Below are 57,671 nucleotides of genomic sequence, written 5' to 3'. Positions count from 1 at the left end.
CCGTAGTCGTGCTTCGAGAGCGGGATGCGTTCCGTGCCCATCTTGCGCAGGTCGGGCCCCCACTTCTCGGCGAAATCCTTGTCGTGGGAAGCGGTGGCGAGGTTGAGGCCCAGGTTCTTCTGGAGTTCCTGGACGTCCTTGAGCCGCTGCTTGTCCACCTTGCCGTACTCGTACGTATCCGTGGAGAGCTGTCCGAAGAACGCCAGCGACTTCTCCGGGCCGAGCTTCTCGTAGAACGACTTCGAGAACTCCGGGGACTTGCTGTTGTCCTTCAGCAGTTCGTTGAGGGCCTGGAGTTCGGTGTGCGTGATGTCGCGGCCCTTGGCGGCCAGTGCGGCGGCCCGGTCGGCCTCCTCCTGGTCCATCTTCGTGTACTTCGGGGCGCTGAAGTCCTTGCGGTCGGTGACGTCGGCTTCGAGGGAGTTCTTGAAGGAGATGTCGGTGTCGTTGCAGTTCTCGACGATCGCGTCGATCTTCTTCTGCCAGGCAGCGATGTTCTCCTTCTGCTGCCGCACCAGATCGGGGTAGTCGGGGTCGTGGGCCCGCTGCGCGGGAGGAATGTCCTCGACCGGATGGCGGGCACTGACCTTGCCCGCGCCATCCACCTTGATCCCGGCCGCGGGTCCTTCGTGGTCCCGGATGTTGATCAGGTCGTCCTTGGCCTTCTTGATGGCCGTGTGACCCTCTTCGAGAAGCCCCTTCACACCCTTGGCCTCGGCCGCGGCATCCGCGAACTCCTTGACCGTCTTGGTGACGAACGTCTTGGTGACGCCCGCGTTCAGGCCTTCCCACTCCGCCTTGTCCGACTTGACCTTCATACCCTTGGCCGCGTCATCGGCCAGCTTGTCCAAGTCGGTGGCCATCTTGGCCCAGTCGTCCGCCGCAGCCTTCAGTTTCGCCACCGGGGCGTCGACTATGTCCTCGTACTTGAGCATGTCCGCAGTTCCCCCGACTACTTCATGTATTCCGTGAGCTTGGAGATCGGCGCCAGATCTCCCTCGACCTTCGCTTCGTCCTTGGCGTGCTGGGCCTTGGTGTAATCCAGGTGGTTCGAAATGTGCGCCAAGGAATCCAGCAGCGTCTTCAGGTGGGTCTGCCAGTTGTCGTGCACCTTGAGCACGGCCGAACCGCTCGCGAAATTGCCGTTGATCAGCGCGATCGCCGCGTCGAACGTGGCGGGCCGGGCCTGGTCGCCTTGTTTCGACAACCGCACCCGCAGGTCGTAGGCGTCGTTCCCGATGGCGCCGAGGGAGTCCCGGTTGACCACCAGATCGGCGGACCCGCCACCCCCGCCCTCGGCCGGAACGCTGTTGATCTGCATGGCTCTCCGGCGCGCGGCCGCCGCCTCGCGCAGCTGGGCCCATTCATCGTCGAACGACACGAACTCCCCCAAAAAAGTTCCCTGCTGGCCGCCCTGTCAGAAGAACGCGGCCACCGACCCGACAACCGTATCGGTATGTTCCACGGGGCCTCGGTACGGGCTCCGGCCGTCACGCGTCGACTTGAGCGTCGGCGGACACGCCGGGCCCTCGGCACCGGCGCAGTCCGTGTCCGCGGCCGGTGCCCTCTCCGGGTTGCCCCGGCGACCCGGAGCGCACCGTCCCTGCGGGGTTCAGGAGTTGGGGGCCGCCACCGCTGCCTGGGGTCTGATGGGGAGGCGGTTTATCGGGCGGCCGGTGGCGGCGCGTACGGCTGCGGCCACTGCTGCCGGGGACGTCACCACGGGGACCGCCGAGGCGGGCTTGGCGCCGAAGGGGGCCACCACGTCTCGTTCCTCGATGAGTTTGACGATGCGGATCTCGGGGGCGTCCAGGGCGGTCGGGAGGGTGTAGCCGGTGAGGTCGGGGTGGCGGATCAGGCCCCGGGCGCTGCGGAGGTTCTCGGTGAGGGCGGCGCCGATGCCCTGCGTGATGCCGGCCTCGATGCGGGTCGCGAGCTGGGACGGGTTGAGGACCCGGCCGACGTCCTGGGCGACCGCCATCTCCACGACCCGGACGGAGCCGAGTTCGATGTCGACGTCCACCACCGCGCGGATCGCGCAGAAGGCGAGGCCGACGAAGGCGTCGCCCTGGCCGGATTCGTCGAGGGGTTCGGTCGGGTGGGGGCGGCACTGGGCGGTGGCCCAGAGTTCCTTGCCGTCCATGGCTTCGGTGACCGTCGTGGACAGCACACCGTCGTACGAGGTGATCTTGCCGTCGGCGATCTGCAGCAGCTCCGTGGACATGCCGAACTTGTGGGCCAGGGGCTGGAGGAGCTGGGTGCGGACCATCTTGGCGGCGCGTTCCACCGCCCCGGCCGAGACCCAGGTGTGGCGGCCGTGCGTCGCCGGGCCGGCCGGGGGCTGGTCGGTGTCGACGGAGGCCACGTGGACCTCTTCGATGCCCAGGGTCTCCTGGACGACCTGGCGAGCGAGGGTCGAGAACCCCTGTCCTGTCTCGACCGCCGCGCAGATGACCGTGGCGATGCCGTCGTGGACCCTGACCGTGGCCGTGGAGACCTCGTCGGCGCCCTCCGCGCCGAGCATGTGGACCATGCCGAGCGCGTAGCCGACCCCGCGGCGCACCGCACCGGGTTCGCCCGCGCCCTCGGGGCCGCCAGGAAGCAGCCAGTCGTCCTCCGGGTCGTCCTTGGGGAGCGCGGGGAGGGCGAAGTCCCGTACGGAGGTGAGGAGTTCGGCGACGGGTGCGGGGCAGGTCACCGTCTGGCCGGTGGGCAGGATGTCGCCGGTGGACAGGGCGTTGCGCAGGCGCAGTTCGACCGGGTCGATGCCGAGCTTGGCAGCCAGCTTGTCCATCTGGCCCTCGTACGCGGCGCAGACCTGCATCGCGCCCTCGCCCCGGACATGGCCCGACGGCGGGTTGTTCGTACGGACCGCCCAGCCCTCGATGAACGCGTGCGGGACGACATACGGGCCGCAGGCGAACGCGACCGCGGCGGCCAGCGACTCGGACGAGGACTCGGCGTAGGGACCCGCGTCGAGCAGGATCTGCGCCTCGACCTTCACCAGTCGGCCGTCGGAGTCCGCGTGGTGGCGGTAGCGCAGCAGCGTCGGGTGCCGGTGGGAGTGGCCGAGGAAGGACTCCTCGCGGGTGGCGGTCAGCTTCACCGGGCAGCCGGTGCGCAGGGCGAGCAGGCCGAGCGGGAGCTGGAAGCCGGGCTCCTCGCGGTCGCCGGTCGCGCCGGGGACGCCCGTGACGACGACCTTCACCCGCTCCGGTTCGAGGCCGAAGCAGGCGGCGGCGAGATCGCGGTCGGTGTGCGGGTCGGTGGAGGCGGTGTAGATCTCCACGCCGCCGTCGGGGCGCGGCACGGCGAGCCCGGCCTCGGCGCCGACGGGAGCCGGGTCCTGGCGGCCGATGCGGTACAGGCCCTCGACGACGACCTCGCCGTTGACGTCGGGGTCTCCGTAGCGCAGCGGGATGTGGCGGATCAGGTTGCCGTCGGGGTGCAGCGGTTCGGCGGCGAAGGCCTTCTCCGGGTCGGTGACCGGGTCGAGGACCTCGTACTGGACGGCGATGGCCGCGGCGGCGAGCCTGGCCGTGTCGGGGTGGTCCGCGGCGACCGCGGCGATCGGCTCGCCGTGGTGGCGGACCAGGTCGGACGCGAAGACCGGACGGTCGACGATCCGGCGCCCGTACGCGGTCTCGCCCGGGATGTCCTCGTGCGTGATGACGGCCTGTACCCCCGCCATCTCGACGGCGGCCGAGGTGTCGATGGACAGGATGCGGGCGTGCGGGTGCGGTGAGCGCAGGACGGCCGCCCAGAGCAGGCCCTCGGCCCAGAGGTCGGCGGCGTACGGGAAGGTGCCCTCGGTCTTGGCGCGCGCGTCTGCGGGCGGCAGCGAAACGCCGAGGCCGAGTACGGGCGGCTCGGTGTCGGGGCCCTCGGCCGCCGGGGCGGTGCCCGTCTGGGTGGTGATCCGTGTGCTGGTCGCGTTGGCAGCGGTGGCTGCGTCGTTGCTCACGCCATGCCTCCGTCCTGCGGGTGCGACTGGACACTACCGGCGCCGGGGGCCGCCTGGTGCGGGATGCGGGCCTCGTCGGGCTCCGGGGACGTGGAGTCCGACGAGGCGGGATCGGTGCCGGTGGCTGCCTCGGCCTCGCGGCCGGCGATGACCTCGTTGACGGCGTCGAGGACACCGCGGTAGCCGGAACAGCGGCAGAGGTTTCCGCAGAGCGCCTGGCGCGTCTCCAGCTCGCTGGGGGCGTGGTTGCCCTCCAGCAGATCGTGGACGGTCATGGCCATGCCGGGGATGCAGAAGCCGCACTGGACGGCGCCGCACTTGGCGAGGGCGCGCTGGACGTCGGACGGCTCGCCGTCCACGGCGAGGCCCTCGACCGTACGGACCTCGCTGCCGGCCGCGGTGGCCGCGGGGACCAGGCAGGAGGCGACCAGTCTGCCGTCGACCTGGACGTTGCACGCGCCGCACTCGCCCTGCGAGCAGCCGTCCTTGGCGCCGGCGAGGCCGAGGCGCTCGCGCAGCACGTAGAGGAGCGACTCGCCGATCCAGGCGTCGGTGACGGGGCGGTCGGCGCCGTTCACGTGCAGGACGTAGGAGGCGGCCGGGCGGTCGTCGGGAACGCCGAGCGGGGCGGGGTCGACCGGCTGGGAATCCACCGGTTGAGAATCGACCGACTGGGAATCGACCGGCTGGGAATCGACCGGCTGCGGTTCCTGCGGGGGTGATTCGGGGGCGGTCGCCCCGGCCTGTGCGGCCTCCGGGGCCGCTGCCTGCTCCGGGTCCTCGGGCGCGGCCTCCGCCGGCGGCTCGGCGGCGGCGACGTCGCCCGTGTCGGGGACGGAAGCAGTATCGAGGACTGCGTCAGGGGCGGCTTCCGGGACGGCTTCCGGGACCGTTTCTGTAGCGGTTTCGAGGGGGGCGGCCTCCGTCTCCACGGCTGCCTCCGGGCCCGGGACAGCCGCCTCGGGAGCGCGCAGGACGTCCTCGTACGTCACGGACGACGCCTCGACCGACGAAGGCTGCTGCTGCTCGAACTCGGCTTCCGGCGCGTGCTCCGGCTCCATGTCCGCGAGGAGTGCGGGCTCCGCCGCGAGTTCGGCCGCGGGCTCCTCGCGAACGGGCTCCGGGGCCGGCTCCTGCGTCGCCCACGGCGCGGGCGCACCGCCCGGCAGCGTGGCCGGCGGGGTCCGGTCCCCGTACCACTGGGCGGCCAGGGCCGAGGCCGCGAACTCGCCGGACTCCTCCGGGAGATCACCGTCGGCGACCGGAATCGTCCACTGGCCCGTGTGGCCTGAGTGGCCGGCGTGGCCCGTGTGGCCGGTGCTGTCGCCGTGCTGACTGGTGTGGTCGACGTGCTGACCGGTGTGGTCGACGTGCTGACCGGGGTGGCCGACGTGATCGGCGAGCCCCGCCTGGCCGGCCTGGCCCGTGTGGACACCGAACTCCGCGGACTCGGTGAAGTTCCACTGGCCCGTGGCCGCCGGGCCCTGCTGGTACTGCTGCCCCTGCGCATAGGGATCGTGCGGGAGCTGAGGGGCCTGCGGGGCCTGCGGGACCTGGGGAGCCTGCTGCGGGTACTCGTACTCGTAGTCGTACGGGCCCTGCTGATGGTTCGGGTCCGGCCACTGCACCGTCTCGGGGGCCTGCTGCTCCGCCCCCGTACCGCGCTCCTGCTGGCTCTGCGTCTGCACGACCCAGCTGCCCGTGGCCGACGGGTCGAGCCCGGCCGCGGGGGTCAGCGGCACGATCATCGGCGGTACGTAGCCGTGGCCGGGGGCGGCCAGCGGGATGTTCGCCAGGTCCTCCGGCGGCAGGTGGACGAAGGCGGTCGCGTCGGCGTCGTACTCGCCGCCCTGCGGCGTCGGCTGCCAGCTCCCGTGCTGCAGGTGCTCCTGCTGCCCGTGCTGCTCGTTGCGGTCCTCGTTGCTCACGACAGTGCCCTCCCCAGCGCGCGTCGGGCCAGCGCGGCGACGGTCCGCCGCAGGTGCAGTACGGCGGGGGGCAGTGGCTGTGCCTCTCCCCCGTCGGCGGGTGGTTCCTGGTCCGGGATGCAGGCCGCGGCGACGTACTCGCCGAAGGCGGCCAGCGCGTCGGGGGCCAGGCCCCGTTCGCCGTCCCAGTCGATCAGTGAGGCGATCCAGCGTTCGGCCTCCAGCGGCCGCAGCGGCATCGGCGCGATGGCGCCGACCGCGCAGCGCACCCCGCGCCGGGCCGGGTCGAGGACGATCGCGACGGACGCGGTGGCGCGGCCGGGACCGGTGCGGCCGGTGGCCTTCAGGAAGACCTGGGGGGCGTGCAGCAGCGGCACCCGGACGAAGCCGATGAGCTCGGCGGGTTCGAGCATGTCGCGGCCGGCCAGCAGGTGCGAGACGGGGATCTCGCGCCGGGCGCCGCCCGGACCCGCGATGACCAGCTCGGCCTCCAGCGCGGCGAGCACCGGCAGGGCGTCGCCGGTCGGGGCCGCGGTGGCGATGTTGCCGCCGAGCGTTCCGGCGTTACGGATCTGGGGCGGGCCGGCGGCGCGCGCCGACGCGGCCAGTGCGGGGATCAGGGCCGCGAAGTCGGGCCGCCCCATACGTGCGTGGGTGAGGCCGGCGCCGAGCAGGGCGTGGCCGTCCTGGTAGTGCCAGCCGCGCAGCTCGCTGATCCGGCCGAGGCCGACCAGGCCCGAGGGGCGCAGCAGCCCCTTGTTGACGGCCGCCATCAGGTCTGTGCCGCCCGCCACGGGAACGGCGGCGGGCATGGCGCCGAGCGCCGCCACGGCCTCGTCGAGCGAGGCCGGCAGCGTCACGGACTGCGTCGCCTGCGGTGCGTGCGTGGTCAACCCAGCTGCCCCTTCCCGGTGTCCCGGCTGTCCGGCTGTTTCGCCGTACGGTACGTGCTCAAGGCCTGGACGTGGCAACTCTGGCACATCTTCGGATCGGTCCGACGCGAGGGTCCGCGAAGGGCGTATCCATCCTTGATCAGGGGAATGTTCCCGTTTCACCCCGCTTCGACGCAGAGTGTGAATTGCAGCTCTTCGGCACGGCTCATGACTGATTGTTCCGTTCTGGCGCTTCGTTGCCGCGTCCCGTTCCGACAGGGCTGGTTCCGGACAAAAAAACGCGGCCGGCCCGCCCTCTCGGAGCGGGCCGGCCGGAGACCGGGTACGGCCGGGATCACACGTTCGGGGGCACCCCGTCGATGGGCCGGCCCAGCACGCCGGGGCGCTGCTGCCGGGGCAACGGGCCGCTCGGCGGCCGGTAGTCGACGCCGAGGGCGTCGAGCCGGGCGTAGTGCGTGGTCATCCGGCTCTCGAAGCCGGCGAAGTCCCGCTCGGCGGGGGCGGGCAGCGGCGACCAGGCGACCTCCGCGAACGCCGCGAGGCGCGGGAAGACCTGGTAGTCGACGCGGGCCCGGTTCTGCATCACCTCGGTCCAGACATTGGCCTGGGTGCCCAGGATGTGACGGGCCGCTTCCTCGGAGAGGCCCGCCGGTACGGGCTCGAAGCGGTAGACGTCCTCCAGGGTGCGGACGAAGCCGATGGGCATCGGCTCTTCGGGGCCGCCCGCCTGACGGTGGTCCAGGTACACGTGCTGCTCGGGGCACATGACGACGTCGTGGCCGGCCTCGGCGGCGGCGATGCCTCCGCCGTACCCCCGCCAGGACGACACGGCGGCGCCCGCCGGGAGGCCGCCCTCCAGGATCTCGTCCCAGCCGATCAGCCGGCGTCCGCGCGCGGTGAGCCAGGTGTCGAAGTGCCGGATGATCCAGGACTGCAGCTCGTCCTCGTTGGCCAGGCCGAATTCCTCGATCCGGGCCTGGGCGGCCGGCGAGTCCTTCCACTGCTCCTTGGGGCATTCGTCGCCGCCGATGTGGATGAACGGCGAGGTGGCGGCGGGGAAGAGGTCGAGGACCTCTTCGAGGACTCCTTCGAAGAAGCGCAGGGTGTTGTCGGTGGGGGCGAGTACGTTCGCGTTGACGCCCCAGGTGTCCCAGACGGACAGGGCGGTGGTGTCGGCGACGTCGGTGTTGCCCAGTTCGGGGTAGGCGGCGATGGCGGCCTGCGAGTGGCCGGGAATGTCGATCTCGGGGACGACTCGGATGTGCCGCTCGGCGGCGTACGCGACGATCTCGCGGATGTCGTCCTGCGTGTAGTAGCCGCCGTGCGGGGTCTCGTCCCACAGCTCCGACGCCCGGTGGCCGTGCTTCGTGCGGGAGCGCCAGGAGCCGACCTCGGTGAGCCGGGGGTAGCGCTTGATCTCGATGCGCCAGCCCTGGTCGTCGGTGAGGTGGAAGTGGAAGACGTTCAGCTTGTGCGCGGCAAGGAGGTCGAGGTAGCGCAGCACGTCGTCCTTGGGCAGGAAGTGCCGTGCCACGTCGAGCATCATTCCGCGCCAGGGGAAGCGGGGGCTGTCCTCGATGTCCGCGAAGGGGATCGCGCGCCGGGTGCCGGGGGCGATGGGGGCGCGGCGGAATGCCTCGGGGCCCAGGAGCTGACGGAGGGTCTGCGCACCCCAGAAGACCCCGGCGGGGCTGCCGCCGGTGATCTCGACGCTCGTGCCGGACTTGGTGCTCAGCCGGTAGCCCTCCGGTTCCAGTGCCGGGTCGATGCCCAGCCGGACGGTGTTCGTGGCGTGCTCGTCGCCCTCGGCGGCCGGCCGCGGGGCGAGCGGCAGACCGAAGGCGGCGCCCAGCGTGGTGCGCAGCCAGCGTTCGGTGTTCTCCGTGCCGGGGGCCGCCGTGATGGTGGTGGACGGGTCGAACAGGAAGCCGCAGCGCCCTTCACCACCGGCGCGCACGGGTGCCGGGACGATGTCCGCGGGTGCCGGGGCCGGGTTCGTGTCGTTGTCGGTGCCGGTGTCCATGGCGTCAGTCCTTTACCGCTCCGCCGAGTCCCGAGACCAGGCGGCGCTGTACGAGTACGAAGAAGACCAGTACGGGAACGGTCATCACCGTCGAGGCGGCCATGATCCCTCCCCAGTCGTTCTCATCGGGTTTGAAGAAGACCAGCAGCGCCATGGGGAGCGTCGACTGGGAGGTGTCGCTGATGATGAACGACTTCGCGAACAGGAAGTCGTTCCAGGTGGAGATGAACGAGAAGACGCTGGTCGCCACCAGGCCGGGGAAGACCAGCGGGAAGAGGATCTGCCACAGGAAGCGGCTGCGGCTCGCGCCGTCGATGTACGCGGCCTCCTCCAGAGCCTCCGGGACGGCCTTGACGAAGCCGCGCAGCATCCAGATCGCGAACGGCAGCGAGAAGGCGAGGTGCGGCAGGATCAGCGAGCCGAGCGTGTTCAGCTGGCCGAAGTCCCGCATCAGGAAGAACAGCGGGATGGTCAGCGCCTCGACCGGCACCATCTGCGCGACCAGGAACATGATCAGCAGCGTGGTCCGGAAGCGGAACTTGAACCGGGTCACGGCCGTCGCCGCCAGGAAGGCGATCAGCGCGGAAGCGATGACGACCGTGCCGGCGACGAGCAGGCTGTTGAGGAAGTACCGCCCGAAGTCGTTCTGTTCGAAGACCCGGCGGAACGAGTCCAGGGACGGCGCCAGCGTCCACGGGCGGGGGTCGGTGGACTGGATCTCGCCGGCCGGTTTGAGCGCGGAAAGCACCATCCAGTAGAGCGGGAAGGCGACCGCGACGGCTATCAGCAGGGTCGCCGCCTCGGCGGCCAGCCGGCCGGGCCGGCGGACGCGCAGCATGGTCCGTGCGCTCACAGTTCCTCCCCCTGGCGCCGCACCAGGCGCAGATGGACCAGCGTGACGGCCAGCAGGATCACCAGCATCAAGACGCCGATCGCGGAGCCGAGGCTGTACTGCGAGGACGCGAACGCCTTCTGGTACGCGTACACGTTGAGCACCAGGTTCTGGCCGGCGATGCCGCCGCCGCCCGTCATGACGTAGATCTGGGTGAAGACCTTGAAGTCCCAGATGATCGACTGGATGGTGACGACGACGAGGATCGGCCGCAGCATCGGGGCCATGACCGACCGCCAGATCCGCCACTGCGAGGCACCGTCCAGCGCGGCCGCCTCCAGCACCTCGGTGGGGATCGCCCGGATGCCCGCGTACACGGTCACCATGACGAACGGGAACGAGCACCACAGGACTTCGAGGAGCACCAGCGCGAAGGCGCTGTAGCGCCCGTACATCCAGGAGAAGTCGCCGAGCCCCAGGACCTTGTTGACCGGTCCGAAGTCGGGGTCGAAGAGGAACACCCAGACGGTGGACCCGGTGATCGCCGGGGTCGCCCAGGCGCCGAGCGCGGCCATCATCAGGGCGAGCCGCGGCAGGGCCCGGACGCGGGTCAGCAGGACGGCGAGCGCGCAGCCGACGAGCAGGGTGGCCAGTACGCAGGTGGCGGCGAAGACCACGGTCGCCAGCAGCACCTGCCAGAACTGGCCGTCGCCGAACAGCGTCGCGTAGTTCCCGAAGCCCTGGAAGGTGGTCGGTTCACCGCCACTGACCTGGGCCTGGGTGTACTCCAGGAAGGAGATCAGGCCGAGTTGGTAGATCGGGTAGACGAGCAGCCCGCCGAGCAGGACGAGTGCGGGCAGGAGGTAGAGCCAGGGGGTCCAGCCGGGGCGGCGCGCGGACGGGGCCGGGCGGCGCCGCCGGAGCGGGCGGGCGGAGGTACCACCCGCTCCGGGCGCGCCGGGCGCTTTGTACGCCGTACTGTTCGCGGTCATGGTCAGCCCGCGTCGGCGAACGCCGCGTCCATCTTTTTCGCCGCGTCGTCCGCGGCCTTCGCGACGTCCTTGCGGCCGCTGACGATCTCCTGGAACATCGTCGGCAGGACCAGCGAGGAGTCGATCTGGCCCCAGCCCGGCGAGGCCGGGACGAACTTGGCGCCCGCGCCGAGCGTCTTGACGAACGGCTCGACGAACGGTTCCTTCTTCGCGGCCGCGTCCCGTACGTCGGTGTAGGTCGGCAGGAAGCCCATCGCGTCGAACAACTTGGCCTGCGTCTGCTTGCCGGTCAGGGACTTCATCAGGTCCACGGCGAGCGTGCGGTGCGGGCTGCTCTTCAGCACGCCGATGTTGTTCCCGCCCGCGAACGCGGGGGCGACGGAGCCCTCGGCGACGCCGGGCAGCGGCACCACCGCGTACTTGCCCTTCACCGAACCCGCCTCGACGGCCGCGTGGCTGAAGTCGCCGCCGATCGCCATGGCGGCCTTGCCGGAGGCGAAGGCGGTGACGGTCGCGTTGCCGCCCATGACCGCGCACTTGGCGGCCGGGCAGTTGTCGTCGCCGAAGAGCGAGGTGTAGGCCTCGATGCCCGTGCGGGCCTTGTCGCTGTTGATGGCCGCCTTGTACGTTCCGCCGCTCTCGTCGGCGAGTTCGCCGCCGGCCGCCCAGATGAAGGGCATCGCGCCGTAGGTGTACGCGCCGCCGACCGCGAGCCCGTACAGGTCGGGCTTCTTCTTGTGGATCTTCTTCGCGGTGGAGATCAGTTCGGCCTGGGTCCTGGGGGCGTCGATCCCCAGTTCCTTGAAGACGTCCGTGCGGTAGTACAGCGCCCGTGCGCCGGCGAAGAGCGGGGCGCCGTAGATCCTGCCGTCCACCGTCACGGACTGCTTGGCCGTCGGGTCGGTGTCCTTGGCCTCGTCCCAGGCCGCGAACTCGGCGCTCACATCGGCGAGTCCGCCGTCCTTGACGTATCCGGCGGTGTCGGTGTTGCCGTACTCGATGAGGTCCGGGGCGCTCTTGGGGTCGTTGAACGCCGCCTTGATGCGCTGGGCGCGGGTGTCGACCGGTATGTACTCGATCTCGACCTCCGCGTCCTTGTGGGCCTTCTCGAAGTCGGCGACCGCCGCGTCGACGACCTGCTCCTTGGGCTTGTTGCCGACTTCCTGGAAGAGCCAGACACGCAGCGTGCCGGTCTTCTCGTCCCCCTTGGCTCCGGTGTCGGAGGTCTGCGGCGCGCATGCGGTGGCGGTGAGACCCGCCAGCACAAGGGCCGCGACCGGGGCGGCAATTCGGGCAGACAGCTTCATCCGGGAACCCCTACCGGTTGACGTTGCAGCATACGCAACGAGCGTTTCGTTGTGCACAACTGGCAGGAGAGTAGGTGCGCACGCGGACGCCGACAAGTGGTCTCTACCACTCTGTGACCCGACGAAGCAGTCCGTGCAACGCGAAGGGGCCCGGCGAAGCAGCCCGTGCAATGCGAAGGCCCCCCGGGGACGCGCGGACACGCGGACACAAAGGGCCCCCGGGGCGCGTGTCGAACGCGCGCCCCGGGGGCCCGAAGCGGAGGTCGCCGGACGGCTCCGGCCCGCTTCTCGCTACTTCTTGTCCTTGCCGCCCTTGCCCTTGTCCTTGTCGCCGCCGGCGCCCATGGACTCGTAGATCTCCTTGCACATCGGACAGACCGGGTACTTCTTGGGGTCGCGCCCCGGCACCCAGACCTTCCCGCACAGTGCGACCACGGGGGTGCCCTCCAGGGCACTCGCCATGATCTTGTCCTTCTGGACGTAATGGGCGTAGCGCTCGTGGTCGCCGTCGCCGTTCGACACCTGCGGCGTCGGTTCCACGAGGGTTCCGGTACCTGCCCCGCGCTCGGGCTCAAGAGTGCTCATAACCGCCAAGGGTACCGACCGCCCGGAGCTTCAGTTCAGCGAAGGGTCGTCCGGATACGTGGCGATCATCGCCAGTTCGCTGCGCTGGCGGCGCAGGACCGCGCGCCAGAGGTGCTCCGGGCGCGGGGAGGAGACGTCCCCGGGTTCGGACTCGACCACGTACCAGGCGCCCTCGGTCAGTTCGGTCTCCAGCTGTCCGGGGCCCCAGCCCGCGTACCCGGCGAAGATCCGCAGCGAGCCGAGCGCCGCGGCCAGCAGCTCCGGCGGCGCCTCCAGGTCCACCAGCCCGATCGCCCCGTACACCCGGCGCCAGCCGAGCGGGCCCTCGTCGCCGGGGATCACGGCCACGCCGAGCGCCGAGTCGAGCGAGACCGGGCCGCCCTGGAAGACGACGTCCGGCTCGCCGGTCAGGCCGGCCCAGGGCGTGAGGATGTCACCGACGCCGACCGGGGTCGGGCGGTTCAGGACCACGCCGAGCGACCCCTCGTCGTCGTGGTCGAGGAGGAGCACCACCGCGCGGTCGAAATTCGGGTCCGCGAGCGCGGGTGTGGCCACGAGCAGTCGCCCTGTGAGCGAGGACACCTCGGTCATGGCAGAAATGATCCCGCATCTTCGCCCGCCGCGGGGACCAAGTGGGCCGCCCGGTCACCGGCCGGGCCGGAGCGCAGCTCAGGGCGCACGGATGCACGGGAGGCGCGCAATCCGGAGGGCCTTGCGGACGGTAACCCTCCGCAAGAGGCGGGGAGCAGAGCGTGTTGTGGCGGATTCATGACGTTCGTACACCCCCGGTTGTCTTACGGAATGGGGGTAGTAGGCCATTACTCTTTCGTTTGGCCCCCTGCCCGACCACTCCGGAACGCGAGATTCATGACCGGCACAGACGATGTCCTGCTTGTCCACGGCGGAACCCCGCTGGAGGGCGAGATCCGCGTCAGAGGCGCCAAGAACCTGGTGCCGAAGGCGATGGTCGCCGCGCTGCTCGGCAGCGGGCCCAGCCGGCTGCGGAACGTGCCCGACATCCGCGACGTGCGGGTGGTCCGGGGGCTGCTCCAGCTGCACGGGGTGACGGTCCGGCCCGGCGACGAACCGGGTGAGCTGATCCTGGACCCGACGCATGTGGAGAGCGCCAACGTCGCCGACATCGACGCGCACGCGGGCTCCTCGCGCATCCCGATCCTCTTCTGCGGCCCGCTGCTGCACCGGCTCGGCCACGCGTTCATCCCCGGGCTCGGCGGGTGCGACATCGGCGGCCGGCCGATCGACTTCCACTTCGACGTGCTGCGGCAGTTCGGCGCGACCATCGAGAAGCGGGCGGACGGGCAGTACCTGGAGGCCCCGCAGCGGCTGCGCGGCACGAAGATCCGGCTGCCGTACCCGTCGGTGGGCTCCACCGAACAGGTGCTGTTGACGGCGGTGCTCGCCGAGGGCGTCACCGAACTGTCCAACGCGGCCGTGGAGCCGGAGATCGAGGACCTCATCTGCGTACTGCAGAAGATGGGCGCGATCATCTCGATGGACACCGACCGGACGATCCGGATCACCGGTGTCGACCGGCTGGACGGTTATACCCACCGGGCCATCCCGGACCGCCTGGAGGCGGCCTCCTGGGCGTCCGCGGCGCTGGCCACCGAGGGCAACATCTACGTACGGGGCGCACAGCAGCGCTCGATGATGACGTTCCTCAACACCTTCCGCCGGGTCGGCGGCGCCTTCGAGATCGACGACGAGGGCATCCGCTTCTGGCACCCGGGCGGCGCACTGAACGCCATCGCCCTGGAGACGGACGTGCACCCCGGTTTCCAGACCGACTGGCAGCAGCCGCTGGTGGTGGCCCTGACGCAGGCCACGGGTCTGTCCATCGTCCACGAGACGGTGTACGAGTCGCGGCTCGGCTTCACCTCGGCGCTGAACCAGATGGGCGCGCACATCCAGCTCTACCGCGAGTGCCTGGGCGGCTCCGACTGCCGCTTCGGCCAGCGCAACTTCCTGCACTCGGCGGTCGTGTCCGGGCCGACCCGGCTGCAGGGAGCGGACCTGGTCATCCCGGACCTGCGCGGCGGTTTCTCGTACCTGATCGCCGCGCTGGCGGCGCAGGGCACCTCGCGGGTGCACGGCATCGACCTGATCAACCGCGGCTACGAGAACTTCATGGACAAGCTGGAGAAGCTGGGCGCGAAGGTCGAGCTGCCGGGCGGGGCGCTGGTCTGAGACCGGGCCGCGCGCCGGTCCATGACCGGGCGCCGGACGGCTACTGACGGGGGTTCGGGGCACTGCCCCGGGCCCCCGTTCTCCGTTTCCGGCCCGCAGAGGCACAGAACGGGGCCTCTCAGGCCGGTACACCGAAGGGCGGTCACCCTGGTGGGGTGACCGCCCTTCGTCGCGCCTGTGGGGCTTACTTGCCCTTGGCGGCTTCCTTGAGCTTGGAGCCCGCGGAGACCTTCACGCTGTAGCCGGCCGGGATGTTGATCGGGTCGCCGGTCTGCGGGTTACGAGCGGTGCGAGCGGCACGGTGGGTGCGCTCGAAGGTCAGGAAGCCGGGGATGGTGACCTTCTCGTCGCCCTTGGCGACGATCTCACCGACGGTCTCGGCGAGGGCGGCCAGCACGGCGTCGGCGTCCTTGCGAGTCACCTCGGCGCGGTCGGCCAGGGCGGCCACCAGCTCACTGCGGTTCATGTTGTTACTCCCGTGTTCTTCTTGCCTGTGAGGCGTGAGATCGAAGCCGATGCTGCCAGGGCCCTCGGACAGTCCCCGGACCCGGGTCTGTCGTCAGACCCTCGCGCCCGATTACGCATCCTGCCCCCACCTGCGGCGGTAACGCCAATCCGGCACCCTCCGGAGTCACACGAAAAGCGCCACCGCCTCCTCGTGGTGACGTTCCGTCGACTCCCCGAAAGCGTTCCGCAGTGGATGCGGGGCTCAGGGCTGCCCCGTAACCCCTGGCGGGCGGGACGCGCCGCCCGCCCACCCTAAAGGGGCGTTTGGGGCGTCGCGACCCGCGACGCGCCGTAGGCCGGACCGACGTGGGCCGGACCGGCGCGGGGCGCCGCGGGCGCGCACGGCGACAACAGGGGTCGTGCCGGGGCGTGCGGGCGGATCCGGGTCAGACGAGGTTGCCCGGGGCCACGCCGGCGGCCGCCTTCGCGGCCTCCCGGACGGCACCGGCGACCGCGCCCGCGACCCGGTCGTTGAAGACCGACGGGATGATGTAGTTCGCGTTCAGCTCGTCCTCGGCGACCACGTCGGCGAGGGCGCCCGCCGCGGCGAGCATCATCTCCGTGTTGACGGTGCGGGACTGGGCGTCCAGCAGACCGCGGAAGACACCCGGGAAGACCAGCACGTTGTTGATCTGGTTCGGGAAGTCGGAGCGGCCGGTGGCGACAACTGCGGCGGTCTGGCGAGCGATTGCCGGGTCCACCTCGGGGTCCGGGTTCGCGAGCGCGAACACGATCGCACCCTCGGCCATGGCCGCGACGTCGTCGCCGTCCAGCACGTTCGGGGCGGAGACGCCGATGAAGACGTCGGCGTCCACGACGGCCTGCTTGAGGGTGCCGGTGACGGACTCCGGGTTGGTGTTGTCGGCGATCCAGCGCAGCGGCGAGTCGGCGTCGGCGGAGACGAGGTCCTCGCGGCCGGCGTGCACCACGCCGTGGATGTCGGCGACGACGGCGTGCTTGACGCCCGCGGCGATGAGGAGCTTCAGGATGGCCGTACCGGCCGCTCCGGCGCCGGACATGACGACCCGTACGTCCCCGATTCCCTTGCCCACCACGCGAAGTGCGTTGGTCAGCGCGGCCAGCACGACGATCGCGGTGCCGTGCTGGTCGTCGTGGAAGACCGGGATGTCCAGGGCCTCGCGCAGCCGGGCCTCGATCTCGAAGCAGCGGGGTGCGGAGATGTCCTCCAGGTTGATGCCCGCGAAGCCGGGGGCGATCGCCTTGACGATCTCGACGATGGCGTCGGTGTCCTGGGTGTCCAGGCAGATCGGCCAGGCGTCGATGTCGGCGAACCGCTTGAAGAGGGCCGCCTTGCCCTCCATGACCGGCATGGCGGCCATCGGGCCGATGTTGCCGAGGCCGAGCACGGCGGAGCCGTCCGTCACGACCGCAACGGTGTTGCGCTTGATGGTGAGGCGGCGGGCGTCCTCGGGGTTCTCGGCGATCGCCATGCAGACCCGGGCCACGCCCGGGGTGTAGATCATCGAGAGGTCGTCACGGTTGCGGATGGGGTGCTTGGACGCCATCTCGATCTTGCCGCCGAGGTGCATCAGGAACGTACGGTCGGAGACCTTGCCGAGGACGACGCCCTCGATGCCCCGCAGGCCCTCGACGATCTCGTCGGCGTGCGAGGTGGAGGTGGCCGCGATGGTGACGTCGATCCGGAGCTTCTCGTGACCGGAAGCGGTCACGTCGAGGCCGGTGACCGAACCGCCGGAGGACTCCACGGCCGTGGTGAGCTGGGAGACCGCTGTGCCGCTCGCGGGCACCTCCAGCCTGACCGTCATCGAGTACGAGACGCTGGGCGCCGTTGCCATGGCCGAGTCCTTCGCTTTCCCTAGCTTCTTTACCGCGCGACCGGGACGCTCGCCTCGGACACGCTTCCCGATCGTCGCACCTACTAGCCGGTAGCCGGTAATGACTGCCACTCTTCGGAAAGTAATTTCCACCATACGAGATATGAGGGCTCCAGCGGAAGCCCCGGATTCCCAGCGGAAGCCGCAGAACTCCGGTGGAAGCCCCGGAATCCGCGGTTCAGGCCCCGGAGAGACTGCGGTGCGGGCCTGGAGGCCGCGGGGCAGGCCCTGAAACAAGAACAGACCCGCGCCACCAGGAGGTGACGCGGGTCTGTCTTACGGGTCAAGCGGCACCGACCCGCCATGCTCGCCTCGCGGCAAGTGGTCGCTCGTAGCGACGAAGGTTGGGCCCGGGGGCTTGGATCGAGCCGGTGCCGACACCAGGCTAACAAAGACCCCGAAGAAGTGATTCCCCGTGGCACAGGTTGACCCGGAAAACAGGCGATCAGTCCCTCAGCAGGTCCGGGACGCCGTCCTCGTCGGGCAGGTCCCGCTCCCCCGAGACCACCGTGAGCTGCTGCGTCGCACGCGTCAGCGCCACGTACAGCACCCGCAGGCCCGCCGGGGACTCGTCCGCGATCTCCGCGGGCGAGACGACCACCGTGGCGTCGTACTCCAGGCCCTTCGCCTCCAGGCTGCCCAGCGCCACCACCCGCTCGCCGAGCTCGGCGAGCCAGGCGCGGGCCTGGGCCCTGCGGTTCATCGCGACGACCACGCCCACCGTGCCGTCGACCTCGCCGAGCAGCCGCCGCGCCTCCTCGCGCACGGAGGCGGCCAGGTCGCCGTCCCGTACCGTCTCGAAGCGCGGCTTCACACCGGTGGAGCGGACCGCGGACGGGGACTCCATCCCGGGCATCGCCAGCGCCAGGACCTTCGAGGCCAGCTCGGCGATCTCCGCCGGGTTGCGGTAGTTGACCGTGAGGGTGAAGCGGCGGCGCGGCCGGTTGCCGAGCGCCTCGTCGCGCGCGCGGGCGGCCTCGTCCGGGTCGGACCAGGAGGACTGCGCCGGGTCCCCGACGATCGTCCAGGTGGCGTGCCTGCCGCGGCGGCCGACCATCCGCCACTGCATGGGCGTCAGGTCCTGCGCCTCGTCGACGATGACGTGCGCGTACTCCGTACGCTCCGCCGCCAGCCGCTCGGCGCGCTCGCGCTGCGTCTCCTCGCGCTGCGGCATCAGCTCCTCCAGGCCGGAGAGCTGGTCCAGCGGGTCGAGCTCGCGCTTCTTCTTCGGCCGGTGCGGGGTGCCCAGCAGCATCTGGAGCTCGTCGAGGATGGCCACGTCGTGGACCGACAGCGGCCCGTTCCCCGCGCTGTCGAGCCGCTTCAGGGAACGGACGAAACGGCGCACCTCGCCCTGGTTGAGGACCCGGCGGGCCCAGCGGCCGAGCCGCTTCTCGTCGGCCATCGCCGCGAGCACCCCGCGCGGGGTGAGTTCGGGCCACCAGGCGTTCAGGAAGTCGAGGAAGTCCGGCTCGGTGGAGACGTCCTCGTCGAAGGAGGAGCGCAGTTCGGCGGCGAGCTCGGGGTCGGTGTAGCGGCCCCGGCCCGAGGACTTGTTCCACAGGGCGTCCAGCAGCAGTCTGCGGGCGCGCGGGCGCAGCAGGTTGACCGGTGCGGTGCCGCCGAGGACGGACTGCCGGATGCGGTGGAGCTCGTCGGCGTTCAGCTCGACGCGGGCGCCGAACGCGACGACCCGCAGCCGGGTGGGGGTGGTGGGGGTCGCGTCCGCCTCGTCGTCGCCGAAGGACAGCTGGCCGTCCCGGTCCGCCGCCGCCTTGCGGGAGGTGCCGGGCTGTTCCAGCGCGCCCCGGGACGCCCTGCGCAGCACCTGGAGCATCCGGGAGGAGCCCTTGATCCGGGCGACGGCGGGTTCGTCGTAGGTGGTGGCGCCCTCGACGCCGGCCGCCTCGTCGGAGAGCGAGCCGACGGCACGGATCGCGACCTGCCCCTCCTCGCCCAGCGAGGGCAGCACGCCCTCGGTGTACGCGACCAGGAGCGGGGTCGGCGAGACGACGAGGATGCCGCCCGCGTACCGCCGCCGGTCCTGGTAGAGGAGGTACGCGGCGCGGTGCAGGGCGACGGCCGTCTTGCCGGTGCCGGGACCGCCGGAGACCTCGGTGACCGAGGCGGCGGGGGCCCGGATCACCAGGTCCTGTTCGGCCTGGATGGAGGAGACGATGTCGCGCATGGTGTGGCTGCGGGCCTGGCCGAGCGCCGCCATCAGGGCGCCGTCGCCGATGACGGGCAGTTTGGCGCCGTCCAGGTACGCGGTCAGCTCGGGGCGCATCAGGTCGTCCTCGACCCCGAGGACCTTGCGGCCCTTGGAGCGGATGACCCGGCGGCGTACGACCCTGCCGGGTTCCTTCGGCGTCGAGCGGTAGAACGGCGCGGCGGCCGGCGCGCGCCAGTCGATGACCAGCGGCGCGTAGTCGGAGTCGAGGACCCCGATCCGGCCGATGTGCAGCGTCTCCGCGATATCGGCCGACCGGTCGTCGCGCACCGCGTCCTCGGCCGGTTCGACGGAGGTGTACGCGCCGTCCGGACCGCGTACGCCGTCCTTGCCGAGCAGCAGGTCGATCCTTCCGAAGAGGAAGTCCTCGAACTCGCTGTTCAGCCGGTTCAAGTGGATTCCGGCCCGGAACACCTGGGCGTCGCGCTCGGCGAGCGCCCCCGGCGTACCGACCTGGCCGCGCTTGACGGCGTCATCCATGAGAAATTCCGCCTCGTGGATCTTCTCCTCAAGGCGGTGGTACACACGGTCGAGATGTTCCTGCTCGACACCGATTTCCCGGTCCCGCAACGAATCGACAGCGGCATCCTGCGCGGCCACCGAGGCCCCCTTCTGACGTGCATTGGGCAGCCGTCAACCTTATGCGAAGGGGGACCCGCCGCGCATCTGCCGCGCGTCTCGAAATGGTCCGCCGTGGATCTCGGTCAGGCATCGACCTCGACCAGCCGCCTGCCGTCGAACGTGCGCACCTCGAAGTGGTCGATGTCACCCCGGCCCATGGCGGCGCCGCCGGAGACACGGAGCGGGTACCGCGCTCCCGGGTACGAGGAGTCATCGATGCCATATCCCCATTCCGGTACGGACCAGGAGGTGACGACCTCCTCCTCGCCGCTCTTCGACACCGCGATCAGCCGGCATTTCTGCGGGCCCCTGACGTTCCTGAGCTCCAGCACGGTGCTGGTGCCCCAGGGCTTCCCCGCCATGCCGATCGTGGCTTCGACCCGGGTGACGGGGTCGGTGGCCCGCACCTTCTCCGGCATCCGGTCGACGGAGGCGTCCCCGGAGTCCGCGGAGTCTCCGGCGGGACTGGCAGGACTGGTGGGGTCGGTGGGGCTGGTGGGGCCGGCCGGGTACGGTTCGGCCGCCCGTGCCGGCGGGCCGTCGTCGCCGCTCGCCAGGACCACGGCGACCGGGCCGCCGATGATCAGCACCACCGCCGCCGCCACCAGCCACATGGAGCGGCGCCTGCGCCGGGCCCGCCCGGCGCTCACCTCGTCGAGCAGTCGCTCCAGCACGCGGGGGCCGGGCTGCCCGGGTACGTAGCGGGCGGCGGGTGCGCCCGGGGAGACGGAGACCCTCGCGAGCACGGGCCCCAGGTCGGCGAGCTCGTCGAGCCGGGCGGCGCACAGGTCGCAGTCGGCGAGGTGCGCCTCGAACGCGGACGCCTCGGCGTCGTCGAGAACACCGAGGAGGTACGCGCCGGCGGCGTCGTGCCCGGCGGCGTCGGCCGCGTGACCACCCGCGTGACCACCGGGGCTGCGGCGGCCGAAGGGGCTGCGGGGGCCGACGGGGCCACGGGGGCCGACGGGCCCGGCCGGACCGGGTCCGAAGGCGTCCCACTCGTGGTCGTCGTTCATGCCGTGATCCCCCTCTCCTCCAGCGCGAGCTTCATCGAGCGCAACGCGTAGAAGACCCGCGACCGTACCGTCCCGCTCGGAACGCCCAGCACCTCGGCCGCCTCGCCGACCGTGCGGCCCTTGAAGTAGGTCTCGATCAGGGCTTCCCGGTGCGCGGCGGTCAGGTCGTCGAGCGCCTCGGACAGGGTCATCAGCCACAGCGCCTTCTCCATCTCGTCCTCCGCCGGGACGGCCTCCAGCGGCGACGGATCGACCTCGGGCGGCCGGGCCTGCCTGCTGCGGTGGCCGTCGATGACGATGCGCCGGGCGACCGTCACCAGCCAGGGCCGGACCGACCCGGTGGCGTTGCCCAGCCGCCCGGCGTTCTTCCAGGCGCGGATGAGCGTCTCCTGCACCACGTCCTCGGCGCGCTGCCGGTCACCGGCGACCAGGCGGAGCACGTACGCGAACAGCGGCCCGGCGTGCTCCCGGTAGAGCGCCCGCATCAGCTCCTCGTCCGGGACGGCGGAAGGCGGCGAGGGCGAAGGCGCGGGCGCGGGCGCGGAGGGCTGCGGCGGCGGTGACTGTGTCTGCCCGCCACGGTGCCGAGCCCTGTGCGGACGATCATCGGCCACGGCCGCATCCTTGCGCACCCGAACCTCCCGGTCGAGACCCTGTGGAGCTCCTAGGTCATCGAATACGGGGCCGGGCCGCGATCCGTTCAGACCCGGCTCGGGTTTCCTTGCGGGACGGCCGCGTCCGGCACCGCCACGGCCGCCGCCCGGCGCCGGTGCCGGGCCACCCGCTCACGGTTCCCGCAGACCTCGCCGGAGCACCAGCGGCGCCGTCGGCCGCGCGAGGTGTCCAGGTAGAGGCGGCGGCAGTTGTCCGCCTCGCAGCGGCGCAGTCCGGCGCGGGCCACGGGGTCGGTGAGGAGTTCGACGGCGTCACGGGCCACGGCGGCCAGCAGCGCCCCGCACTCGGGATCGGTGCTCAGTGTCCGTACCAGCTTGCCGCCCCTGCCGCGCACGGCCCGCAGGCCCGGTGGCGCCTCGGCGGCGAGCGCGTTGACCCGGTCCAGGGCGCTCCCGGCGCCACTGCCGCCGAGTTCGGCCGTCAACAGCCGTTCGACGCCGGTCCGCAGCTGCCGGAAGCGCACCACCCAGCTCTCGTCCACGGCGTCGAGGCGCGTGCCGTTCGGTACGAGTCCGGCGGCGAGCAGCCAGTCGGCCAACCGCTCGGCGCAGTCGAGCAGTTCGCATGCGCCGGTGGTCCCGACCCCGGTCGCCACCAGGTCGAGGCAGGGCCGACCGGAGTCGAACCGCCAGTCGCACGAGCTCTTGGCCGCCATGCGCATGTCACCGCCTCGGGGTCACCGGTGGGGTCTCCCCCAGAGTGCCCCTCGCGGGGCGAGCCCGGAACCCCTGCTGCCGCGCGGTGTCCGGGACCGTGGGCCGTACGGTGTCCGGGACCGTGGGCCGTACGGTGTCCGAATGCACGACGATCTCGTCACCACCACCGCCGCCGCCACCCTCTCGGCCGGCCCGCTCCTGCTCCGGCCCTGGCTGGCCGCGGACCGCCCGGCGCTGATCGAGGCGTACCGCGATCCCGCGATGCGCGCCACGCTGCGTTCCCAGGTCAGGAACGAGGCGGAGGCGGAGCAGTGGCTGCGGGTGCGGCAGGAGGGCCGGCAGTCCGGCAGATACTTCAGCTTCGCGGTGGTGGACCGCGATCGCGGGGGCGAACTGGTCGGCAATGTGGCGCTCAAGTACCCCGCACCGGGCACCGGCAGCGCAGAGGTCGGTTACTGGACGGCGGCGCCCGCCCGCGGCCGGGGGATCGCGCCGCTGGCGCTCGGGGCGCTCGGCGACTGGGCGTTCGAGGTGTTCGCCGGGGACGGGCTGACACGCCTGGACCTGCTGCACCAGGTGGACAACGAGGCGTCCTGCCGGGTCGCGGAGAAGAGCGGGTACGGCTTCGTGGAGGTGCTTCCGGCGCGGCCGCCCTGGCCACTGGACGGGCACCGGCACACACGGCTGCGCACCAGGGACGTGCCGCCGCCCGCCGGGGAGGCGCGGCGTACCCGGGACGTCCGCCCGTAGCCCCCCGTGGCCGTCCCCGTCCTCGTTCCCGTCCTCGTTCCCTCCCCGCCCCCGTCCTCGTTCCCGTCCCCGGCCGGTCGGCCCGTCGCTCAGCCCGTGGGCGGACCGTCGTGCAGGATCCGCTGGAACAGGCAGTGGTCGCGCCACGCGCCGTTGATGTGGAGGTAGCGCGGGGCCATCCCGAACTGCTCGAAGCCGCACTTGGCGAGCACCCGCTGCGAGGCGAAGTTGTCCACCACCGTCCCCGCCTCCACCCGGTGCAGGTGCAGCTCGTCCCTGGCCAGCTCGCAGATCCGCTCCACGGCGGCCGTGGCGAGACCGCGGCCCGCGTACTCGACATCGACCCAGTACCCGAGCGTCCCGCTGCGCAGCGGCCCGAGCACGATGCCGTTCAGGTTGAACGCACCGATCGCGCGGTCCTCCTCGTCGGCGAGCACCCAAGGCATCACCCGTCCCGCGTCGCGGTCCGCGAACATCGCGGCCAGCCGCTCCGACTGCCCCTGCTCGGTGTAGTAGAAGCCGGGCCGCACGGGCTCCCAGCGCTCCATGTACGCACGGCTGCGGGTCAGCGAGACGGCGAGGGAAGCAGCGTCGGCCGGGGCGGCGGGACGGAGTCGTACCTCCGCGTCGAGCCGGTGGATGTCTTGAGTCATCCCGGCACGCTATCCCGGCGCGATCCGGCCCCGCGCCCCCTCACCGCGCCCCCTCACCGCACCGCATGCGCCTGCTCCGCCAGGGCCACCAGCCGGTCGAAGGTGCGGATCAGCTCCGTGCGTCTTTCCTCCTTGTACTCCGGCTCGGGCTCCAGGTCGTCGATGGTCCGCTCCCACACGTCCAGGAACGTCTTCTTCCAGCCCTCGGCCACCGCCGGCTCCGGCACGCGCGCGCCGACGTGGTTCTGCTCCGCCATCAGGCACAGCAGCTCGACGTTGCACGGCACGGCGACGCCGTCGTACTCGTCGGGCTCCAGGCCGACCGGGTCACCGGCCATCGCCTCCTCGATCTCCGAGACAAGCCGTCCGGTGATGCCCGACAGATGATCCGCCGCCGTGTCACTGTCGAAATTCCCGCTGCCCCAGGTACCCACGGGGCCCCCTTCCGCCGGTCTTTCCTGCCTGCCCCCGTTCTACCAAGCGGCACTGACAACGGGCATCGGCGGCAGCGGTCCCGGCGGCAGTCCCGGCTGCGGTCCCGGGGACGGCCTCAACGGCGGTCCTCGCCGCCCTCCGCCGGATCCAGCGCCAGCCGGTAGCCGCGTTTGACGACCGTCTGGATGAGCCGGGGCGCGCCCAGTGCCGTGCGCAGCCGTGCCATGGCCGTCTCCACCGCGTGCTCGTCGGTGCCGCCACCGGGCAGCGCGCGCAGCAGATCGGCACGGGACACCACCCAGCCCGGCCGACGGGCCAGGGCGTGCAGCAGCGCCATACCGGCGGGCTGCACCGGGCGCGGCTCCCCGTCGACGGTCACGGCATGGCCCCGGACCTCGACCCGGTGCCCGGCGACCGGCAACGCCGGTGCCCTGGCGGGGAGTTCCTGGCAGAGCAGCTGGACGAGCGGGGCGATCCGGAAGCGTTCCGGCTGGACGGTGCCGATGCCCCTGGCCTCCAGGGGCCGGGCGGTGACCGGTCCGACGCAGGCCACGAGGACGTCGTCGCGCAGTGCGCTCAGGAGCTCCGGGAGCAGCCCGCGCTTCTCGGCCCGGCCGAGCAGGGAGGCGGCGGCCGGGGCGCTGGTGAAGGTGAGGGCGTCCAGGCCGCGGGCGAGGGTGGTGTCGAGCAGCCGGTCGAGCGGGGCGATGTCCTCGGGGTCCGTCCAGCGGTAGACGGGTACGGGGAGGACCTCGGCGCCCGCGGCGCGCAGCGACTCGATGAAGCCGGGAAGGGGCTCGCCGTGCAGCTGGAGGGCGATACGGCGGCCCGCCACGCCCTCGGCCAGGAGCCGGTCCAGCACCTCGGCCATGGACTCCGAGGCGGGCGACCACGTCTCGGTCAGCCCGGCGGCCCGGACGGCACCCTTGACCTTGGGGCCCCGGGCCAGCAGTTCGGCGCCGTCCAGGGCCGCCGGCAGCCGTTCGCCCAGGCCCCAGCCCCCGGCGGCCTCGATCCAGCCGCGGAAGCCGACCGCGGTGGTGACGACGACCACGTCGGGGGCGGCGTCGACGATCGCGCGGGTGGCGGCGAGGAGTTCACCGTCGTCGGCGAGCGGCACGATCCGCAGGGCGGGTGCGTGCAGGACCGTGGCGCCCCGGCGTTCCAGCAGCGCGCCGAACTCCTGCGCACGCCGTGCGGCGGTGACCCCGACGGTGAAGCCCGCGAGGGGGCCGTGCTGTTCGTCCTCGTGCATGTGGTCTTCCCGGCTCTCGTCCCGCTGCTGCCCGATGATGCCGAGGGGCGAGCCTGCCAATGATGCGTGACAGGGCTGGTTCACCCGTATTTCCCGCCGGTTACGTCACCCGGCACCGAACGGCCGTGCCCGTACCCGGCCCGCCGAAGGTATACCGCGCACGCACGGGCTCATCCGGACCCCGGCATACCCCGGCATCAGGGTCTCGTCAGCATCAGGGCCTCGTCCGGCCCGGGAAGCCAGCTGTCGGCGGGCCGCACCAGCCAGCCCTCCTCGGCTCCCAGGCAGTCCGCAGCCGCCCGCAAGGCGTCCAGGCCGGGGTGGCGCAGCCCTTTGCGCCAGACCAGCACGAGCGGCGAGATCGGCACCGGCCGGACCAGCGGCCGCACCACGGTGCCCGGCACCGGGGGGAAGTCGACGACGGCGAGCACCGGGTGCCGGGACTTGGCCATGACCCGCTGGAACTCGGCCACGCCTATGGCGAGCGGGGCGGGCGGCGCCAGTTCGATGCCCCGTTCCGCGAAGAGCAGCCGGGCGAAGTCCGTCCACTCCTTCGTGCGCGGGTTCCCGGCGCCCGCGTAGACGGTCTCACCGGCCAGGTCGTCGAGCGCGACGGTCTCGCGCGCGGCGAGCGGGTGGTCGTCGGGGAGCAGCACGGCCATCGGCTCGTACCGCACCGGCTGGGTGCCCAGCCGGGCCCGTACCGAGGGGGCGAGACCGGCGGCGCGGCCGAAGGAGACATCGAGCCGCCCGGCGAGGATCTCGTCCGCGGCCCAGGTCAGACCGCTCTCGAACCGGGCCATGAGCTCGCAGGCCGGGGCCAGTTCGCGGGCCCGGGCGAGTACCCGGGCGGCCGCCATGCCGTCGGTGTTGAGGTCGACGAAGAGCGGCCGGGCCGCCGGGTCGGCGAAGGCGGCGGCGAGATCGGCGTGCGCGTCCAGCACCCGCCGCGCGTACGGCAGCAGCCGCTCCCCGTCGGCGGTGAGGGCGACCTGCCGGGTGGTCCGTACGAACAGTTCCGTGCCCAGTTCGCGCTCCAGCCGGCGGATGTCACGGCTCAGCGCCTGCTGGGCGATGTAGAGCCGGGCGGCGGCGCGGGTGAAGTGCAGTTCCTCGGCCACCACGACGAAGGCCCCGAGCAGCCGCGGGTCGGTGTGGGCATGGGCGGTACGCGTCCGGGTGCTCGTGTCGTCAGCAGCGAAGGAGGCCACACCCGAATTTACAACACAGATGCGTCAATCGGTGCGGAGAAGGTGTTGGACCCCGGGGACCACCCGCCCGGAGGCTTGATCCATGCCGTACGAGAGAAACCCCGCCACCGACCCCCTGCTCACCGTCTCCGGCGACCTGCTGGTCATCGCCCAGCGCACCGCCCCCGCCCGGCGGGCCTCCACCAACCCGTACCGCAGGCTGCTCGCCACCCCGGGCGCCCGTGCCTTCACCGTGGGCAACCTCATCGCCAGGCTGCCCATGGGGATGTTCAGCGTCAGTGCGGTCATCATGATCGCCGGGTCGCGCGGCTCGTACGCCCTGGCCGGTGCCGTCACCGCGACCGGCCTCGCCGCCACGGCGGTGGTCGCCCCCTGGACGGCCCGGCTCGTCGACCGGTACGGGCAGGCCAGGATCGCGGTGCCCGCCACCGCGATCGCCGCGCTCGGCTCGCTCGCCCTGCTGCTCTGCGTCCACTACGGCGCCCCGGCCTGGACCCTCTTCGCCTCCTACGCCGCGACCGCCACCACCCCCAACACCGGCGGGATGTCCCGGGCCCGCTGGGCCCATCTGCACCGGGGCGACCCGGCCGCCCTGCACACCGCGAACTCCTTCGAACAGGCCGCCGACGAACTCTGCTTCATGCTCGGCCCGGCCCTGGCCGCACTGCTGTGCGCGGCGCTCTTCCCGGAGGCCGGAACGCTCGTCGGGGCGATCCTGCTGATGACCGGCGTCCTGATCTTCGCCGCCCAGCGCGGCACCGAACCACCGGTGGCGCCCCGCACCCACGCGGGCTCCCCGCTCCGCACCCGGGGCATGCCGGCGCTGCTCGCCGCCTTCCTCGCCACCGGCGCGGTCTTCGGCGCGATGGAGGTCGTCACGATCGCCCACGCCGGAGGCGCGATCCTGGCACTCCAGGCGGCCGGCTCGTGCGTGGCGGGCCTGCTGTACGGCTCGCTGCGCCCGGCCACCGACATCCGGCGCCGGCTGCTGCTCTGCCTGACGGGGATGACGGCCCTGATGTCCCTCCCCCTGCTCGCCGCCGCCTCGACCGGCTCGCTGCTCGCCCTCGCCGGCGCCCTGCTGCTGGCCGGCGCGGCGACGGCACCGACCATGGTCACCGGAATGACCCTGGTCCAACGCCTCACCCCGGAGGGTCAGTTGAACGAGGGCATGACGCTGGCCGTGACCGCGCTGCTGGGCGGAATCGCCGCGGGTTCGGCGACCGGCGGCTGGATGGTCGAGCACACGAGCCGGGTGACGGGCTACGTCGTACCGGTCTGCGCGGCGGGCCTGGCCCTGGCCGTCACAGCGGCCGGGGTCCGGGCGCCCCGGGGACGGTGACCGGCACAAGAACGAGGACCCCGCTGCCGGTGGGCAACGGGGTCCTCGTTCACATGGGAATTGTGGAGATGGCGGGAATCGAACCCGCGTCCAACGGTGCAGAATCAGGGCTTCTCCGTGTGCAGTTCGCTGCGCTTTTCTCAGCCCCGGAAATCACGCGAACAAGTCTCCGACGGGCTCAGTCACTGTTTGATTTCCTTCTAGGCCCCGTGACCGGGTCTAGAAGTTTAGATCCCTTGATGATGCCAGGATCCGGGTCGGGATCACCCCCGGGCTGACACTTCGCAAGTCGCTACTTAGGCAGCGAGGGCGAAGGAATCGCGCTTGGTGTTGGCGATTATTGGTTGCGACATATGGTTTACGAGATCATTGCCGCTTCCTCGACACGCTTCCCCTGCTTCGACATCCGCTGTCGAAACCGATCATCCCCATGTTTTGTTTTCAATGCGTGCACCTGCTGTGAGGTGCAGTGCCATCGTACGTGACCAACGCGCGACGATGCCAGCCTATTCCTGCCCCCGGCCGCCGGAGCCGGACGCTACGCGCTCCGCTGGCGCCTGCGCGCCGCCGCGATCGCGCGGTTGGTCTCCCTCGTGTCCTGCTTCTCGCGGAGGGTCTGCCGCTTGTCGTACTCCTTCTTGCCCTTGGCGAGGGCGATCTCGACCTTGACCCGGCCGTCCTTGAAGTACAGCGCGAGCGGCACGATCGTGTGGCCCGTCTCGCCCGACTTCGACTCCAGCTTGTCGATCTCCGCCCGGTGCATCAGCAGCTTGCGCTTCCGCTTGGCCGAGTGGTTGGTCCAGGTGCCCTGCACGTACTCGGGCACATGGATGTTGTGCAGCCATGCCTCGCCGCGGTCGATCTGGACGAAGCCGTCCACCAGGGAGGCCCGGCCCAGCCGCAGTGACTTGACCTCGGTGCCCATGAGCACGAGGCCGCACTCGTAGGTGTCGAGGATGTGGTAGTCGTGCCGCGCCTTCTTGTTCTGCGCGATGAGCTTGCGCCCTGTGTCCTTTTCCTTAGCCATAGTGCGGCCATTTTCGCACTACGACCCACCCCCGAGGCCACTCAATACCGTCTCGGCCCGCTGCTCGGCCTTCGAGCCGACCGCGAGGTCCGGGGTGATGCCGTGTTCGTCGACGCTGCGACCGGCCGGGGTGCGGTAGTGGCCCACGGTCAGCTCGGCCACCGAGCCGCCCGGGAGCTTGCTCGGCATCTGGACCGAGCCCTTGCCGAAGGTCCGTGAGCCGACGGTGACGGCGCGGCCCCGGTCCTGGAGGGCGCCGGTGAGGAGTTCGGCGGCGCTCATCGTGCCGCCGTCGACCAGGACGACGAGGGGACGGTCGGTGTCGCCGCCCGGCTGTGCGTACAGGGCGCGCTGCTCACCGTGCACGTCGTACGTGGCGACCAGGCCGCCGTCCAGGAAGGCGGAGGCGGCGGTGACGGCCTCGGTGACCAGGCCGCCGGAGTTGCCGCGCAGGTCCAGGAGCACTCCGGCGTCCGACGGCGCGTCCCGGACCGCGTCACGGACCTTGGCGCCCGAGCCCCTGGTGAACGAGTCGACCTCGATCATCACGGCCCCGGAGGAGGACGAGGGGGAGGACGAGGAGGAGGCGGCGGAGCGAGGGGGGCCGATTCGTCGCACGGTCACGGGGTCGGTGGTGAGTCTGGCCCGGCGCAGCGTCTCGGTCCGCAGGCGGGCGCCGCGTGCGACGCCCAGGACGACGGTGGAGCCCGCGGCGGCCTCCGTACGGTCTCCGCGCAGCAGGGCGACCACCTCGGCGACGGGGCGCTTGTCGACCCGGTGGCCGTCGATCGTGCGGAGCAGGTCCCCGGGCTCGATGCCGGCCCGGTCGGCGGGGCCGCCGGGCTGCACCCGGGCCACCTCGACCTGCCCGTCGGCGGAGCGCTGCGCGGCGATCCCGACACCGGTGTACGAGCCGTCCAGGGCCTGCTCGAACTCCTCGTACTGCCGCTCGTCGTACACCGCGCCCCAGCGGTCGCCGCTGCGGCTGACGACCTCCTCGGCCGCCTCCTTGCCGGACTTGCCGTCGGCCACGGCCCGCGCGGCGGCGTCGGCCACCTCGTCGCTGTCGACGGTGGAGGCGACGGAACGGCTCGCGAAGGCCTCGGACTTCGCGCTGCCGCGCGGCAGCGAGCCGGTGACCGCCCCGGTGGCCAGCACACCCGCGAAGACCAATGTCAGAGCCGCCCCGCGGCGCACGCCGCGGGGCCCGAAACACTGCGCGGGGCCCGACATGTCGCCGAGTCTAGGACAACGCCCCCTCGGCGCACGGCCGGTTGACCATGCGCCGAGGGGGCGCTTGTCACACCTTGAGGTACTTGCGGAGCGCGAAGAGCGCGGCAACGGCGGGCATCAGAAGGCCGATTGCCAGGACCAGGGGCAGCTTGGTGAAGACCGCGTCCCAGCCGATGAAGTCGATCAGATTCAGCTTGCTCTGGAGCGCGAGGCCGCCGTCGATCAGGAAGTACCGGCCGGCCAGCAGCATCACGCAGGCCAGGACACCGCCGATGAGACCGGCGAACGCGGCCTCCATGATGAACGGCATCTGGATGTAGAAGCCGGAGGCCCCGACGAGCCGCATGATGCCCGTCTCGCGCCGTCGGCTGAACGCGGACACCCGGACGGTGTTCACGATCAGCATCAACGCGATGACCAGCATCAGCGCCATGACGAAGAGGGCGGCCACGTTCATGCCGTTCATCAGCTCGAAGAGGTTGTCCAGGATGCTTCTTTGGTCCTGGACGGACTGCACCCCGTCACGGCCGGCGAAGGCAGTGGCGACGACCTTGTACTTCTTGGGGTCGTGGAGCTTGACCCGGTAGGACTCCTGCATCTGGTCCGGCGTGATGTTGCTCGCCATGGGCGAGTCGCCGAACTGGTCCTGGTAGTGGTCGAACGCCTCGTCGGCGGACTCGTGCGTGACCGTGTCGACGACGTCCATCTTTTCGAGGTCGGACTCGATCTGCTGCTTCTGCTCCTTGGTGACAGCACCCTTGGCGCACTTGGGCGTCGAGGTCACATCACTCTTGCTGCAGAGGAAGATCGAGACGTTGACCTTGTCGTACCAGTAGTCCTTCATCGTGCTGACCTGCTCGCGCATGAGCAGCGCGCCGCCGAACAGGGCGAGCGAGAGGGCGACGGAGACGACGACGGCGAAGGTCATCGTGAGGTTGCGACGGAGGCCGACGCCGATCTCCGACAGGACGAACTGGGCGCGCATGGCGTCCTTTCAATGCTCGGTGCTCAGTGCTGGTAGCCGTAGACGCCGCGGGCCTGGTCGCGTACGAGACGGCCCTTCTCCAGCTCGATGACGCGCTTGCGCATCTGGTCGACGATGTTCTGGTCGTGGGTCGCCATGATCACGGTGGTGCCGGTCCGGTTGATCCGGTCCAGCAGCTTCATGATGCCGACGGAGGTCTGCGGGTCGAGGTTGCCGGTCGGCTCGTCCGCGATCAGCAGCATGGGGCGGTTCACGAACGCCCGCGCGATCGCCACGCGCTGCTGCTCACCACCGGAGAGCTCGCCGGGCATCCGGTCCTCCTTGCCGCCGAGGCCGACCAGGTCGAGAACCTGGGGCACCGCCTTGCGGATCTCGCCGCGCGGCTTGCCGATGACCTCCTGCGCGAACGCCACGTTCTCCGCAACGGTCTTGTTGGGCAGGAGCCTGAAGTCCTGGAACACGGTGCCCAGCTGGCGGCGCATGTGCGGCACTTTCCAGTTGGACAGGCGCGCAAGGTCCTTGCCCAGGACGTGGACCGTGCCCTGACTGGCACGCTCCTCGCGGAGGATGAGTCGCATGAAGGTGGACTTGCCGGAGCCGGATGAGCCCACCAGGAAGACGAACTCGCCCTTCTCGATATCGAGAGACACATCCCGTAGAGCGGGACGGCTCTGCTTCGGGTAGGTCTTGGAGACGTTGTCGAATCGGATCACGGATGCACCACGGTCGGCCGGGAGTAGGTGTGCGTGACCATACGCGACCCGGACTGAGGCGTGCAGGCGCGCGTCCGAGGATGGGCGTTTTATGGCGGAACGGGACCGGCTGGATGCGGGTCCGAAGCGGGTCCGAAGCACTACGGATCGGGTGATGTCCGGCGGGCCGCGCCGAAATCCGCGCGAGCTGGCACAGTGGTAGGGGGAACGGTTGCGTTTCCATGAGCGTTGTGCGGAGAGAAGGCGTATGCGGCTCCGCCGCGCGGGAGGAGGAAAGCGCATGACCTATGACCGACTGGTGTGCGCGAACTGCGCGGCGCCCGTCAACGAGGGCCGTTGCCCCGTGTGCCGGGCAAGCCGTGCGCGGCTGCAGCAGGAACAGGGGCAGGGAATGTTCGCCGGGCTGAACCCGGCGATGCTGGTGGCCCTGCTGGTGGTGCTGCTGGGCGCGCTGGCGCTGCTGGCGCACCAGACCGCGTAGCCGCGCGCTCCGGCCGACCGCCCACAGGCGTCGGGACGTGTACGCGGAGGGGCCCGGGATGCCGATCGGCGTCCCGGGCCCCTCTGTGTGCCTATCTGTTACCGCAGGTGACCCTAGGCGACCGTGCGGCCGCCCATCAGGCGCGGCATGACCCGGAAGCCGATGCCCCCGGCGATCATCGTCGCGGCGCCGACCAGCAGGAACGTGGTCTCGGCCGCACCGGTCTCGGCGAGCTCGTCCTTGCCCTTGCCCTGCTCGACCGGCTGGTTGCCGGCGGAGTCGGGGGTGGTGTTGTCCGCGCAGTTCGCGCCGTCGAGGTCGACGGTGCAGGCGTCGTCGCCACCGGTGGCGGAGCCGGTGGTGCCACCGTTGCCGGAGGTGCCGCCGTTGTCCGTGCCGCCGTTGTCCGTGCCGCCGTTGCCGTTGCCGCCGGACTGGTGGCCACCGTTGCCGTTGCCGCCGTTGTCCTGGCCGCCGTTGCCGTTGCCGCCGTTGTTGCCGTTGCCACCGTTGTTGCCGTTGCCGCCGTTGGCCTGGCCGCCGTTGTCGGTACCGGCGTCGGTGCCCGCGTCCGTACCGGCGTCGGTGCCCGCGTCCGTACCGGCGTCGGTGCCCGCGTCCGTACCGGCATCCGTACCGGCGTCGGTACCGGCATCCGTGCCCGCGTCGGTGCCCGCGTCCGTACCGGCATCCGTGCCGGCGTCGGTACCCGCGTCGGTACCGGCGTCCGTACCCGCGTCCGTACCGGCATCGGTGCCCGCATCCGTACCGGCATCCGTGCCGGCGTCGGTACCGGCGTCGACACCGCCGCCGGCGTCACCACCGTCGGTGCTGCCCTGCGGGCCCTTGATGCCGGCCTCGACGCCCAGGCTGCCCTCGTCGACCTCCGCCTTCGCGGAGATGCCGCCGAGGTCGACACCGATGCCGACCGCCGATGCCGCACCGGCGGCAGTGAGCGAGGCGCCGGCGGCGATGACCGCACCTGCGGCGATCCGCGCGACGCGCAGTCGCGTCTTCTTCGTCATGTGCTGCTACCCCCAGTAGCTGATCTCGTCAGTGGAGCAGCCATATGCGGGCCCCGGCTCTGCGGGGTTCGCTCCGAGCAGCGCCACTTGGAGCCGTGGTCATGCCGCCCGCCCCCGTTCACACCCGTCCCAGACATACGCATGCTGCTCTAGCACCCTGTCCACAGTTAAGGACTACGTCAAGGCCGTTCCGTGCAATATGCACCGCTCTATTCGCAATTGGCCTTCATACGGAGTCACGACTGTGACGCACTCGCCACAGCTCCCGCGCAACCAGGAGCCCCAACTCCCCTTCGGGAGCGGCCTCGTGCGGCCGACGGAAAACGGCGGTGCCGGAAACCCCGCGGGGTTTCCGGCACCGCCGTGAACGCTTGCCGTTCCTACTTCTCCCGCTGCTTGCGCCAGCGGATGCCCGCCTCCAGGAAGCCGTCGATCTCGCCGTTGAAGACCGCTTCCGGGTTGCCCATCTCGAACTCCGTACGCAGGTCCTTGACCATCTGGTACGGGTGCAGGACGTACGACCGCATCTGGTTGCCCCAGGAGTTGCCGCCGTCGCCCTTGAGGGCGTCCATCTTGGCCTGCTCCTCCTGGCGTCGGCGTTCGAGGAGCTTCGCCTGGAGGACGTTCATCGCGGATGCCTTGTTCTGGATCTGCGAGCGCTCGTTCTGGCAGGAGACGACGATGCCGGTCGGGAGGTGGGTCAGGCGGACCGCGGAGTCCGTGGTGTTGACGCCCTGGCCACCGGGGCCCGACGAGCGGTACACGTCCACGCGCAGCTCGGACTCGTCGATCTCGATGTGGTCGGTCTGCTCGACCACCGGCAGCACCTCGACGCCCGCGAAGGACGTCTGACGGCGGCCCTGGTTGTCGAAGGGCGAGATCCGGACGAGCCGGTGGGTGCCCTGCTCGACGGAGAGCGTGCCGTAGGCGTACGGCACCTGGACGGCGAAGGTGGTCGACTTGATGCCGGCCTCCTCCGCGTACGACGTCTCGTAGACCTCGGTCTTGTAGCCGTGCCGCTCGGCCCAGCGGATGTACATGCGCTGGAGCTTCTCGGCAAAGTCGGCCGCGTCCACGCCACCGGCCTCGGCCCGGATGTTGACCAGCGCCTCGCGGGAGTCGTACTCGCCGGAGAGGAGCGTACGGACCTCCATCTCGTCCAGCGCCTTGCGGACCGACTCCAGCTCGGACTCGGCCTCCGCCAGGGCGTCGGCGTCGCCCTCGTCCTGGGCGAGCTCGAAGAGGACTTCGAGATCGTCGATCCGGCCGCGGAGGGCCTCGGTCTTGCGGACCTCGGCCTGGAGGTGCGAAAGCTTGCTGGTGATCTTCTGCGCCGCCTCCGGGTCGTCCCAGAGGGAAGGCGCTGCCGCCTGCTCCTCGAGCGCGGCGATGTCCGCCCTCAGCGCATCCAGGTCCAGGACGGCCTCGATCGACCCCATGGTCGAGGAGAGGGACTTCAGCTCTTCGGAAATATCGACGACTGCCACGGGTCCAGCGTAACGGCTGTCGGCACGGACGTTCCTCGGGCCGCATGATCAGGACCCCGCGACCGGGCCCCGGGCGCCTGTGGGGACCGCTCCGGGGCCGCTGGGAGCCGCCTCGCCGAGCCCTCGGTCAGGGCGTGCCCGGCGCCGAGTTCCCCGTCTCCCGCGCGGGTGCGTCCCCGTCGTCGTCGCTCAGCGCCAGCCAGCCGCCCACGCCCAGCGCCACGAGGAGCACCATGGCCGCGGCGCCCAGGGTGAGGCGGCGCTTGCGGACGGCCGCGGACTTGTTGCGGGCGGAGCCGGGGCGGGGCGTGCCCGGGGAGCGGGGGGCCCTGGCGGTGCCCCGGGGGCCGCCGGAGAGCTCGTCGGGGGCCGGGACGCGCATGCTCGTGTGGGTGTCGCGGTTGGAGTCGGCGGACGAGCCGGGGACCAGCGGGACCGCGCCGCGGCGGCGGGGTTCCTCGGGGGCGGGGGTGTACTGCTGCTCGTCGTAGGCCGGGGGCTCCGGCTCGGTGTCCGGCTCGTCCACGTCGAGCGGCGGGATGCCGGTCAGGTGCGGGAGCTGCTCGCGCAGCCGGGCCGCGAGCTCGGAGGCGCGCAGCCGGGAGGCGGGGGCCTTGGCCAGGCACTGGACCAGGAGCTGCCAGAGCTCGTCGGGGATGCCGGGGAGCGGTACGACGGTCTCCGTGACGTGCCGGCGCAGCACGGCGCCGGGGTGTCCGCCGCCGAAGGGCGTGAAGCCGGCGAGGAGTTCGTACAGGACGGTGGCGAGGGCGTAGATGTCGACGGCGGCGCGCGGCGGCAGCCCCTCGACTATCTCGGGTGCCAGGTAGTCCGGCGTGCCGATGATCTTGGTGGCCTTGGTGCGGCGGGGGGTGTCGATCAGCTTGGCCACGCCGAAGTCGGTGAGCAGCGCGGGGTGCGAGCCGCCGGGGCCGAGCGGGCCCTCCATGTCGAGCAGGATGTTCTCCGGCTTGACGTCGCGGTGGACCACCCCGGCCGCGTGCGCGGCGGCGAGGCCGTCGGCGACGTCCGCGATGATCGCCACGGCGGCCTCGGGGGCGAGGCGGCGTTCGCGGTCCAGGCGGGTGCGCAGGTCGGTGCCGCGTACCAGATCCATGACCAGGGCCAGGTCGTTGCCGTCCACCACGAGGTCGCGGACGGCGACGATGTGCGGATGGTCGAGCCCGAGCAGGGCGGTGCGCTCCTGGACGAAGCGGCCGACGAGTTCCTGGTCGGACGCGAGGTCCTCGCGGAGCAGCTTGATGGCCACCGGGCCCTCGGGCCCTTCGCCGAGCCAGACCGTGCCGGCGCTGCCGCGCCCCAGAATCTGGTGTGCGGTGTACCGGCTGCCGATATTCCGTGCCAAGACTGCTCCCTCAGCGGCTGGCGATGGACCGTCGCTCATGACCCCCGGTCGACAAAGTTACGCGTCGGCCGGGGGGTTGAGTGCCCGGGATGGCGCCAACCTTCACTTCCGCGGGCGATATGCGGTGGAAACTGGCCCGCGGAAGTCGATATAGCTACAGAGTTGATGGTGTTGCGGCCACTCGGGGCGGGTGTCGTGACCGTGCCCGAGGGCCTGTGCCGCGGCCGTGCTCAGGGGTTGGTGCCGCCGCCGCTGCCGGTGCTGCCACCGCCGTCGTCGCCGCCCAGTTTCGAGATCCAGTCCGTGACGGTGGAGACCGTGTCGGTGATCGCGTCCCAGTAGCTCTTGCCCTGGCCGATCCAGTCCTGCAGCGGGGTCAGCTCCCAGATCAGCCAGCCCGCGACGAACAGCAGCACCAGGGTGAACAGACAGCCCTTGAGGCAGCCGAGGCCGGGGATCCGCATCGGGTTGGCGCTGCGCTGCCTCGGCTCGCGGGGCTGGCGCGGGGCCGGCGGCTGGGGCGCCGGCTGCTGCGGGGGCGCGTACTGCTGCCGCTGGGGCTGGGGTTGCGGCTGGTACTGCTGCTGGTGCTGGGGGTACTGCTGCTGCGGCTGCTGGTACTGCTGAGGCGGCGGCTGCTGCCTCCGCTGCGGCGGCTGCTGCTGAGGCTGGGGGCGCTGGGGGCGGCGGCGCAGCGGGTCCTGGCCCGGGTCGAGGTACTGGACCTGGGTCTGCTCGTTGCGGTCGCGGGCCGCCCGGAGCTGGGACTGCCAGGGGTGCGCGTCCTCGGGCTGCGGGGGGCCGTCCGGGCGCGGCGGCACGGGCGGCAGGACCGAGGTCGGGTCGGCGTGCCCGCCCGGGCCCTGGCCAGGGGCGTGCTGCATGACGCTGGTGGCGGCGTTCGGGTCGTACGAGCCGGCGTTGCTCGGCAGCACCTGTGTCGGGTCCGCCGCGCCGGGGGTCTGCGGTACGGCCGCGGGCGCCGGGTCGGGGGCGAGCAGGGCGCCCACGCCGTCGGCCGCGGCGATCTGGGCGGAACTGGCGTGCACGCCGATCCCGTCCGCGACGACGCGCAGGCCGCGGGCCAGGTTCTCGGCGCTGGGCCGCCGGTCGGGGTCCTTGCTCAGGCAGCGCTCTATGACCGTCCACAGCGGGGCCGGGACGGTGGAGGGGCGGCGGGGCTCCTCGCTGAGGTGCCGGTGCAGCACTTCGAGGGCGGTGCCGCCGGCGAACGGCGGACGGCCGGTGACCAGCTCGTAGAGCAGGATGCCCGCGCCGTAGATGTCGACGGCGGAGGTCTGCGGGCGGCCCTCGGCGGACTCGGGCGCCACGTAGGCGGGCGTGCCGACGAACTCATGGGTCCGGGTGAGCCCCGGGGAGTCGGCCAGGCGCGCGATGCCGAAGTCGGTGAGCATCGGGTGCATCTGGCCGTCGCGCTCGTCGAGCAGGACGTTGGCGGGCTTCAGGTCGCGGTGGACGACGCCGTCGGCGTGGCTGGCGGCGAGCGCGTCCGCGATCTGCGCGGTGAGCAGCGCGGCGGCGACCGGGGTGAGCGGGCCGTTCTCGCGGAGGTAGCGGTGCAGGTCGGGGCCGTCGACCAGGTCCATGACGAGGGCGAGGAGGTCCCCCTCGACGACCAGGTCTCGGGTGCGCACGATGTTCTCGTGGGTGAGCCGCAGCAGCACGGAGCGCTCGCGCAGGAACCGCATCACGACGTCGGCGTCGTTGGCGAGCTCCTCCTTCAGGACCTTGATCGCCACGGTCTCGCCGGGCTCACCCGCGACGGCCGCCTCGGCGCCCGCGGTCTCCCGCTGGCGGGCACGCCAGACGGTGCCGGTGGCGCCGCGTCCCAGCGGCTCCTCCAGGAGGTACTTGCTGCCTACCGGCCGCACGTCATGCGCTCCCTGCAGATCGTGGTGCTTACGGTTCTCCCGGATCCGCCCGGGAGTTCGGGCCCAACTCTAGGGCCTGCCGTCAAACCGCCGTCGACGCCAGGAGGGCGGCCGGGCGGCATCCGGCGGCATGCCCCGGTGCGGGGTGGGCCGGCGGGGCCGGACCGCTCCGACCGGATCGTCCGCCCTCCGCGTCGCCCACCGCGGCCGGTGCCGCCCCGAGGCGGCACCGACCGGTTGCGGAACAAGACGCTCACATCGGGCGGATGGTTGCCGCACACACGTGCGACGCGCGGCCCCGGGGGCTCTTCCGGAACGACTCCGTCACCGCCGGCAACGTTCCGGGCGGCCACTCAAGCAGGCACTCAAGCAGGCACTTATGGGCGCACAGCCGACGTTTCAAGATCACTTAGCCCTGACCGCCGGGCGTGTTGTCAGTGGCAGGTGCGAGGATGCCTCCAGCACGGACTGTGGGGTCGGGAGCCCCGCGGCACGTGACGAACCTGTACCGGACGACGCGTCCGTGCCGGGTGGGGGGAATCACAGGCCGTTTCCCCTGCCCGGCGCCCCGCGCAGAAGGGACCGCTGACGGCGATGCAGATCCGGCTGACCGTCCTCGCGCCGCGCAGCGGCCAGACCCCGGCACGCGCGTGCGACGTGCTGGTCACCGCCCCGTCGGGGACGGCACTCGCCACCGTGGCGTCCAACCTGGCCGCCGCCGTCCTGGGGCCGGACGGCTCGCTCGGCAGCGGCGCGGTGGTGCTGTTCGCCGGGCGCGAGCGGCTCGACGCGCAGCGGTGCGCGCTCGGTGAGCCGCCGCTGGTGGACGGGGCGGTGCTCTCGCTCCAGGTCCCGGGCGAGGACGAGGCGGTGGACGACGCCGTCCCGGCGCGGCTGCACGTGGTCGCGGGGCCGGACGCGGGCGGGGTCCATCTGCTGCACGGCGGGCAGATCCGGATCGGCCGCTCCGCCGACGCGGACGTGCCGATCGACGACCCCGACGTGTCCCGGCTGCACTGCGCGGTGACGGTCTCCGCCGACGGCCTGGTCTCGGTGGCGGACCTCGGCTCCACCAACGGCACCCTGCTCGACGGCGCGGCGGTCCGCGACCGGCCGGTCCGGCTGAAGCCCGGTGCGCTGCTGCGGCTCGGCGAGTCCACGCTCCGGCTGACCTCCGGCGCACCCGCTCCGGCGCTGGCCACGGCACCGGACGGCGAGGGCCATCTGCGGGTGTGCGGCACGCTGGCCGCAGCCGGTGCCGGTGCCGATGGCCGCCCGGCCGAGGAGCACGGCTCCGGCCACGAGTACGCCCCGGCGGTCTCCCCCGGCTCCGGCCCTGACCCCGACGAGGGGCCCGGTTCCGGACACGCGTACGGGGACGGCGACGGGCGCACCGGCGGCGGGCGGGCGGCCCCGGGCGAGGAGTCGCCCCGGCGGGGCGGGATCGGCGCCTGGGCCCGCAGACTCGCAGGCAACAAGGGCGAGCCCGTCCACGAGGCGACGCCCGACGGGACGGGCGCGGCCGAGCCGCTGTTCCCGGCCGCCCCCGCGGCGCCGGCCGGTCCCGCCGCGCAGAGCGTCTGGCCGGATCCGGCGGCCGTGCTGCTGACCGCGCTCGGGCCCGGCCCCCGGCTGTGGGAGCGCGGCACCGCCCACCCCGAGGCGCTCGTGGTGCGGCTGGGCACGACGGACCGGGCCGAGCTGCCCGCCGTGCCGGTGACGGTGGGGCTGCGGGAGGCCGGTTCGCTCGGCCTCGCCGGGCCGCGGACCCGGCTCGCCGGCCTCGCCCGTTCGACGGTGGCCCAGCTCGCCGCGCTGCACTCCCCCGCCGATCTGGAGATCGTGCTGATCAGCACGGACCGCGCCCGCAGCGCCGAGGAGCGCAGGCGCGAGTGGGCCTGGCTCGGCTGGCTGCCCCATCTGCGGCCGATGCACGGCCAGGAGTGCCGGCTGCTCCTCGCGTACGACCGCGAGCAGGCGGACGCCCGTACGACGGAGCTGGTGCGCCGGCTGGACGACGGGCCGCTCGGGCCCGGCTGGGCGAGCCAGGACCGTGCCACGATCGCCGAGGCCGCGCAGCGGTACACCGGTGCGTACACCGTGGTGATCGTCGACGGCGACCCGGGCTCGGCGGCGCTGCGCGAGAACACCGCCCGGCTGGCCGCGGCCGGTGCCGCGGCGGGCATCCATCTGATCTGTCTGGCCGAGACCCCGGCCGCCACCCCCACCTCTCCGGTCGCGGCGACGTACGAGGCCGCCTGCCACGCCTCCATCGCGTTCCGCGAGTGCGGGGCGGTGGCGATGCTGAGCGGCGACGTGGCGACGGCCCTGCGGCTGCTGCGGACGGCGGACGGCCGGGCCGCCGGCCGGGGCACGGTCGCCGCGGTGGACGCGGTGTCGGCGCACTGGGCCGAGCGGTTCGGCCGGGCGCTGGCCCCGTTGCGGGCGGAGGGCGCGGCCACCGCCGCCGGCCGGCCGGCGGCGGCCGCGCTGCCGACGACCGCCCGGCTGCTCGACGAGCTGGGCCTGGCCCGCGCCACCCCGGCCTCCCTGATGGCCCGCTGGGCCTCCACCGCGGACGACCAGCCCGGTGCGACGGTGCGCGGTTCGGGCCGCTGGGCGGGCGGCTCCGCCCCGGACACCCCCGGCTCGGGCCGTACGGAGTATCCGCGCTCCACGGCTCCCCGGGTGGGCGCCCAGCGGCTGGGCGGTTCTCCGGGCCCGGGCGGCACGGGCGGATACGCGTCCGGCTCGGGCCGCACCCCGTACCCCGGCAGTGAGAACGCCACCCACATCGGCACCCCGGGCCACCCCTTCGCCCCCGACGACACCCATGGCTCGGGCCGTACCCCGTACCCCGGCGACGGTGACGTCCAGGGGGCCGACAGTCTGCGTACGGCCGGATCCGGGCGCGGCTCGAACCGGGTCAGCGGGCCACGCGGCGGTGACACCCCCCGGATCGCCGCCCGGGGCGCCGGGAGCGCCGCCACGGCCGGGCACCCCGCCGCGGAGGGCACCGACACGCGCACCGACACACCCCCGGCCGCCCCGGCCCCGGCCGAAGGCACCCCCGCCGCCGTCGGGCGGCCCGTGGTGGTGCTCGGGGCCGGGCCCCGGGGCGCGGTCAGCGTGGACCTGGCGGAGGAGGGCCCCCACCTCCTCATCGAGGGACCGGCCGGCAGCGGACGTACGGAGCTGCTGCGGGCCGTCGCCGCCTCGCTCGCCGCGGCCGCCCGGCCCGACCTGCTGGGCATCCTGCTGGTGGACGGCGCGGGCGGCGACCGGGGCGAGGGCCTCGGCCCCTGCACCGAGCTCCCGCACGCGTTCATGCACCTGGTGGCGTCCGACCCGGTGCGGATGCGGGAGTTCGCCCAGGCGCTGGGCGGCGAGCTGAAGCGCCGTGCCGAGCTGCTCGGCCCGTACGACTTCGCCGAATGGCACCACCGCCACGAGGTGGCGCGCCGGATGGTCGGCCAGCGCCCGCCGGGCACCGCGGAACAGCGCGGTGACGTGGACGCCCCGATGAGCGGGACGCTCCGGCTGCGCCCCGCCGCCCCGTCCTCGGCCCCCGGGCCCTCCCCACTGCCCCGGCTCGTCGTGCTGGTCGACGACTTCGACGCGCTGGTCGCCCCGGCGCTCGGCAGCCCCGGCCGCCCCGCCGCGGGTTCCGTGGTGCGGGCCCTGGAGGCCGTGGCGCGGGAGGGCGGCCGGCTGGGCGTCCACCTGGTCGCGGCGTCCGCCCGCCCGGAGCGCACGGAGGACACGGACCTGGCCCACGGGGCCCGGCTGCGCATCGTGCTGGACGCCCCGATGGTCCCGCCGTCGCCGGAGGACCCGGCGCCCGGACGGGGCAGGCTCGGGCATCCGGACGGGCGGGTGACGCCGTTCCAGGGCGGCCGGGTGACCGGGCGCATCCCGCGTACCGCCACGCTGCGGCCCACCGTCGTCCCGCTGGAGTGGGAGCGGATGGGCGATCCGCCGACCCGGCGCCCGGTCCGCGAACTGGGCAACGGACCCACCGACCTGGCGCTGCTGGCCAGCGCCCTGGAGTGGGCGGCCCGTTCGGTGAACGCCGAGCCCATAGCCCCGCTCGGGCCCGTCCACAGCTGACCGAGAGCGGGTCCGGACATCCACTGACATCACGTCACGAGCCCATCACGATCAAGGAGTTGACACGAGAAGCGGTATTGCGGCGCCCGAACGCCCGGCGTAGGACTGTGCGCACACAACGATGTGAGAGACGGGGAAGCAATGCGCACAACCCTTCGGATCAGCAGGGCCGCCGCGGTGTTCACCGCCGTCGGCGCCCTGGCCCTCACCGGTTGCAGTGACGACGGCGGCGGCGGGAAGAGCAAGTCGGACAAGAGCTCGGGGAACGGCAAGCAGAGTTCGTCCGTCACACTGCCCAAGCTGGACGGCGAGAAGCTGTCGGTCGCGGCCGTGTGGACCGGTGCCGAGCAGGCCAACTTCGTCAAGGTTCTCAAGGAGTTCGAGAACCGCACGGGCGCCGAGGTCACCTTCGTCCCGGCGCAGGACCCGATCGTCAACTTCCTCGGTACGAAGATCGCGGGAGGTCAGCCGCCGGACGTCGCGATGATCCCGCAGGTCGGCGCGATCCAGCAGGCCGCGCAGAAGAAGTGGGCGAAGCCGGTCGGCGACGAGGCCAAGGCGCAGCTGGCCAAGAACTACTCCAAGGTCTGGCAGGACCTCGGCGCGGTGGACGGTACCCAGTACGGCGTCTACTTCAAGGCCGCCAACAAGTCCCTGATCTGGTACAACGCCAAGGCGTTCGAGAACGCGGGGGCGGCCGAGCCGAAGACCTGGAAGGACTTCCTGAAGACGGCCGAGACGGTCTCCGCCTCGGGTGTCACCCCGGTCTCGGTGGGCGGCGCGGACGGCTGGACGCTCACCGACTGGTTCGAGAACGTCTACCTCTCCCAGGCCGGTCCGGAGAAGTACGACCAGCTGGCCCAGCACAAGATCAAGTGGACGGACCCCTCCGTCAAGGCAGCGCTGACCACGCTCGCGGAGCTCTTCGGCAAGCCGTCGCTGATCGCGGGCGGCGCCGACGGCGCCCTGCAGACGGAGTTCCCGGCCTCGGTCACCCAGACGTTCACCGGTGGCGACCAGCCCAAGGCCGCGATGGTCTACGAGGGTGACTTCGTGAGCGTCAACATCGCGCAGACGAAGGCGAAGATCGGGACGGACGCCAAGGTGTTCCCGTTCCCGGCGGTCGGCGCCGAGTCCCCCGTCGTGACCGGCGGCGACGCCGCGGTGGCGCTGAAGGACGGCAAGGGCGCCCAGGCCCTGCTGACCTGGCTGGCCTCGACCGATGCCGCGCAGATCATGGCCGAGCAGGGCGGGTTCATCTCGCCGAACAAGGCCCTGGACGCCGCCGCGTACCCGAACGAGGTGCAGCGCACGATGGCGAAGGCGCTGGTCGCGGCCGGTGACTCCGTCCGGTTCGACATGTCCGACCAGGCGCCGCAGTCGTTCGGCGGGACGCCCGGCAAGGGCGAGTGGAAGACCCTCCAGGACTTCCTGAAGAACCCGAAGGACATCGCGGGGACTCAAGCGAAGCTGGAGTCCGACGCGGCCAAGGCGTACAAGAGCTGACGGGATGACGACAGCCGCAGCGGGGGGCGCCGACGCGGTGCCCCCCGCCGACAAGCAATCGTCCGACAACCAGCCGTCCGGAAAGCAGTCGTCCGACAACCAGCCGTCCGGAAAGCAGTCGTCCGACAATCAGCCGTCCGGAAAGGTGTCGTCCCCGACGCCGTCGGTGCCCGCGCCGAGGAAGCCGTCCGGTCCGTCGGCCGGCGGCGCGGGACGCAGCCGCAGGAGTGTGACCGGCACCCGCCGGTTCATCGCCGCCCTCTTCCTGGCACCCGCGCTGGTGCTGCTGGGCGCGCTCGTGGTCTACCCGATCGTGTACTCCGTCTACCGGTCGTTCTTCGACCAGGCCGGTACGGGCTTCGCCGGACTCGACAACTACAAGGCGCTGTTCACGGACGACACCATCCGTACGGCGGTCAAGAACAACGCGATCTGGGTCGTGCTCGCGCCGACGGTCGCCACGGCCCTCGGGCTGATCTTCGCGGTGCTGACGGAGCGGATCCGCTGGGGCACGGCGTTCAAGCTGGTGGTCTTCATGCCGATGGCGATCTCCATGCTCGCCGCCGGCATCATCTTCCGGCTGGTGTACGACGCCGCCCCGGAGCGCGGCGTCGCCAACGCCGTATGGGTGGGTGTGCACGACACGTTCAACGAGTCGGCGGGCTACCCGAAGGCGCACCCGCTGCCCGTCCACCCGCTCAAGGCGGGCCCCGGCGGCTCGTTCGTCACCAAGGCCCCGGTACGGGCCGGGCAGCCGGTGCGATTGCCGCTGGTCGGTGTGATCCCGGCGAACATGCCGAAGGACGCGAAGCCCGCGAAGGCCGCGGCCGCGGGGAACGGGGAGATCACCGGCACCGCGTGGCTGGACTTCACCAAGGGCGGCGGCGGCAGGCCCAATGTCATCGACACCAAGGAGCTGGGGCTCAAGGGCATCGAGGTCGAGGCGGTCAAGGGCGGCAAGGTCGTCGCGTCGGCCACGGCGGGCGCGGACGGCACGTTCACCCTGCCCGCCTCGGCGGACGGCGCCGCACTCCGGCTGCCCGCCTCGAACTTCAAGGAGCCGTACAACGGGGTCGAGTGGCTCGGCCCGACCCTCGTCACGCCCGGGATCATCGGTTCCTACGTCTGGATGTGGGCCGGGTTCGCGATGGTGCTGATCGCGGCGGGGCTCGCGGGGCTGCCCCGTGAACTCCTCGAAGCGGCCCGGGTGGACGGTGCGAACGAGTGGCAGGTGTTCCGCCGGATCACGGTGCCGATGCTCGCGCCGGTGCTCGTGGTGGTGCTGGTCACGCTGATGATCAACGTGCTGAAGGTCTTCGACCTGGTCTTCATCATCGCGCCGGGTTCCTCGCAGGACGACGCGAACGTGCTGGCGCTCCAGCTCTACCGGTCCTCGTTCGGCACGGACGCGGACCTCGGGATCGGCAGCGCCATCGCCGTACTCCTGCTGCTGCTGGTACTCCCGGTGATGTACGTCAACATCCGCCGGATCCGGAAGGAGGGGCGCCGATGACGACAGCGTCGACCACGGTCACGAACACGAGCACGACGGCCGACGATGCTCCGCTGAAGGCCGAGCGGTCCCTCGGCGCACGTCTCGCCGCCCGCGCGGGCGGCGGTGCGATGCGGATCTTCCTCGTCCTGGTGGCCCTTTTCTGGCTGATGCCGACGATCGGGCTGCTGCTGTCCTCGCTGCGCGGCTCGGACGACATCGCGGCGAGCGGCTGGTGGAAGGTCTTCACGGCCCCGTCCCAGCTCACCTTCGACAACTACGCCACGCTGCTGGACAATTCGACGATCACCCACTCCCTCCTCAGCACGATCATGATCACCGTCCCGGCGACCGTGCTGGTCGTCGTGATCGGCTCACTGGCCGGATACGCCTTCGCCTGGTTGGAGTTCCCCGGCCGCGACTGGTGGTTCCTGGTGGTCGTGGGGCTGTTGGTGGTCCCGGTGCAGGTCGCCCTGGTCCCGGTCTCCAAGCTCTTCGGAGTGGTCGGGATCTTCGAGACGACCTTCGGGGTGATCATCTTCCACACGGCCTTCGGGCTGCCCTTCGCGATCTTCCTGCTGCGGAACTTCTTCGCGGAGATCCCGAGGGAGCTGCTGGAGGCGGCCCGGCTCGACGGGGCGGGCGAGATCCGTCTCTTCACCCGGGTCGTGATGCCGCTGGGCGGTCCGGCGATCGCCTCGCTGGGGATCTTCCAGTTCCTGTGGGTGTGGAACGACATGCTGGTGGCACTGATCTTCGCCGACTCGGACTCGCCGCCGATCACGGTGGCCCTCCAGCAGCAGGTCAGGCAGTTCGGCAACAACATCGACGTGCTGGCGCCCGGCGCCTTCGTGTCGATGGTGATCCCGCTGGCGGTCTTCTTCGCCTTCCAGCGCCAGTTCGTCTCCGGCGTGATGGCGGGCGCGGTGAAGTAGCGGCGGACGGAGCGGGGCGGCGCCGCCGCAGGTCGGGCCCGGGGGCCTGTCCGGCGGCGGCGCCGTCAGCGTTGCTGGCCCGCCATCACCGTGACGAGGCCGATGACCACGAGCAGCGAGCCGCCCCAGGTCCACATCGAGGTCCGTTCGTGCAGCACGGTGGCCCCGGCCAGCACGATCAGCAGGTACCCGAGGGCGTTGAACGGGTAGGCGATGGACAGCGGCACCTTGGCCAGGGTCGCCATCCAGGCGAGGGCGGACACCGCGAAGACGACCAGGCCCAGGACGACCCAGGGGCTGGTCGCGGCACGCAGGGCGACGGACCCGCCGCCGTGTCCCGCGGCCGCCGCCGCGCCCTTCATCCCGTGCTTGAGCATGATCTGGCCGCCCGCCGAGGAGAACACGGCGAACAGCAGCAGCATCAGACTGGGGAGGGTCAAGACCTTGCTCCTGACTGCGGTGCCCGGGGACTGCGGATCCGGGGAGGAGGCGGGGCGGGGGACGCCGGCCTCAGACGCCGACCCGGTCGGCATGGACGTACTGTCGGTTGAGGATGTCCTGTACATCGATGTGCTCTCCAGCGATGATCGTCTCGGCCGCGTGCGGGGTGAGCGTTGCGACGTGCTGATAGCCGAACAGCGTCGGCCGGATCCGGGTGAGCAGCTTCGACGCCCCGCCCAGGACCGCGGGGAGCGGTCCGCCGCCGAGCAGCGCCCAGAACGGGGCCCCGGTCGACGCGATGCCGAGGACGTCGTAGCCGGCGTCCCGGACCGTGCGGCGCAGGCTGGCCCGGGTGAAGAAGCGCAGATGCGTTTCGTCGAGGATGCCGCGCCGGTCGTAGCCGAAGACGCCGAGCGCGACCCGCAGCCGTGAGTACCAGTGGCTGAAGTTCGGCACGGAGAGCAGCACCTGGCCGCCGGGCCGCAGCACCTCGACGGCCTCGGCGAGCACCCGCTCGGGACGGGAGAGGTGTTCGATGACGTCGCCGGCGACCACGTAGTCGTAGTCGACACCGATCTCGACCGGCAGCCCCTCCTCCAGGTTGGCGAGGTGGAAGCGGGTGCACTTCTCGCGTACGCCGGGGACCTCGACGTAGTCCACGCCGGTCACCTCGTGGCCGAGGGCTTCGAGGCGCTGGGCGAACAGGCCGCCGGAGCAGCCGAGGTCGAGGACCCGGCCGGGCGGGAGGCTGCGCATCTTCTCCAGGATGACGGCGTGCGAGGAGCCGTCGCCCTCCTTGAACGCGTACTCGACGGGTTTGGGGATCCAGCCGCAGGTGCCGAATCCCTTGACGGCGAGCCGGTATTCGAGGACGTCCTTGACGACGTCCTTCGCGTACTTCATGCCGTTGACGTAGCAGATCTCGTCGCCGTAGTACGTGGGGACGGGGATCTCCTTGATCCGCATCCCTTCGTTGAGCAGCTGGACGATGATCTGGGTGTCGAAGTCGAACGCGTCGGTGTTCCGGTGGATCGGCAGCTTCTTGAGCGCCGCGACGCTGTAGGCGCGGTATCCGGAGTGGAATTCGGTGAGCTGCGATCCGAGGAGGGTGTTCTCCAGGCGGGTGAGAATGCGGTTGCCGAGCCATTTGTACATCGGCATGCCGCCCTTGAGCGCGGATCCGGATTTCATCATCCGCGATCCGAAGACGGCGTCGCATTCGCCGCGTTCGATCGGTGCGACCATGTCCGGGAGGAATTCCGGGGCGTACTGTCCGTCGCCGTGCAGCAGCACGATGATGTCGAGTCCGTGCTCGGCGGCCAGCGCGTATCCGGCCTTCTGATTTCCGCCGTATCCGAGGTTCTTGGTGTGCCGCATCACCACGGTCCGCGGCATTCCCTCCGTCTGCGACCAGCGGCAGCCCGCGGTGAAGGTCGCGTCATGGCTCGCGTCGTCGAGAATGAGGATTTCGGCGACCTTGGACCGGAAGTCCTCCGGAATGCGGTCGAGGGTCCTCTCCAGCGTCGTCTCGGCGTTGTACGCGACCACCAGGATGCCGATCCTGGGGCTCGGGCTTTCCTTCACGGGACGTTCTCCAGTTGCGCTCGGTACTCGGTGCTCGGTGCTCGGTGCTCGGTGCTCGGTGCTCGGTGCTCGGTGCTCGGTGCTCGGTGTTTGTTGCTCGGTGTTTGTTGCTCGGTGCTCGGTGAATGGCGCTCGCGGGGCGGTCGGGGAAGGTCAGTTGACGGTGCAGTCGGTGGGCTGCGAGGTGCAGGGCGCCGGGAGCGGGGTCCGCCCGGCGGGGGGCCGGGCAGGCGGCTCCGGCCGGGCGGCGAGGATCTTGCGGACTCCGCTGACGACGCCCGCGGCGAGAACCACCCAGCCGAGCTCGGCGAGGTGGAGGACCGTTTCGCTCCAGTGCACGGCGGAGCGTCCCCGGTAACCGAGCACCGCCGTCAGGCCGAGCAGGCAGCTGTACGCGGCGCCCTCCCAGAACCCGACGACGAACAGCCCGGCGGCGGCCCAGGTCAGGTACTGGAGCGCGGACGCGGTGGAGAGCAGCAGCAGCAGGCTCATCGTGACGGCGACGACGACGGGCAGCTGCGCGGGCCGCAGCCAGGCGAGCCAGACCCCGGCGGCCACGCAGGCCAGCACGAAGAGGAAGTGGCCGTCGCCCTCGATGAAGGTGATGAAGGACTGCGGCAGGCCGAACAGGTCGGCGAACCGGACGAGCCCCCAGAGGCGGTAGCCGCCGCCCGCGTACTCCAGGACGTTCTCCTTGAGGTTCTGCGGAACGGCCAGCAGGACCGGCCCCCAGACGAGGGCGACCAGGGCCGCGAACCCGGCGGAGAAGCGGACGAAGGCCGGCCGGCCCGCCCGCAGCGCGACCAGGAACAGCGCCGGGAGCACCACCACCGGGACGAACTTGACGCTGATCGCGAGCGCGGCTGCCACCCCGGCGGTCAGCGGCGCCTTCCGGTCCACCAGGAGGTGGGCGGCGACCAGGGCGAAGGTGATGGCGACCGCGTCGGTGTTGCCGTGGTATCCGGAAGTGGCGATCAGTACGGGGCTGGCGGCCACGCCCACCCCGCAGGCGACGGCGGCGCCGAGCGAACCGCGCCTGCGCACGATCTCGAACACGACGAGCGCGCAGAAGAAGTCGGCGATCACGGCGGGCGATCTGATCAACGTGCCGAAGGGGATTCCGAGTTCGGACAGTTCATTCAGCCCGAGAAGCATCCAGCCGGCCAGTGGCGGATGGTTGTAGACGGGCAGTCCCGGCAGCGGCTGTTCATAAATCCGAATGGGCCCGTAACGCACGATCGCCTTTGCGAAACCATGGAAGATCCGCACATCGGCCGGGCCCGGCATGTTCGCCGCGATCAGCATTCGGGTGATAAGGCCCATGGCCGCGGCAATGAGCACCACCGTCCTTGCGCGTGACACGTTCCAGGTTTCGCATCGCATTCGAATACCCATGAAAACAGAACGTAGCAACAAGAAGACGCTGAGCGACGCACCGATGACCGCGCCTGGATGGAGCATTACTCGAATGTTCCGCACATTCGCGCAAACATTCGCACCCCTGAATCACTCGAACGGTTCAGGGGGCATGTGATGGCGCAAGGGATCTGCCCGGCCGGCGGAGGCACGGCCGGGCAGTACGGATCACGGCATTCGGCCGCCCGCGGACCACAGGATCCGGCCGACGGCGGCACGGACCACAGGATCCGGCCGCCCGCGGATCACAGCATCCGGTCGACCACGCCCGCCGCCGCGTGCCCGTCGTCCAGGTCGCAGAAGTCCCGGCGGAACGCCTCGTACGCCTGCGCGTGTCCCGCGGTGGCCCGTTCCGGGTCGCGCAGTGCCTCGACCAGGCCGGTGGAACCGGGGATCAGCGGGCCGGGGGCGCGGGCCTCGAAGTCGAAGCAGAAGCCGCCCGGGGTGTCGCGGTGGTGCGCCAGGTCGTGGGTGTGGAAGAGCATCGGGCGGCCGGTCCGGGCGAAGTCGAACATCAGCGAGGAGCAGTCGGTGACCAGGGCGTCGCTGATCAGCATCAGTTCGCCGGCGTCCGGGTAGCGCGAGACGTCCCGGACGAAGCCGCTGCCGCTGTCGGGCAGGCGGCCGGTCACCAGGTGGTGACGGCGCACCAGCAGCACGGTGTCCCCGCCGAGTTCGCGTTCCGCGGCGGCCAGGTCGAGCCCCAGGTCGAGGGCGTGACGGCCGTCGCCGGGCGGCTGGTCCGCCCGCCGGGCCGGCGCGTACAGCACGACCCGCTTGCCCTCGGGGAGGGCGAGCCGCTCGCGTACCGCCGCGGCGATCTTGACCCGGTCCGAGGCGTGCAACAGGTCGTTGCGGGGGGAGCCGCACTCCAGGATCTCGCCCCGGTAGCCGAAGGAGCGCCGCAGGACGGGGGTGGCGAAGCTGTTCGGTGAGACCAGGAAACTCCACTGACGGGCGCGGTGCTCGATGGCGGCGATACGGGCGGCGTCGGCCCGGCCGGTGCCCGCCGTATCGAGGCCGATGCGCTTGAGAGGGGTGCCGTGCCAGGTCTGGACGACGCACTGGCCCTCGCGCCGCTCGAACCACTGCGGCAGCTGGGTGTTGGTGACCACGTACCGGCTGCGGGCCAGTGCCTCGTGCCAGCCGGCGGAGCCGTGCTCGACGGCGGTGGCACCGGCCGGGATACGGGCCTGCTGGTCGCGCACCACCCACAGGTGTTCCAGCTCGGCGCCGCGCCGGACCACTTCCTCGTGGACGGCGCGCGGCGAGTCGGAGTACTGCCGGCCGTCGAAGCTGCTGTACAGCACCGTGTCGCGCAGCGGTGCGGTGCGCCGGGCCCGGTAGCCCTCGCGCAGCAGCCGCTCGCCGCGCGGGCCGCGTTCCGCCGCCGTGAGCACCGGCGCGCTGTTGATCAGCAACTGGTCGTGGTGGCGCCGCTCGACGGTGTACGTCCGGCCGCCGAGGGCGCGGGCGGCGGGCAGGGTGCGGTGGGCGGCGGCCGGGATGCGCAGCGCGGCGTCGTCCGCCTCGTCCCGGGCGCCCCGCTCACGGAGGAAGAGGTACCAGTTCCCCTGGCCCAGCGGCAGTTTCCCGCCGGGGCCCTCGACGGCGTCCGGCCGCAGCGCGGCCCTGAACCGGCGGGCGTCGGCGGCCCCGGAGAGGGTGAGGGCGAAGCGGGCCTCCTCGCCGTGACCGCTGTGCCTGGCCACCAGGTCGACGGGCCGTTCCGGGAGGCCGGGGAAGGTGCCCTCCAGGAGGAGCTGCCCGTCCTGCGTCCAGGTCGCCAGGTCGACGGCCGGCTGCACGGGGCGGTCGCTGATCAGCAGATCACCGCGGGGGCCGGCGGTGAGGCCGAGTTCGCGCCGCTGCCCGCCGGTCCCGGCCAGCGGGTAGCGGCCCGGCAGCACCGGCCCCGGCACATCGACCGGGGTGCGGCGGCCGTCCGGTCCGACGAGGTGGAGGCCGTACGGCACCTGACCGGCCGGGTCCGGCCGGGCGTCGGCGAAGGCGGCGAGCGGGATGTCCGCGGTGAACCGCCGCCAGCCGGCCGCGGAGGGGGCGGCACCCTCGTGCACCGTCACCGGGCGGTCGAAGGCGGTGCCGGAGGGGCGGTGGGTGAGCGCGAGGCGCAGCGGCCCGTTGCCGAGCCGGTCGCGGATCATGCCGTCGATGACCACGGTGGCGGTCCCGTCGCCGGTGTCGCCCGCGCGGTGCGTCTCGAAGCGGGCGTCGATCCGCTCGGCGTGCAGCACCAGCCTGCCGTCGTCGAAGGCGGGCACGATCCGGTGGTCGCCGTCGGGGCGGTGGACGGGCGGCGGGGCGGCCGCCTCGTCGGTGGCGAGCCCGGAGCGGCGCACCGTGCCGTGTCCGGCGATGCCGATCTCCGCCCGCCAGGTGAGTCGTTCGGTGCTGCCGTCCGGGTCGATGCGGAGCCTGGCCGGGTCGACGACGGTCTCGAAGCCGGACCGGCCGTAGTCGTGCAGGCTCTGCCGGGACCGGGCGGTGGCCTCCGGTTCGTCGGTCGTGCGCAGCCGCAGCGGCACCACGTGCCGGCGTCCGGCCCGCAGCCAGCCGGCCCGGAACTCGGCGGTGCGCGGTCCGGCGGGCAGGTTGCGGATGTACGCGTACCCCTTGAGGTACAGCCTGCCGCCCTGCCAGTGGGCGTCGAGCAGCCGGGCGGTGAGCGGCAGGTCCCGCGCGCCCACGCGCAGCACCGAGCGCGGCACCGGCCGAGTGAGGACCGGGTAGGAGGCGCTGCGGCGGCGTACGCCGCGGACCGTGAAGGCGCCCGGTTCGGCCTGGTCGAGGGCGAGCAGGTCCAGCAGTTCGCCGGTCCGCCGTTCGCGCACGAGGTGCCACATCAGGCGCAGCCGCAGCGGCAGTGCGTCGAGGACGGCCGGGTCGACCTGGTCGGTGAACTCGTTGGCGTACGTGACGAAGGCGCGCCGGTACTCCTCGTCGCCGTCGGGCAGTGCCTCCATGAAGTACCAGAGGTCGTCGGCGAGCACATGCGCCTCGTACCGCCGTTTGTCGGCGGCGTCGCGGTGCTCGTCGAGGAAGGCGGAGACGCCCAGCACGTGCGAGACCCGGTCCTGGACGCCGCGGACGACGGCGCGGCGGGTGGTGGCCGAGCCCGCCCCATCGCGCCGGTGGCAGACGGGGTCCTTCAGCACGTCGACGGAGCGGGCCAGGAAGTGGGCGGGCAGGACGACCGGGATGTCCTCGTGGAGGGCGCCGACCGGGAAGGCGAAGGCGTGCTCGTCCCAGAACGACCGGCGGAAGACCTTGTTGCAGGCGGTCCGGTCGGCGGCCAGGTCCCAGTCCCGCGAGATGTGGGTGCGCAGCCGGGTGGTCGCCATGGGCCGGCGGAAGCCGGGCGACTGCCGGAGCCGGCCGTCGGCCCCCAGCCGCAGCACGTTGCCGGACGCGATGTCCGAGCCGGTCTCGTCCAGGGCGCCGACGAGGAGTTCGTACGCGCGGGGCGGGAGCACGTCGTCGCCGTCGACGAAGGCGAGATGGCGGGCGCCCGGGTCGCAGTTGCGGACCCCGATATTACGGGCGTGCCCGAGCCCGCCGTTCTCCTGGCTCACCAGCCGGAACCGGTCGTCCTGTACGGCGAAGGCGGCGGCCAGGGCCGCGCTGTCGTCGGTGGAGCCGTCGTCGACCATCACCACCTCCAGGTCGGCCATGGTCTGCTCCGCGAGGGACTTCAGGCAGTCCGTCAGATGGAGCTCCACGTTGTGGACGGGTACGACGACACTGAGCCGTGGCGACATGCTGGGCACATCCGTTCATCGGGGGCCTGGTTGTCCGTGAGGCTCAACCCCGTGACGGGCCGGGGGTCACCGGTCCCGGTCTCTCCCGAACGGGTGACATCGGCCGTGCCCCGGTTGCCGTACGGTCCGGCTCCGCGTCGCCGTGGCCGTCGCGGTCACCGTCGTGGTCGTCGCCGCGGTCGTCGTCGTCCAGGAACAGTCGGCGCACCACGCGTTCGGCCGCGTGCCCGTCGTCGTACGGGCAGAAGCGCTCCCGGAACGCCGCCCGCAGCCCGGCCGTCCGCGCCGAGCACCACGCGCCGGTCCGGAACGGCTCCAGCAGTTCGTCCTCGGTGGTGGAGACGGCGCCCGGGGTGTCGCCGGGGCGCCGCGGTGCCGGGAGGAGACGGCCCAGACGCCCTGGATGTGCGGGGCGAGACGGACTCGATGGCCGCCCTGAGGTACCCCTGCACGCGGTGGACGGGCACGACGACACCGAGGAGCATGGCAGCCGGGCGTAATGGTGCGATTACCGTGTGCCGAATCCCGTGTTCACCCGTTCGGGGCAGTGCCGGTGACCCGGCGCGTCCGCCCCGGTTGACCGGGCATGAAGCCGCGCCTCAGTGTCGTCGTCCCGGTCCACAACGTCGAGGACCACCTGGAGGACTGTCTGCGCTCGGTGGCCGGGCAGTCGGTCACCGACATCGAGGTGGTCCTCGTGGACGACGGTTCGGCGGACGGGAGTTCGGCCATCGCCGAGTCCTTCGCCGCCCACGACCGCCGCTTCCGCCTCGTGCGCCGGCCCACCGGCGGGCTGGGCGCGGCCCGCAACACGGGCGTGCGGCACACCACGCCGGGCGTGCCGTACCTGGCGTTCGCCGACGGCGACGGCTTCGTCGTCCACGACGCCTACGCGCGGATGCTGGCCTCGCTGGAGTCGACCGGCTCCGACCTCGCGACCGGCAATGTGTGGCGGCTGACCGGGCAGGGGCGCCGGCAGGCCGGGCAGTACCGCTGGCTGACCGGCAGCCGGGCCCGCACCCACATCAGCCGCGACCCCCGCCTCCTGGCCGACCGGGCCGCCTGGAACAAGGTGTTCCGGCGCTCCTTCTGGGACCGGCACGCCTTCGCCTTCCCGGAGGGCGGGCTCTGCGAGGACGCCTCGGTGATGATCCCGGCGCACTACCTGGCCGGCTCGGTGGACGTGCTGCACGAGCACGTCCACTACTGGCGGGTCCGGGAGGGTTCGGCCACCGGGCGACGCACGGACGTGCGGGGCGTACGGGACCGGATCGCGGCGTGCGAGCAGGTCAGCGCGTTCCTGGCGGGCCGGGGCGGGGTGGCGAACGGCGCGGCGCGGCGCCGCTACGACCTGTCCTGCCTGCGCGACGACTTCGTGTACTTCCTGGAGGGGCTGCCCATGGGCTGCCTTGAGTACCGGAAGGCGTTCATGGCGGGTGCCGGGGCGTTCCTGGACCGGATGGAGCGGATGGACGGGGCGGGCCGCGCGGACCGGGCCGTGGCCCTCGAGCTGCCGGTGGCGTTGCGGATCAAGTGGCAGCTGGTGCAGGAGCGCCGGCTCCCGGAGCTGCTGGAGGTGCTGGCCTTCGAGCAGGCCAACGGTGCAGGAACGTTCACGGTCGGCGGGGTGCCCGGGCTGCGTCAGGCCGGTCTCCCCGGCATCCCGGACACCGCCCGCCTCGCCCGTACGGATCTGCCGGCCGTGGCACGGCTGCTGGAGGCGCGGTGGGGCGACGACGGGAGGCTGCGGCTGCGCGGTTACGCGTACATCCGCAATCTGCCGGCCACGACGCCCCGTCAGTCGCTGAAGGTGGGCATGGTGCGCGCGACCCACGGGCAACAGCTGCGGAGGGTGCCGGTGCGGAGCGTGCCCGCGCCCGAGGCGACCGTCGACTCCGGCCAGCAGCTGCACCGTTACGAACACTCCGGCTTCGAGATGACCCTCGACCCGCGCCGGCTGCGGCCCGGCGGCTGGCTGGTGGGGATGATGGTGGCCGCCCAGGGCACGGTCCGCCGGGTGGCGGTGCGCGCCGTGGAGGCGGGGGCCGCCCAGCCGCACGTCCATGACCTGGGCGACGGACGGCGGGCGGTGCTCGACTTCCGGGGCGGGCGGCTCCGGCTGACCCTGGAGCGGCTGCCCGCCCGCTGCGAGTCCCGCCGCTTCGGCAAGGACCTGGAGCTGACCGGCCGGCTGTACGGGGGCGCCCGGCCCAAGGCCCTGGTGCTGACCTGCGACGGGGTGGCGGACCAGGAGTTCGGCCACCCCGTCGAGTGCCGGCCGGACGGCCGCTTCACGGTACGGATCCCGCTCGCCGACCTCGCCGGGATGGCGGCCGCGCCGCCGGTGCCGCACCGGGCGCCGCGCGAGGTCGAGCCGGAGCCCGGCGGGCGGTGGCGGGCGCGGCTGGTGCTGGCCGACGGGGCGCGGGTGCCGCTCGCGGTGGCCCCGGAGTCGGCGCCGCCGGTCGTGGCCGACGCGGTGGGCGAACTGGTGCTGGACCTGAGCGGGCAGCCGTTCGTGGACGGGGCGGTGTGGACGCCGGACGGGGCGCTGCGGGTGGAGGGGGTGACCGGCGCCGGTACGGGCGTACGGCCGGGCGAGGGCCCGGACCGCCTGGTGCTGCGGCACGGGGCGCTGCGCGAGACGGTGTCGGTGCCCGTCACCCATGACGAGCGGCGCGCGGGGGTGCCGGGGGGTGCGGGCGGGAAGGCGTACGAAGGGGTGTACGGGGGGCGCCGGTTCACCGCGTTCCTCGCTCCCTCGGTGGCCGCCGGGCTGCACGAGGGCCACTGGGAGGCGTATCTGGGCGGCCGGCCGGTCCGGGTGCTGACCTCGCTGGCCGCCCGGCTGCCGCTGCGCCGGAGCGGCCCGGTCGCCACGGGCCCCGTGCCCGGCCGGGAGTTCGCCCTGGACCGCAGGTCGGGCGACCGGCTGACCGTGCAGGCCGGGCCGGTGCTGGCGCCCACCGAGCGGGGCGCGTACCGCGGGGCCGAGCTGCGGGGCAGGCACTATCCGGCCCGGCGTGCGATGCCGCTGCGGGACGCGGTCCTGTACACGGGCGGCGACTCACCGCGTGCCGTGCACGCCGAACTCCTGCGCCGGGGCGTGGAGTCGGAGCACCTGTGGGTCACCGACGGGGTCCACGGGCACGTACCGCCGACCGCCGTCCCGGTGATCGAGCACAGTGCCGCCTGGTACGAGGCGCTGGCGAGGTCCCGCCGAATCGTCACGGCGGACCAGCTGCCCGAGTGGTTCGAGCGGCGGCCCGGCCAGACCGTCGTGCAGACCTGGCACGGCACCCCGCTCGGCCGCTTCGGCGCGGATCTGGCCGGCACCCGGTACGCCGACCACCAGGAGCTCGCCACGCTGCCGCGCCGGTCGGCCCAGTGGTCCGTCCTGGTCTCCCCGAGCCGCCGCTCCACCCCGCTGCTGCGGCGCGCGCTCGGCTACCGGGGCGAGGTCCTGGAGGCCGGCTCCCCCGCCAACGACCTGCTCTTCTCGGCCGACCGCGCCAAGACCGCGGAGCGGGTACGGCGCAGGCTCGGCATCCCGGACGGCCGCCGGGTCGTGCTCTACGCGCCGACCTACCGCGATCAGCTGGCCCACCCGTTCGGCGCCGACACCACACGGCTGCGGTACCGCTGGGACCGGGCGCTCGACCCGGCCGCGCTGGCGCGGTCCATCGGCGCGGCCCACACGGTGCTGGTGCGCCGCCATCCCCGGGTGACCGGGAGCGTGCCCGAGCGGGCGGGCGTGCGCGACGTGTCGGCGCACCCGGACACCGCGGAGCTGCTGCTGATCGCCGATGTGCTGGTCACCGACTACACGGGGCTGGTGTTCGACTTCGCGCACACCGGCCGCCCGATGCTCTTCCACACCTACGACCTGGCGCACTACCGCGACACGGTGCGCGGTTTCTGCCTGGACTTCGAGAGCCGGGCGCCGGGCCCGCTGCTCGCCGGGGCCGACGAGATCGCCGCGCTCCTGCGCGACTCCGGCGCCCTGGCCGCCTCGGCGGTACGGCACGCGGACGCGTACGAGAGCTTCCGCCGGGACTTCTGCGACCTGGACGACGGCGGGGCGGCGGGGCGCGTCGCGGACCGGCTGCTCGCCGAGGGCTGAGGGCTGTCGTCGCGCGCCGCCAGGGATTGCGGGACAGCCCTCAGCTTGGCGTTTATCCTCGGCGGGCTTCGTGTTCCTTGATGGTCTCGGCGCGTTTGACGGTCTTGCCGACGTCGTGGCGCTTGGCGCGGTGTTTG

42 protein-coding genes, 1 other RNA gene and 1 pseudogene (1 of these 44 running past the window's edge) are annotated in these 57,671 nt (G+C 72.1%); 9 read left to right on the top strand and 35 right to left on the bottom strand.

Annotated elements, in window-relative coordinates:
- The 11 genes from ACFYY1_RS00220 to ACFYY1_RS00170 form a co-directional block, all read right to left on the bottom strand.
- Positions 1-935, bottom strand: the beginning of a protein-coding gene (locus ACFYY1_RS00220) for a hypothetical protein (protein ID WP_388578742.1). Its footprint begins 1,402 nt before the window's first position; only the first 935 of its 2,337 coding nucleotides appear in the window; the start codon lies at positions 933-935; its stop codon lies off the left edge, out of view.
- A 17-nt stretch (positions 936-952) separates the two neighbouring features.
- Positions 953-1,381, bottom strand: coding sequence for a hypothetical protein (locus ACFYY1_RS00215; protein WP_388578739.1), 429 nt, complete (start codon positions 1,379-1,381; stop codon positions 953-955).
- A 231-nt stretch (positions 1,382-1,612) separates the two neighbouring features.
- Entirely contained in the window at positions 1,613-3,964 is a 2,352-nt protein-coding gene (locus ACFYY1_RS00210) for a xanthine dehydrogenase family protein molybdopterin-binding subunit (protein ID WP_388578737.1), read from the bottom strand.
- A complete protein-coding gene (locus ACFYY1_RS00205) occupies positions 3,961-5,892 on the bottom strand; it encodes a 2Fe-2S iron-sulfur cluster-binding protein (RefSeq protein WP_388578734.1) in 1,932 nt (643 codons plus the stop codon). Before ACFYY1_RS00205 ends, ACFYY1_RS00210 begins: the two co-directional genes overlap by 4 nt.
- Positions 5,889-6,785: an FAD binding domain-containing protein gene (locus ACFYY1_RS00200; RefSeq protein ID WP_351257121.1), complete on the bottom strand. Its 897-nt coding sequence runs from the start codon at positions 6,783-6,785 to the stop codon at positions 5,889-5,891. Before ACFYY1_RS00200 ends, ACFYY1_RS00205 begins: the two co-directional genes overlap by 4 nt.
- Before the next feature lie 334 nt (positions 6,786-7,119).
- Positions 7,120-8,808 carry a beta-N-acetylhexosaminidase gene (locus tag ACFYY1_RS00195; protein WP_388578732.1) on the bottom strand — a complete coding sequence of 563 codons (1,689 nt, stop codon included), beginning with the start codon at positions 8,806-8,808 and terminating at the stop codon, positions 7,120-7,122.
- A 4-nt stretch (positions 8,809-8,812) separates the two neighbouring features.
- A complete protein-coding gene (locus tag ACFYY1_RS00190; protein ID WP_388578730.1) occupies positions 8,813-9,661 on the bottom strand; it encodes a carbohydrate ABC transporter permease in 849 nt (282 codons plus the stop codon).
- Positions 9,658-10,632 carry a carbohydrate ABC transporter permease gene (locus ACFYY1_RS00185; protein ID WP_388578727.1) on the bottom strand — a complete coding sequence of 325 codons (975 nt, stop codon included), beginning with the start codon at positions 10,630-10,632 and terminating at the stop codon, positions 9,658-9,660. The genes ACFYY1_RS00190 and ACFYY1_RS00185 overlap by 4 nt, the downstream gene beginning before the upstream one ends.
- A gap of 2 nt (positions 10,633-10,634) precedes the next feature.
- Entirely contained in the window at positions 10,635-11,939 is a 1,305-nt protein-coding gene (locus ACFYY1_RS00180; protein WP_388578725.1) for an extracellular solute-binding protein, read from the bottom strand.
- A gap of 291 nt (positions 11,940-12,230) precedes the next feature.
- A complete protein-coding gene (locus ACFYY1_RS00175) occupies positions 12,231-12,524 on the bottom strand; it encodes a DUF3039 domain-containing protein (RefSeq protein ID WP_072484142.1) in 294 nt (97 codons plus the stop codon).
- Positions 12,525-12,554: 30 nt separating this feature from the next.
- Positions 12,555-13,115 carry a YqgE/AlgH family protein gene (locus ACFYY1_RS00170; RefSeq protein WP_388578722.1) on the bottom strand — a complete coding sequence of 187 codons (561 nt, stop codon included), beginning with the start codon at positions 13,113-13,115 and terminating at the stop codon, positions 12,555-12,557.
- 276 nt (positions 13,116-13,391) lie between these two features.
- Between ACFYY1_RS00170 and murA the strand changes: the two genes are divergently transcribed.
- On the top strand, positions 13,392-14,732 hold the full coding sequence (gene murA / locus ACFYY1_RS00165; RefSeq protein ID WP_124723249.1) for a UDP-N-acetylglucosamine 1-carboxyvinyltransferase: 1,341 nt from the start codon (positions 13,392-13,394) through the stop codon (positions 14,730-14,732).
- A gap of 184 nt (positions 14,733-14,916) precedes the next feature.
- On the opposite strand, the gene ACFYY1_RS00160 is transcribed toward murA, so the two are convergent.
- The 6 genes from ACFYY1_RS00160 to ACFYY1_RS00135 form a co-directional block, all read right to left on the bottom strand.
- The gene (locus tag ACFYY1_RS00160) at positions 14,917-15,198 is read right to left on the bottom strand and encodes an HU family DNA-binding protein (RefSeq protein ID WP_003968811.1); all 282 of its coding nucleotides are present in this window, start codon (positions 15,196-15,198) and stop codon (positions 14,917-14,919) included.
- A gap of 427 nt (positions 15,199-15,625) precedes the next feature.
- Positions 15,626-17,056, bottom strand: coding sequence for an NAD-dependent malic enzyme (locus ACFYY1_RS00155; RefSeq protein ID WP_388578719.1), 1,431 nt, complete (start codon positions 17,054-17,056; stop codon positions 15,626-15,628).
- Between the two features lie 484 nt (positions 17,057-17,540).
- Positions 17,541-19,925: a HelD family protein gene (locus tag ACFYY1_RS00150; RefSeq protein ID WP_388578716.1), complete on the bottom strand. Its 2,385-nt coding sequence runs from the start codon at positions 19,923-19,925 to the stop codon at positions 17,541-17,543.
- Positions 19,926-20,029: 104 nt separating this feature from the next.
- A complete protein-coding gene (locus ACFYY1_RS00145) occupies positions 20,030-20,962 on the bottom strand; it encodes an anti-sigma factor family protein (RefSeq protein WP_388578713.1) in 933 nt (310 codons plus the stop codon).
- Positions 20,959-21,594 (bottom strand): sigma-70 family RNA polymerase sigma factor, encoded by a 636-nt coding sequence (locus tag ACFYY1_RS00140; RefSeq protein WP_388578711.1) that lies wholly within the window; start codon positions 21,592-21,594, stop codon positions 20,959-20,961. The genes ACFYY1_RS00145 and ACFYY1_RS00140 overlap by 4 nt, the downstream gene beginning before the upstream one ends.
- 68 nt (positions 21,595-21,662) lie before the next feature.
- On the bottom strand, positions 21,663-22,292 hold the full coding sequence (locus ACFYY1_RS00135) for a CGNR zinc finger domain-containing protein (protein WP_388578708.1): 630 nt from the start codon (positions 22,290-22,292) through the stop codon (positions 21,663-21,665).
- 142 nt (positions 22,293-22,434) lie between these two features.
- On the opposite strand from ACFYY1_RS00135, the gene ACFYY1_RS00130 reads away from it, so the two are divergent.
- Entirely contained in the window at positions 22,435-23,043 is a 609-nt protein-coding gene (locus tag ACFYY1_RS00130; RefSeq protein ID WP_388578706.1) for a GNAT family N-acetyltransferase, read from the top strand.
- 89 nt (positions 23,044-23,132) lie between these two features.
- On the opposite strand, the gene ACFYY1_RS00125 is transcribed toward ACFYY1_RS00130, so the two are convergent.
- The 4 genes from ACFYY1_RS00125 to ACFYY1_RS00110 form a co-directional block, all read right to left on the bottom strand.
- Complete coding sequence (locus ACFYY1_RS00125) at positions 23,133-23,696, bottom strand: GNAT family N-acetyltransferase (protein ID WP_388578703.1); 564 nt, start codon at positions 23,694-23,696, stop codon at positions 23,133-23,135.
- A 53-nt stretch (positions 23,697-23,749) separates the two neighbouring features.
- The gene (locus tag ACFYY1_RS00120) at positions 23,750-24,130 is read right to left on the bottom strand and encodes a DUF4259 domain-containing protein (protein WP_388578700.1); all 381 of its coding nucleotides are present in this window, start codon (positions 24,128-24,130) and stop codon (positions 23,750-23,752) included.
- Between the two features lie 116 nt (positions 24,131-24,246).
- Positions 24,247-25,386 (bottom strand): uroporphyrinogen-III synthase, encoded by a 1,140-nt coding sequence (locus ACFYY1_RS00115; RefSeq protein ID WP_388581392.1) that lies wholly within the window; start codon positions 25,384-25,386, stop codon positions 24,247-24,249.
- A gap of 197 nt (positions 25,387-25,583) precedes the next feature.
- Entirely contained in the window at positions 25,584-26,597 is a 1,014-nt protein-coding gene (locus ACFYY1_RS00110; RefSeq protein WP_388578697.1) for a LysR family transcriptional regulator, read from the bottom strand.
- An 82-nt stretch (positions 26,598-26,679) separates the two neighbouring features.
- Between ACFYY1_RS00110 and ACFYY1_RS00105 the strand changes: the two genes are divergently transcribed.
- Positions 26,680-27,939, top strand: a complete 1,260-nt coding sequence (locus ACFYY1_RS00105) for an MFS transporter (RefSeq protein ID WP_388578694.1) — start codon at positions 26,680-26,682, stop codon at positions 27,937-27,939.
- A 60-nt stretch (positions 27,940-27,999) separates the two neighbouring features.
- Here ACFYY1_RS00105 and ssrA read toward each other — a convergent pair.
- The 5 genes from ssrA to ftsE form a co-directional block, all read right to left on the bottom strand.
- Positions 28,000-28,369, bottom strand: a transfer-messenger RNA (tmRNA) gene (gene ssrA, locus ACFYY1_RS00100).
- 108 nt (positions 28,370-28,477) lie between these two features.
- Entirely contained in the window at positions 28,478-28,966 is a 489-nt protein-coding gene (smpB, locus tag ACFYY1_RS00095; protein ID WP_388578690.1) for an SsrA-binding protein SmpB, read from the bottom strand.
- An 18-nt stretch (positions 28,967-28,984) separates the two neighbouring features.
- On the bottom strand, positions 28,985-30,199 hold the full coding sequence (locus ACFYY1_RS00090; RefSeq protein WP_388578687.1) for a S41 family peptidase: 1,215 nt from the start codon (positions 30,197-30,199) through the stop codon (positions 28,985-28,987).
- A gap of 67 nt (positions 30,200-30,266) precedes the next feature.
- Positions 30,267-31,184 (bottom strand): permease-like cell division protein FtsX, encoded by a 918-nt coding sequence (gene ftsX / locus ACFYY1_RS00085; RefSeq protein WP_388578684.1) that lies wholly within the window; start codon positions 31,182-31,184, stop codon positions 30,267-30,269.
- Positions 31,185-31,207: 23 nt separating this feature from the next.
- Positions 31,208-31,897 carry a cell division ATP-binding protein FtsE gene (gene ftsE, locus ACFYY1_RS00080; protein ID WP_388578681.1) on the bottom strand — a complete coding sequence of 230 codons (690 nt, stop codon included), beginning with the start codon at positions 31,895-31,897 and terminating at the stop codon, positions 31,208-31,210.
- Between the two features lie 280 nt (positions 31,898-32,177).
- On the opposite strand from ftsE, the gene ACFYY1_RS00075 reads away from it, so the two are divergent.
- Entirely contained in the window at positions 32,178-32,378 is a 201-nt protein-coding gene (locus ACFYY1_RS00075) for a hypothetical protein (protein WP_388578679.1), read from the top strand.
- 113 nt (positions 32,379-32,491) lie between these two features.
- Here ACFYY1_RS00075 and ACFYY1_RS00070 read toward each other — a convergent pair whose 3' ends face one another.
- From ACFYY1_RS00070 to ACFYY1_RS00055, 4 genes are all read right to left on the bottom strand, one after another.
- Positions 32,492-33,403 carry a hypothetical protein gene (locus tag ACFYY1_RS00070; RefSeq protein ID WP_388578676.1) on the bottom strand — a complete coding sequence of 304 codons (912 nt, stop codon included), beginning with the start codon at positions 33,401-33,403 and terminating at the stop codon, positions 32,492-32,494.
- Between the two features lie 380 nt (positions 33,404-33,783).
- Positions 33,784-34,890: a peptide chain release factor 2 gene (gene prfB / locus ACFYY1_RS00065; RefSeq protein ID WP_124723230.1), complete on the bottom strand. Its 1,107-nt coding sequence runs from the start codon at positions 34,888-34,890 to the stop codon at positions 33,784-33,786.
- Between the two features lie 127 nt (positions 34,891-35,017).
- Positions 35,018-36,256, bottom strand: coding sequence for a serine/threonine-protein kinase (locus tag ACFYY1_RS00060; protein WP_388578673.1), 1,239 nt, complete (start codon positions 36,254-36,256; stop codon positions 35,018-35,020).
- 230 nt (positions 36,257-36,486) lie between these two features.
- On the bottom strand, positions 36,487-38,148 hold the full coding sequence (locus tag ACFYY1_RS00055; protein WP_388578670.1) for a serine/threonine-protein kinase: 1,662 nt from the start codon (positions 38,146-38,148) through the stop codon (positions 36,487-36,489).
- Between the two features lie 594 nt (positions 38,149-38,742).
- Here ACFYY1_RS00055 and ACFYY1_RS00050 point away from each other — a divergent pair.
- The 4 genes from ACFYY1_RS00050 to ACFYY1_RS00035 all read left to right on the top strand — a co-directional run bounded on the left by ACFYY1_RS00050 (position 38,743) and on the right by ACFYY1_RS00035 (position 46,191).
- The gene (locus tag ACFYY1_RS00050) at positions 38,743-42,258 is read left to right on the top strand and encodes an FHA domain-containing protein (RefSeq protein WP_388578668.1); all 3,516 of its coding nucleotides are present in this window, start codon (positions 38,743-38,745) and stop codon (positions 42,256-42,258) included.
- 141 nt (positions 42,259-42,399) lie between these two features.
- Positions 42,400-43,764, top strand: coding sequence for an ABC transporter substrate-binding protein (locus ACFYY1_RS00045; RefSeq protein ID WP_388578664.1), 1,365 nt, complete (start codon positions 42,400-42,402; stop codon positions 43,762-43,764).
- Positions 43,765-43,768: 4 nt separating this feature from the next.
- Entirely contained in the window at positions 43,769-45,277 is a 1,509-nt protein-coding gene (locus ACFYY1_RS00040) for a carbohydrate ABC transporter permease (RefSeq protein ID WP_388578661.1), read from the top strand.
- Complete coding sequence (locus tag ACFYY1_RS00035) at positions 45,274-46,191, top strand: carbohydrate ABC transporter permease (RefSeq protein WP_388578658.1); 918 nt, start codon at positions 45,274-45,276, stop codon at positions 46,189-46,191. The genes ACFYY1_RS00040 and ACFYY1_RS00035 overlap by 4 nt, the downstream gene beginning before the upstream one ends.
- Before the next feature lie 65 nt (positions 46,192-46,256).
- On the opposite strand, the gene ACFYY1_RS00030 is transcribed toward ACFYY1_RS00035, so the two are convergent.
- From ACFYY1_RS00030 to ACFYY1_RS00010, 5 genes and pseudogenes are all read right to left on the bottom strand, one after another.
- Complete coding sequence (locus ACFYY1_RS00030) at positions 46,257-46,631, bottom strand: hypothetical protein (protein WP_358945953.1); 375 nt, start codon at positions 46,629-46,631, stop codon at positions 46,257-46,259.
- Between the two features lie 70 nt (positions 46,632-46,701).
- On the bottom strand, positions 46,702-48,216 hold the full coding sequence (locus ACFYY1_RS00025; protein ID WP_388578655.1) for a glycosyltransferase: 1,515 nt from the start codon (positions 48,214-48,216) through the stop codon (positions 46,702-46,704).
- A 153-nt stretch (positions 48,217-48,369) separates the two neighbouring features.
- Complete coding sequence (locus ACFYY1_RS00020; RefSeq protein ID WP_388578652.1) at positions 48,370-49,578, bottom strand: hypothetical protein; 1,209 nt, start codon at positions 49,576-49,578, stop codon at positions 48,370-48,372.
- 299 nt (positions 49,579-49,877) lie between these two features.
- The gene (locus ACFYY1_RS00015; protein ID WP_388578649.1) at positions 49,878-53,411 is read right to left on the bottom strand and encodes a CDP-glycerol glycerophosphotransferase family protein; all 3,534 of its coding nucleotides are present in this window, start codon (positions 53,409-53,411) and stop codon (positions 49,878-49,880) included.
- Positions 53,412-53,454: 43 nt separating this feature from the next.
- Positions 53,455-53,778, bottom strand: a pseudogene (locus tag ACFYY1_RS00010) (CDP-glycerol glycerophosphotransferase family protein); the annotation flags it as partial.
- 219 nt (positions 53,779-53,997) lie between these two features.
- Here ACFYY1_RS00010 and ACFYY1_RS00005 point away from each other — a divergent pair.
- On the top strand, positions 53,998-57,534 hold the full coding sequence (locus ACFYY1_RS00005) for a CDP-glycerol glycerophosphotransferase family protein (protein ID WP_388578646.1): 3,537 nt from the start codon (positions 53,998-54,000) through the stop codon (positions 57,532-57,534).
- The last annotated feature ends 137 nt before the right edge of the window (positions 57,535-57,671 follow it).

Origin of the sequence: Streptomyces sp. NPDC001890 (assembly GCF_042891445.1) — a bacterium.
Lineage (GTDB): Bacteria > Actinomycetota > Actinomycetes > Streptomycetales > Streptomycetaceae > Streptomyces.
Note: the sequence above shows the minus strand (reverse complement) of the source record. Positions and strands in the feature narration are given on the sequence as shown.

Excerpts from the sequence above, each read along its gene's own strand:
- ACFYY1_RS00135 (WP_388578708.1), bottom strand. The coding sequence starts at position 22,292 with ATGGCGGCCAAGAGCTCGTGCGACTGGCGGTTCGACTCCGGTCGGCCC.
- ACFYY1_RS00125 (WP_388578703.1), bottom strand. The coding sequence starts at position 23,696 with ATGACTCAAGACATCCACCGGCTCGACGCGGAGGTACGACTCCGTCCC.
- ACFYY1_RS00160 (WP_003968811.1), bottom strand. The coding sequence starts at position 15,198 with ATGAACCGCAGTGAGCTGGTGGCCGCCCTGGCCGACCGCGCCGAGGTG.
- ACFYY1_RS00185 (WP_388578727.1), bottom strand. The coding sequence starts at position 10,632 with ATGACCGCGAACAGTACGGCGTACAAAGCGCCCGGCGCGCCCGGAGCG.
- ACFYY1_RS00145 (WP_388578713.1), bottom strand. The coding sequence starts at position 20,962 with ATGAACGACGACCACGAGTGGGACGCCTTCGGACCCGGTCCGGCCGGG.
- murA (WP_124723249.1), top strand. The coding sequence starts at position 13,392 with ATGACCGGCACAGACGATGTCCTGCTTGTCCACGGCGGAACCCCGCTG.
- ACFYY1_RS00090 (WP_388578687.1), bottom strand. The coding sequence starts at position 30,199 with ATGTCGGGCCCCGCGCAGTGTTTCGGGCCCCGCGGCGTGCGCCGCGGG.
- ACFYY1_RS00195 (WP_388578732.1), bottom strand. The coding sequence starts at position 8,808 with ATGGACACCGGCACCGACAACGACACGAACCCGGCCCCGGCACCCGCG.
- smpB (WP_388578690.1), bottom strand. The coding sequence starts at position 28,966 with ATGGCTAAGGAAAAGGACACAGGGCGCAAGCTCATCGCGCAGAACAAG.
- ACFYY1_RS00005 (WP_388578646.1), top strand. The coding sequence starts at position 53,998 with ATGAAGCCGCGCCTCAGTGTCGTCGTCCCGGTCCACAACGTCGAGGAC.
- ACFYY1_RS00155 (WP_388578719.1), bottom strand. The coding sequence starts at position 17,056 with ATGGCAACGGCGCCCAGCGTCTCGTACTCGATGACGGTCAGGCTGGAG.
- ACFYY1_RS00045 (WP_388578664.1), top strand. The coding sequence starts at position 42,400 with ATGCGCACAACCCTTCGGATCAGCAGGGCCGCCGCGGTGTTCACCGCC.
- ACFYY1_RS00040 (WP_388578661.1), top strand. The coding sequence starts at position 43,769 with ATGACGACAGCCGCAGCGGGGGGCGCCGACGCGGTGCCCCCCGCCGAC.
- ACFYY1_RS00105 (WP_388578694.1), top strand. The coding sequence starts at position 26,680 with ATGCCGTACGAGAGAAACCCCGCCACCGACCCCCTGCTCACCGTCTCC.
- ACFYY1_RS00070 (WP_388578676.1), bottom strand. The coding sequence starts at position 33,403 with ATGACGAAGAAGACGCGACTGCGCGTCGCGCGGATCGCCGCAGGTGCG.
- ACFYY1_RS00130 (WP_388578706.1), top strand. The coding sequence starts at position 22,435 with ATGCACGACGATCTCGTCACCACCACCGCCGCCGCCACCCTCTCGGCC.
- ACFYY1_RS00180 (WP_388578725.1), bottom strand. The coding sequence starts at position 11,939 with ATGAAGCTGTCTGCCCGAATTGCCGCCCCGGTCGCGGCCCTTGTGCTG.
- ACFYY1_RS00075 (WP_388578679.1), top strand. The coding sequence starts at position 32,178 with ATGACCTATGACCGACTGGTGTGCGCGAACTGCGCGGCGCCCGTCAAC.
- ACFYY1_RS00175 (WP_072484142.1), bottom strand. The coding sequence starts at position 12,524 with ATGAGCACTCTTGAGCCCGAGCGCGGGGCAGGTACCGGAACCCTCGTG.
- ACFYY1_RS00015 (WP_388578649.1), bottom strand. The coding sequence starts at position 53,411 with ATGTCGCCACGGCTCAGTGTCGTCGTACCCGTCCACAACGTGGAGCTC.
- ACFYY1_RS00035 (WP_388578658.1), top strand. The coding sequence starts at position 45,274 with ATGACGACAGCGTCGACCACGGTCACGAACACGAGCACGACGGCCGAC.
- ftsX (WP_388578684.1), bottom strand. The coding sequence starts at position 31,184 with ATGCGCGCCCAGTTCGTCCTGTCGGAGATCGGCGTCGGCCTCCGTCGC.
- ACFYY1_RS00170 (WP_388578722.1), bottom strand. The coding sequence starts at position 13,115 with ATGACCGAGGTGTCCTCGCTCACAGGGCGACTGCTCGTGGCCACACCC.
- ACFYY1_RS00050 (WP_388578668.1), top strand. The coding sequence starts at position 38,743 with ATGCAGATCCGGCTGACCGTCCTCGCGCCGCGCAGCGGCCAGACCCCG.
- ACFYY1_RS00115 (WP_388581392.1), bottom strand. The coding sequence starts at position 25,386 with ATGCACGAGGACGAACAGCACGGCCCCCTCGCGGGCTTCACCGTCGGG.